Raw genomic sequence first — 47,378 nt, forward strand, 5'->3', positions numbered from 1 at the left:
CAATCACTTTCCAATCTTATCCCGTGAATATCTTAGGAGCTCTTCAAAAGAATTAGGTACCCGTGAAAATATTTTAAGGGAAATGAAGTGGCTTGAAGACATAGATGTTCAAGCTTACTGCCGTCAATATAAAAATCAATTAAACCGGATACCTCCCTTTGTTATCTTGGTTCCAACCTATGGCGATATAGGCTTTTGCTGGGAGCCCTTTGATAGGTATAACCGTGTAACAAGCCGAGGAAGAATCGTAATTCCTATGTACCCGAAAAGCTTAAGGGTGTCGCTCCTAATGGCCACAGCCGACTTGCGCTGGCAGGTTGCTAAAGAAAAAGCCTCATACTACTGGATGGAAGAAGGCTTAACAGGAAACTATTACCAATGGTTTCAAAACCAAAAACTAAAAGGCGATATAAAGGAATACTTTATACAGGATTATATAACTTGGATGATTAAGGAAAGTGAAGGCATCCAAAAATTAGATAAAGAAGTTAGGGAAGTATTTTGGCGATACATGCCCTTTGCCGATTCAATTAAGGCAAAACTCAAAGACAGGGCCTTGGTATATCAAGAGCTTTGCCAAAGAGATATAAACCGCCAAATGTCGGATGGGTATTAAACTATGAAAAAACAATTATTTTTATTTGCCAGTAAATTATGCCCCGATTGCGGGCCTGCAAAGGAATATTTAGAAAGAAAAGGAGTAAAGTTCCGTTATTTTGACATTACTGAAGACTTAGGTTATCTAAAGTTTTTGTTAAAATATCGGGATGAACGGGCTGAATTTGCTCAGCTCAAAAAGGAGGGGAAGATCGGCATCCCATGCTTGATGGTCGGAGACGGCGAAGAGTTTGTATTCGACATTGAAGGAGCAGACCTGTCAAAATGGTCTTAACCCTGACCGGCCTTCTTTTTTTAAGTCAGGTATCTTAAGCCGATTGGTATTTAGGTTAAGCCTAAATACAATCTAGCAGGACGTGAGAGGACACGTCCTGCTTTTTTTATGCAAAATTGATTACCTTAATACGGTTAAAGGGTTAATTAACTTCCCGTTTTTATATACGGAAAAATGAACATGGGGACCTGTAGATCTTCCCGTATTTCCTACAGTTCCGATAATTCCGCCCTGATTTAAAATTTGGCCCCGCCTTACCTTTATCGTATGCATATGTCCGTACATTGACTGATAGCCGCCCGAATGGGTTACAATGACATAATTACCATAAACGGCAGAATAGCCTGTATAAGAAACCTTACCGTCAAGGGTCAGTTTAATAGGTGTGCCCGTAGGAGCCGCAATATCGATACCTGTGTGAAAACTCTTTCTTCCGGTAAAAGGATCTCTTCTATAGCCGAATGGCGAAGTAAGCCTTCCTATTATGGGATAAATAAAAAGTTCTCCCAAGGCCTTTTTAAGCTCAAAGGAGCTCATCGTTGCACCCGGAATAAAGAGCTTTTGACCTATGCTTACCGTCTGATTTTCAAGGTCATTTGCATCCAAGATTGCATTAATAGGCAGGTTAAATTTACCGGCAATAGAACTCAAAGAATCGCCCTTTACAGCCGTATAAATAAGCCCGTCAATCGAAGGAATAATCAGTTTTTGCCCTATCCTTAACCTTTTTGCGCTGCTTATACCATTAACGGAAAGAAGGGTTCCCAAATTTTTAAGGCCGACTTTTTGAATAATACCGCTTACCGTATCCCCTTTTGAAACCATATATTCTTCAAAATCGACTGCGGTAATAAAATCCGGTACATCCGCAGGGGAAAAAGAAGAGTCTTCTGCAGTTTCTTGATGAGTCCCCCCCCCTCCCTTTGATAAATCGGAAGAAGGCATGGCATATTGACGCATTGCATTTACAGATGAAGGCTCTTCCCAAAATGAGATAGATCTTATCGATGAAAGGCCCCAATTCAATTTTAAAATCGGAAAATAAAAAAAGATAAGACCTGCTGCAAGCATGGCTAAGAGAACAAAGACAATCAAAGACTCTTCTCTAGAACTAAGCTTAACTTTCTTTGCCTTAACCTCATTTTCGGATAAACCGAATAAAATTTTTTGCGGATTAACGGCAGAGTAGATTCTAACCGTCTCTGCATGAGAAAAAGCCGGTTTCCTTTTTTTTTCTTGCCTATATTTATTGTTATGATGCACCGCATCCGAATAAGTTATGATATCCATATTCAGTATATCGGCAGAAAAAAATATGGTTTTAGACCAAATTAGATAAGAAAAGGGCTTAAACCTTATAAAGGTCTTAAGCCCTTTGTTAAAAACTATAATGGAATGAAGATTATCTTAGCATACCGTACAAGTTTTTCGGATTTTCCAAAACAGGAACGAGCTCCTGAGGTACGCCTACATTTTCATCCTTAGCTATATCATACATCAGACGGAGAATTGAAAAGTCTTCAAGGGCAAAACCTACAGAGTCAAAAATGGTAATTTCGTCCGGTTTGCGGTTAATGGGTTTACCTGTTTTGATTACATTCCAAATTTCGGTAACCTTAAAGCTTTCGTCCATGTGTTGAATTTCACCCTCAATTCGGCTTTGAGGTTCAAATTCTACATAAACGTCTCCCATAGATAGAACCTTTGAGTCAAGCTCGGTTTTACCCGGACAGTCCCCGCCTACACCGTTTATGTGCATACCGGGCTCAACCATATCGGGAGTAATAATAATGGCATTCTTCTTATCGGCTGTAACCGTCGTGATAATATCTACTCCCTTACAGGCTTCCCGTGTGCTATTACACTTAATAAGCTTTAAGCCCTTTACATCCTTAAGATTGTCCATGAGCTTATCGGTTGCGGCAGGATCAACATCATAACAATAAATTTCTTCTACTCCCAAAATATGATGAAACCCCAGAGCTTGGAATTCACTTTGACAGCCGTTTCCTATAAGGGCCATTTTTTTCGGATTAGGTTTTGCAAGATACTTTGCAGCCATTACCGAGGTCGCGGCAGTTCTGACTGCCGTTGTTAAAGTCAATTCGCTCAAAAGAAGGGGAAATCCTGTACAAACTTCAGCTAAAACTCCTATAGCCATAACGGTTAAAAAATTGTGCTTAGGATTTTCCGGATGACCATTTACGTACTTAAAAGAATAGGTTTTGGAATCCCCTATGGGCATGAGTTCAATAACTCCGATAGGACTGTGATGAGCCATCCTTGGAACCTTATCAAAATCGTTCCATCTTTTATAATCTTCTTCCAAATAAGGAACAAGCCTCTTAATAACAGTTTCGGCACCGACAGATTTAAGATACTTTGCCATTGTAGGCAAATCGATATACTTCGTTTTCAACATAAGCCTCCATGTGTTGATTATATACCAATATGTTAGCTCATTTTATAGCTTTTGTCTAGTTTAAAGTTTGTAGTTTTACGAATAAATTTTAGAATAATAAGGTCGCGTTATAATCAAGCGGCTAAAAATTGAAGAGCGCTTACAAGATAAGACCTTGTAAGCGGTTTATTTTATATCTAAGACTTAGTTTTATTCTTCAACAAAGGCGTACTTTAGGTTGTAAGTTCCGGGATAGAACTGTTTAACTCCTTTTAATTTTTTTTGCATAAAGATATTGTAGGTCTGGTTTGCATAAGGAGCAATTCCGCATTCTTCAGTCAATAAAATCATTTCCGCTTTTTTAAAACATTCCAACTGTTCATCAAAATCGGAGCTTTTTTTTGCCCTTTGCACCAAATCAACATACTCCTTATTTTCCCAGCCTATCGGAACAATTTTGTTTCCGGGTAAAAAAAGGTCCAAATATCTGGCAGGTGTATCAATGCCGCCTCCCCACGATTTAAAGCCGACTTGATAGTCCAAGCTCTTATTCCGTTTTTTAAAAACCGTTCCCTCGATTTTATCAAGCTCTACATTTACTCCAAGTACGCTTGAAAGACGGTTTTGCAGATATTCATTGAATTTAGAACTTTCATGTGATGGGAACATTATCGAAATCGTTATCTTTGAAGGATCATCCCCAAGCCCCAGCTCTTTTAAACCTTCAATAAAATGAGCTTTAGGATCAGGTACTTTTTTTATCAATTCTTGAATAGGCTCGCCTGCAAGACTTCGGTAATTTTTACCTTCAAGCTCGGTTGCAATCGAGACAAAGCCGTAAGCCGGCTTATAGATATCGTCAAACAAGTCCGTGCAAATTTCTTTGCGCTCAAGACTTGCCGAAAGAGCTTGACGAATTTTTTTATTTGAAAATAACTTATCCTTTTGGTTCATAAAAATATATTGAACGCGGCTGTCAACTCCGTGTATTTCGGCAAAGCGGTTTTCTTTCTTTAGCTTGTTTATCCAGCTTATGGAATAAGCATTTGCAATATCGATGCTTCCGTTTAAAAGTTCGCCGAGGCCGGCATTTTCTTCATTTATTATTTTAAATGTAAGAGCATCTATTTTTACCCTTTCGGCATTCCAAAATTTTTCGTTTTTAACAAGCTCTATCTTGCTGTTGTGCACCCAGCTTTTTACCTTAAAGGCCCCGCTGCAAATTATTTTTTCGGCCTCACTGCCGTAGGATAATCCGAATTGGTTTATAATATCTTCCCTCTGGGGAGGAATTTTTGCAGCAAATTCATGAAGGTTTTTTATGGGATTTTCAGTTACAATTTGAAGAGTTTTTTCGTCAAGCGCCTTGATGCCTATTTCGGAATAATCCAGTTTTCCTTTTAAAATTGCTTGAGCATTTTTAATATAGTCGTAGTACATTGCCATGGGAGAGGCAGATTCGGCATTGATGATACGGCGAATACTGTACACAAAATCTTCAGCCCTTATCTTTACGCCGTCAGACCAATAAGCTTCACGCAATTTGAAGGTCCATTCGGTATAATCGTCATTATGCGTCCAAGACTCGGCAAGAGCAGGAAGGATCTTTCTTTCCCCATTATCTTCGGTTAAGATATCGGTAAGGTTTTCGTTTATGTAGTCCAGTACTACAAAAGAGTACCTATCCGAAGCCTTTGCAGCATCCAAAATACTCGGTTCTGCACCCAATGAGGCCGTAACAACTTTAGGCCCCCCAATATTTTTATTTCCCCCGCAGGCAAAAAAAAGCAGCACCAGCGCTGCAAGAAAAATAATTTTTATAGTCTTCATTTAAACCTCAGATTACACTATAACAAATTTCAGATGATTCTTCCAGCGGGTAAAATAGAACAGCAAGATGATATAAGACGTTTAAAACCCTATAAAAAAGATTCAAATAGTTTACCGAAGAGGAGTCCCCAGCCGTCAACCATAACAAAGAGAATCAATTTAAACGGCATAGAAATCTGAATAGGAGGCAGCATTATCATACCCATAGACATGAGTATGCTTGCCACAATCATATCTATTATAATAAAGGGCAGGTACAAAAATATACCTATCTGAAAAGCGATTGTAAGTTCATGCAGGATAAAGGCTGCAATCAAAATATGCGTCGGAACATCTGCAAGGGTATTCGGTTTCGGCAGCTTAGACATGGCCATAAAGGTACGGATATGGGTAGGATTTTTTTGCATTTGTTTGTACATAAAATACCGCATAGGTTTTTCCGCCTCTTTATAGGCTTCTTCAATTCCGATTTGTCCCTCACTCATAGGCTTATAGGAATTATTGTAGATCTGGGTAAAGGTCGGCCACATTATAAACATGGTCAAAAAGAAGGCTATTCCGTTTAAAACCTGAGTAGGCGGTACTTGCTGCAAAGATAAGGCCCTTTTAACAAAGTCTAAAACAATGCTTAAACGCAAAAAGCTCGTCATCAATAACAAGATGCTTGGAGCTATCGAAATAAGGGTAATAAAAATCAAAAGCTGAACGGAGAAGGCCACATCCTTATTTGTCGAAGGCTCCCTTATAGAAAAATCGATAAAGGGAATTCGCCCTGCCTGCCTGTTAGGATCGGCATCAGTCCTTCCCGCTGTAGTACCGCCGGGAAAATTCCCTTGCGAGAATACTTGAACCGGAATAAAAAGAATCATGCCGAAAAAGATTAGAATTAAAAGATTTCTTTTCATTCTCTTTCCTCCGGCATCTGAGTTTGTGCAGCCTTGTTCAGCCTTTCTCTTTGTGCTTCAAAAAAGTTTGCGTCAATACTGTTGTTTTTCGTACCCTTAAAAACCGACGTCAGCATAGAAGCAAAGTCTTGCTTGGGAGAAGAACTTCGCCTCTCGGCGTCCAAATTCATAGTATCGACAAGGGTCTTATCTTCCACCTCTCCTATCATATTTATCGAAGAATCCGTAACCCCTACAAGGTAGGCTTTTTCGCCCAAGGTAACTACATGAATACTTTTTCCTTGAGCAAGATTAATCGAGGCAACACTTTTTAGATAAGGACTATCAGAAGAAAAAGATAGTGAAGACTTTTTTAAAAATTTCAGCACAACATAGGCCAAAATACATACTATAACTAAGGATATAAGTACTCTCAACAGGTTTGAAACAGGGGATTGAGCTCTTTCTGCAACATTTAAATCAAAAGCATTTTCATTTCCGGCAGATGCAGAGTTACCCTCATTCGTGTCAATATTCTCTTTTGTGCCTGCATCCAATAAAATACCCGACTCCGGAGGCAAAGAAGAATCTTCTTTAGAAGCTCCGTCTGTTTCTGCAAACAAGGCTATCGAAAATAGAAAAAAAAGAACAAAAAACAGCTTTTTTCCCAAGCTCATTAAAGGCCCCCACCCGATTTTAATTCTATATATCCGAAATACGCTCTGCCGGAGATAAAATTTCGGTAATACGGACACCGAAACTTTCTTCTATAACTACAACCTCGCCCTTGGCTATAGGTTTGTGGTTTACAAGAACATCGACAGGTTCACCGGCAAGCTTATCAAGCTCAATAATGTGCCCCTCACCCATTCCGAGGATTTCTTTAATCATTCGCTTTGTGCGCCCTAATTCTACGGTCATTTCCATGTAGACGTCCATGATAAGACCGATATTACCCTGCTCTTCCTGACTTACAAAACCCTGAAGGGGCGGAAATTGAACAGGCTGAACATTAGCGCCCATTCCCATTTGAGGCATCATGCCCATATTATTCATAGCCTGCATACTTCCTCCTTGCTGAGGCGATCCTTGGGCCATACCGGAACCGAACATTTGCTGTGCAGGGCCTCCTGCTTGCATAGCCCCCATCTGCATACCGCCCATCATTCCGTTTTGCATTGCGCCCATATTTTGCATACCTCCCATTGCGGCCATGCCCTGCATTCCGGCATCGCCTCCCATTCCTTGCATTGAAGGATCAGGACCTGCAATTGTTGAAGCTATTTTATCGACAACATCTTCAGGAAGAATCTCCCATAATTGGTATGCTGAGTCATCAAGCTGTACATTATACGTGACACTTATAAAGCTGCGCTGAGGCAATCTCATCATAGCCTTAGGAACATGTGAAGATTCTGCCGGAGCAGATGAAACGCCGGTAAGCCCGGCACGCTCAAGGTAACTAAGTTCCGTACCGACATATTGAGCTATTGTCTCGCTTATAACCGAAAGGGCCATATCGTCTATTTCTACGCTGTCTTCATGGTTAACCAAGCTGACTATTTTTTTTGCAAGCTCAGGACTCATCATAAAGGCATGATCACCTGTCATAGATCCTGAAAAATCAATGAGGGTCGCAACCGCCATTTCGGAAACCCTTCTTAAAAAGGTCTCCCTATCTGAAAGCTCGATAACCGGCTCCGAAATAGCGACACTTTTACCGGTCATAGACTCCAAATTAGAAGATAGCCCCGGAATATTTTCTTTTATAAATTGAAGCAAGGCTGTTTTTTTAAAACTAGCCAAATCATCGCCTGCACCTGCAGCAGGGGCCGGTGCAATTCCGCCTCCGCCTACTCCCGATAACAAGGCATCTATTTCATCTTGAGAAATTGAACCATCACTCATACAACTCATCTCCTTCCGATGTTAATTCTTCGAATTCATCACCGCTAATATCTTCTATTTTTTCCAAAATCTGAACTGCTAATTTTTTACCCTTTACACCGGGCTGGCAGGAGAATTTAGGCCTGCTTCCTACTGTGAGTTTAAAGGGATCCCCTACCCTTACGTTGGGTAAGCGTACAACGTCTCCGGCTCTCAAATTAAGAACGTCCCTGATTGAAACATCTAAAGAGCCTACCTCTGCAACCATGTCAACTTCAACCGATGAGAGTTTATCCTTAATAGCGGCCGCATACTGACCTGTCGATGCCCTCCTAACCGAAGAAAACCAAAACTGCGTCGATAGTTTTGAGATAATCGGTTCAAGGGTAATATAAGGAAGACAGATATTCATCATTCCTTCTTCTTCACCGACCTTGGTTTCCAAGGTTACCAAAAGAACCATTTCTGAGGGGGTTACAATCTGAACAAACTGAGGGTTGGTATCTATGTTTCCCAAGCGTGGACGTAAATCGACTACTGTAGTCCAAGCTTCTCTCATATTTGCAAGAATACGGACTATAACGCCCTCCATAACAGAGCTTTCTATTTCGGTCAGTTCTCTTTGAACCTTTGAACCCTGTCCCTTACCGCCGAACAAGCGGTCTATAATCGAAAAGGTAACCGAGGGGTCTATCTCCAAAAGGGCACTAGCCCTTAAAGGATCCATGTTTATAATCGCCAATGTTGTCGGCGTAGGTATTGATCTTATAAATTCTTCATACGTAAGCTGTTCTACAGTTGCTACGTGAACATGAGCCATGCTTCGCAGCTGAGCCGAAAGAGAGGTGGTTGTAAGACGGGCAAAGGTTTCATGCATCATCTGTACCGTCCTCATCTGCTCCTTAGAAAATTTGTCGGGACGTTTAAAGTCGTAAATTTTTATTTTACGGGTATCGTTAACGGCACGAAAATCTTCTGTATCCGTATCTCCTGAGCTTATTGCGGTGAGAAGCTGATCTATTTCATCCTGCGAAAGAACTTCTGTCATGGCTCTCCTATCCTTTATTGTTCAACAATATCGTATTGCGTAAATCGAACATCCTTTATTTTATTTTTTGTAAGTACATTATCGTTTATTTCGTGTTTTATTTCAATCTTTATTTTTTCTTCCTGCCTTAATTCAGCTGTAGTCTTGCTTTTAAAGTAAGAGCGTAAAAAGTCTATTATTTCAACCTTTCTTGCAGAAAGCTCCTGAGGTGTCGACTTATCGTTGTTGGTATAGCCCAAGGCGACATCAACTATCAATGTTGCAGGAATTCTATCTGCCGTATGTACTTTCAAAATACCTATTGCCTGATACCATTGTAGTACATCCCTTGTTTCACGGTATTCTTCAGAAACAGGAGATATTGAATGCGAGGAGCCTCGTTTATCCCTTATGTTCATTGTAATAACTACAACGGTAACAATGAAAATTAGAGCAACCAATACAATAGCAACCCACTTTATCAGCATGGGTATAAGACCTGCACCTCTTTTTTTGGTATCTACTGATGAAGTCATGTTTTCCTGAATATCATCGTCATCCATTAAGTCATTATCAGCCATAATTTTCTCCTTACTATTATAATCGGCACAATTTTATTTTTACTAAAAGTGTGCATCATCAAGAATAATTATATCAACCCGCCTATTGTAGGCCCTTCCTTCTGCCGTATCATTTGAAAAGATAGGGCGGGTATCTGCATAACCTGCTACCGAAAATCTGGATTCTTGAGCTCCAAAGTCTGTAAGGCTGTGCAAAATATTTATTGCTCTTGCAGATGAAAGCTCCCAATTGCTTTTCCATACGGTAGGATCCGTTACTCCGGAATCGGTATGCCCCTCAACCCTAAACCTATAGGAAGCCAAATCTTGAGAAGATAAAAATTGAGCAAGGTTTAAAAGAGTATCTCTGGATTCGGCAATATTTAGATCTGCACTTCCGGGGTAAAAGAAAACGTCCGATGCCAGGCTTATTACTATTCCCCTCTCATCGCTTGTAACTGCAATCTTATTTGTTTTTATTTCGGGAGCAAAAAGAGAAACAGCCTTTTTTAAGGCACTTGCGAGCATCTTTCCTTTTTCCATTGAAGGCATGGAGCTTATGGTGTTACCGAGGTCTGAAAGCCGGCCTGCAGAAACCGACTTACCTCCTCCCGTAGGATCGCCGCTTATTGATGCAGAAAGAGCCAATAGCTGAGTTACATCAACCTCGGACGGCTCAAAAAGCATTACGAAGAAGCAAAGCATGAGGGTAACCATATCTGCATAAGTGGTAAGCCATCCGCTTCCTGCGGCAGCCGCTCCGTGTTTCTTTTTCCTTGCCATTTTAATCCTTTAAGACTTCAGCTTCTATTGCCTTTCTGTCGGAAGGCGTCAAATATGTAACAAGCCTTTGAGCCAAAATTCTAGGGTTATCTCCGGCTTGAATTCCCAAAACCCCTTCTATAATCATCTCTTTTGATTTTACTTCCATATTGTTTTGGTACATAAGTTTTGTTGCTATAGGAACCAATAACCAGTTTTGCATAAGAGAACCGTAAAAGGTAGTAACAAGAGCCGTAGCCATGTTAGGACCTAGGGCGCTCTTATCATCCAAGTTCAACAACATACCTATAAGACCTATAACCGTTCCCAACATACCGAAACCGGGCGCAAGCGTAGCCCAAGCGTTTACCAGCGAAATCCATGTATTATGACGTTCTTCCATTTGGTTAAGCTCGTTTTCCATAAGAGAGCGGATAGCTTCACCGTCAATACCGTCAACTACGTTCCGTAAACCCGAACGCATAAAGGGATCTTCAAAGTCTTCAATTTCTTCTTCCAAAGCAAGAAGGCCTGCACGGCGGCTTTTTTCGGAAAGAGCGACAAAGCGCTGTACTAAGGCTTTTTCTCCGTAATCGGTTACCTTAAAAACCCTTGCAACAACCTTGAAAATTCCTATTGTATAAGATAAAGGATAGGTTAAAAAAAGACACATGTAGGAGCCGCCCATCGTAATGAACATTGAAGCCGGGTGAATAAGACCTCCGGCCGAACCGCCGAGGATGGCACCGAATGCTACAACTGCTATACCTCCGAATATTCCTATAAACGACGCTATATCCATATATTCCCCTTTTTGCTTCTGCTACAACTCATTTTTAAATACGCCGATTTTACGGCGGTACGCGACTATAGCTTCCAAAATTTCTTCAGGACTTTCCTTAATTACATAGTACTTTCCTGAAAGCATTTGCAAAGTAACATCGGGATTACACTCTATCGTTTCGATTTGATGAGGATTTATCCAATACTTTGTTCCGTTTAGCCGCGTTACCTGTACCATAAATAATACCCTAGATTATACCATACTATCGTTTCAAGTTCAAGACTGTTTCAAGCATTGTATCTGAAGTTTGTATTGTTTTAGCACCTGCTTGAAAACCTTTTTGAGTTACGATCATATCTACAAATTGGTCGGTTAGGTCTACATTACTCATTTCGAGGGTTCCGCCTATCAGATAACCCTTTCCGACAGTGCCCGATGTAGAAATATTGGCAACGCCCGAGTTATTGGATTGAACATAGGTATTCTGACCGGCTTTTTCGAGACCGCCCTGATTGGTAAAACTTGCCATAGCAATTTGCCCCAGCTCCTGTCTTACACCGTTTGAATAAACGCCGGTTATCACACCACTTTGGTCAATTCTAAAGTTTTCAAGGTAGCCCATACCGTAACCATCCTGCTGGTAAGCCTTTGTACTGCTCTGCTGAGAAAACTGTGTTATGGTATTTATTGAAGTTCCTATTTCCCCCAAATTTACATCCAAGGTCTGTCTTGTCGGAGCACCGCCTTCTTCAGGGTTTGCTCCCACAACATTGAAAGAAACTTGCACGGAAACCTTACCTGCCGGACCGCTTACATTTCCGGCCGTATCTGTAACGGAAGCCAGATGTCCGTTATTATCAAAACGGACTATAAAGCTGTTTTCAACACCATCGGTTGTTCCCATTCCGGCTCTTGTTGCTGTAGCTTCTGCATTTGTCGGATCAACATTTACGGTCGCCTGCCAAGCGTTGACCTCTCCGGGAACTCTTGCAAAATCGATTTGAAGCTCATGGGCTTCACCGAAGCTATCATAAATTTTAAATTCGGTAGACCATGTAGATTCCAAAATCTGTGCTCTGTTTGCTCCTTCCGGCAATTCCGGCAATCGCTTATCAAGGTTACAAGCATAATCTACGCTTGTAGTTGCCTTTGCATCTATTTTTTGGCCTATAGGAATAATAAGATCTTCGGTTTGACCTGAAGTGTTGATAAGCCTAAAACCATCGGTTTCCTCTGCCATCCAACCTTGCACTCTCATTCCGTTTGCAGGGTTTACCAAGGTTCCTTCTCTGTCTAAACCGAAAGCACCGGCTCTTGTATAAAAAGATTTTTCTCCGTCTTTAAGAATAAAAAAGCCGTTTCCCTGGATTGCAAGGTCGGTGTTAACACCTGTTGTCTGCAAGGCTCCCTGCGTAAAGATTGTGTCGATACTTGCAACCATCATACCCAAGCCGACTTCTTTAGGGTTTACACCTCCAAGTTCCTCGGTAGGACGGGCTGCGCCGCTTAATTGCTGTGAAATTAAATCTTGGAAGTTTACTCTTCCTCTTTTAAAACCTGTTGTATTTACGTTAGCTACGTTATTTCCGATAACGTCCATTCTTGTTTGGTGGTTTTGCATTCCGGTAACACCCGAAAATAATGATCTCATCATAATTATTGCCTCCTAATTGTTTTCTGCATAAACCGTTTTAACGGCAGACCAGTTGTACCAGTTTCCGTTTACCATAACTTCAGGATTTATACCGCGTGTTGCGGCCGAAATATATCCTGAAACTTTAGAAGAACCTAAATCAAGGTCGACTTTTTTGCCGACGGCGTTTACAGCCGATGAGCCTGTCATAAGCTCGTTTAAGGCGGCAAAGTTTTTATTCATATTGGTCATCTGCTCAAGGGATGAAAATTGAGCCATTTGCCCGATAAATTGAGTGTCTTCCATCGGAGATGTAGGGTCCTGATGGGTCAACTGAGCAATTAAAAGCTGAAGAAATTCGTCTTTTCCAAGCTGCTGCTTAGGAACCCTCGTTTCTGCAAAATTTTGCTTATTTAAGGTGTCAACCTGAAGGCTTAAAAGAGCCTTTTCCTCAGGACTCATCTCGGATTTAAAATCCTTCATCATTTCCGCTTGTTCAATAGCGGTGTTTACAACGCTTCTATTAATATTATTTACTTGCATAAGATTCCCCTTTAAGCCAAAAGATCTACAGTTGAACCATAAACGTAACTGTAGGTACTCAGATTATCGGCCGTTTTTTCAAGCTGCCTTAAATCTTGTTCCGGATTTTTATAGGCAAAGCCCGAAAAGGATTCAAAACCTTCGGCAAAGCCTTCTTGACCCGAAGCTCCCGACCAATCTAAATTAAATTCGGCAAATTCAAAGCCGTTTTCTTTAAATTCTTTAGCCAAATTATCCAAATTTTTTTCAAAGGCTTCGTAGGCTTCTTTAGAGGCAACAGTTACTGTTCCGGTAACCCTTTTCCCCTCACTCAGCTCCAAATTGATTTTTACGGCTCCCAGATTTTCAGGCCTTAGATGCAGCCTTATTTCTCCTGCATTATTGTCTCGAAGAACTATTTTTCCGGCTTGTACAAAGTCTGCTGCCGACTCTCTTATTTCCTGACTCAGCATAGCTGAAAAAGTTTGGGGAGTCTTTTGAGCCTCGCTTCCATTTTGAGTGTTTTGAAGATCGCCGCCCTGAGCCGTATTTTGAGGCTTACCGCTAAAATCGATTACCATATCGACGGAATTATCGGTTTCCACCCTCGATTCGGAACCTGCCGTATGAATAGCAGCATCCGATTGAACTGAAGGCATCGAGCGTAAGTCTTCTACAGAAACCTTAGGTCTAGACTTGGAAACCGGCTTTTTGTTTAAGCTTTCCTTCACAGCCTCACTTTGAGGAGCTATCTTTTTTGATAAATCTTTTTTATCGGCCTTGGATAAGGATACCAACTTTCCTGCCTGTTCAGCCTTTTCTTCGTCAAGGCACTGAGCTTTTTTCTTTCCCGCCTTGTCCAACTTTTTTAAAGCTTCATCGGAAAGAAGAGTAAGATTTTCATCTTCTTTTACATCTTGAGGCAAAAAGTCCTTAATTTCACCCTTAAAATCTTCATTGAGAATTTTAAGATTTAATTCAGGCATATCTTTTTGTGTCTTTTCAGCCTGCAAGTGTTCCGAGTTCAGCTTTTGAATTCCGTTCGTAGGCTTTTTTAGTAAATCCTTGGGCTCTTTTAAATAAGCTTCTTTGGAATTAGGCAGATTATCGGTTTCGGCAGCATTCAAACTCTTGGCGTTACGGGCCGAGTCTTTAGCCGAGAATTCCGTATCTTGCCTTCCTGCTTCCTTTTGAAGCGATGAATCCCTCATTTTATCTTCCCTAAGGCGGGCATCTTCAAATCGGGCTTCATCAATCTCCTTGCTTCCATCCTTGGCGGCGGCAATCATCTTTTTGATCATTGCCAGGAATGAATCTCCGTTTCTTACAGGTTCCGTATCAGCTCTTTTAATGTCCCCAGGTTCTTCTCTTTCCGGCTCTTTTACCGGCAAAGCCTGCATACGAACATCAAGTGCTTGCATATGAACCTCCTATGTGTTTCTTCTATTGTTACTTCATTAAATTTTCGGCTTGTTTTTAAGGCAGGTTTAGGAAAAAAAGAGAGTTTAAAGCTAAAGGGCGAAGTGAAAAGTGTGAAGTTCGACATTCGACATTCGAACTTTCCCTCGTTCGACCTTTGTCATTTGACATTCTAACTTTTCAAATTTTACTATTTATTCAACCTAGAATCCTATAATTATGTGAAGGCAGGGAAGAAAATAACGCCTTCAAAGGAGTTTGTATGAACAATGAAAAAACTATTTTAAACCCCAAGACCGATTGGGTATTTAAGCTGATGTTTTCAAAAGGCGAGGAAGGAAACAAGGCTCTTATAAGTTTTCTCAATGCTTTTTTAGAAGATTCTTACGGTAAAATCAAAAAGGCCGAAATCCTAAATACCGAGCTCATCCGCGACAGACCGTCGGGTGAAACCTACCGCCTAGACTTTTTAATTAAAACCGACACAGGCCTTCTTGTAGATCTTGAAATGCAACAGTTTTGGAAAGCCAACTATCCCAGACGGAGTCAAATGTACCTTATGCGTTTAGCTTCTCGTTTTTTAAAGACGGAGCCTAAAGAAGACGACTTTTTGTATGCAATAAGCCTTTCGGTTTTTGGCTGCGATGTTCCTAAAAACGCCGAGCTTGTCAGAATGTCTGAAGGTTCGGTAATTCAATATCTTTATGTTGAATTAAACGAGCTAATAGTTTATACTATGAAAAAGAAACTTGAAGAGTATAACCTAAAAGATTTTTGGATAAGGTTTTTAGCCAACTATGAAGAAGATAAAAAAAGCGGGATGTTGGAAGAATTATGCAGATTAGAGGAGGGTATAAGAATGGCAGAAGCGACACTCTTTAGGGTAACGGATGAAGAGAGGCGAATGGCAATAGAACTCTCTAATGAAAAATACAAGATGTATGTAGAATGTGAAAGGAATGAAGCCAGAAGAGAGGGATTAGCTGAGGGCCGGACAACAGGTTTGGCTGAGGGTTCTCATCAAAAAGCCCTTGAAACAGCAAAAAATTTACTTGAGATGGGATTATCACACAATAATATTGCAAAAGCAACAGGCCTTTCAGTTAAAGAAGTAGAACAACTCTAATTTGACCATGAAATAAAGGTATCTAAAATCTTGTAGATTTTAGATACCTTCTCAAACCATAATAAAAAAATCTTTTAATCCTCTCTTGTTTTAAGAATAATCAAAAATGTATATATGAGGCCGAGAGCCAAAAGGATGTGGCCTATTCCGGCTATGCCTGAAAGGGCTGCATCTTGGGCCTTTGATGTGTAATTATTTCCTAAAACGGTAATAATACCTCTCAAAAGCATGAGGACCACAGTAATAAGAAGCCCCGTATTCCAAAAATAATTAGCTCTTCTGACACAGGCAAGTTTTTTTTCGTCAAGAGCCGGAACCTGTTTAAATGCAAGATAGGCAGCCAGGGAAAGGACAACCCCTAAAACCAAAACATGGGCATGCATCAGACTTAGATATGAAACCCCGTCAAAGCCATTGAATTTTGTAAATTCCCTAAAAAAGACACCGGCGGCCAAACCTAAAATCAAGTACACAAAAGAATTTTCCAAGATACTTCTTAGGTTGAATTTGGGTATAAAATGCTTAAATCCTACATATACAATTCCCACATAGGCCACAGTCTTGGGCATCATAAGAGAGCCGACAACAGGCACGGTTTTTGAAAACAATACAACCGGTAAATAGAATAAAAAACTCAAGGCAGTTAATAAGGCCATGTGCTCCAAGCCGGGGGTTTTTCTAGCTTGGTAAAAGAAATAAATCAAAACAGCACCGAGAGCAGCAAAGGGGATATTACGGATTATGCTCCAAGTATAGCTTGCATCGGCCATACCCCACTCATTTTGAGGCATAAGGGTGAGTATCAACCTTATGAGTGCCAAACCGTATATAAGCATATCCTTTGTCCTGCTGCTTGTATTGGTTTTTATCTTATAATAATGATAGAACATAAGATAAAAAATAGTCATTGTAATGGAGGTTATTAAAACTCCGATTGAGAGGTAGAAGGCATTTGCCTCAAAACCGCCCTTGTGCCACATAGAAATTACACGGGGAAGAAGGTGAAATGAATCCCCGGCACCTAAAAGAAGAGCCATAAGCCCAAACAGCTTTGCTGTTCTATCCTTTTGTAACAAAAGCTTTATGCTTAGAGCCATAACCAGAGCCAAATAGCTCAAATCAAAAACAGATTCAACAATGTACATAAAAACTCCTTGATGACACACTGTCATTATTTATAAACAATATAATGACAAACCGTCATTTTGTCAAGAGGTTTTTGAATTTATTTTGAAAAATATTAAGGCAATATACTAAAAACTAAAAATATTATATACTTGTAGATATAATAAACCAAAAATGGTTTTGAAAAATGTGCGAAATTTTGTTTAAAATTTCGTACAGAAGGAAAGCTTAAATGGAAACACAGCAAATTTTACAAAATTTTTTTGAGGCGGAAAATAAGCGGGACTGGGCAGCATATAAAAAATTTTTACATCCTGAAGTTGTATGGCAGTTATTCAATAACGGATCCCAGAATATTAAAGGGACTGATGAATATATGCAGTTTATAAAAAATGCCTATAAAAATACGGATATAAAATTTACCTGCAAGGACATGAAAATTTCTAACTCGGGCAACCGCATAGCTGCCTGTTTAATAAATGACAAAGGAACCATATCTATCGATATTTTTGATTTTAAAGATAATCTCATATATCGGGAATATGAATTTATATTGGATTAAAAAATGGGAGGCAAAAATGAAAAAAATATTAGCATTGGTTTTGACCATTTTTATTGTATTTATATCGTGTCAAAAAAATAAACCCTTATTTTCAAACATGAGCGATGAGGAAAGTTTAGAAGAAGTAAAAACCGCTTTAAATGCAAATTTGGACAGCAAAAATGTAGAAGCCTTTATAAATGGAGTTATCGACTATAACGAAACCATAGAAAAAGTTAGTTTAAGAGGCAAATTTGAAAAAGACAAGCCGGAGTATGATCTGGAAAAAATCTATGAATTGTGGCCGGCAAAAAAAGGAGACTTTATAGGCACAAATTGCAGAATAAATACCTTTATGCTTTTAAAAAGCAATATTGAAATCAGAGAAGGAAAAATTGATGACTCTTTACTGTTTATGGACAAAGATGCCATCAGCACAGGAAAAATCTTTAATGATCAAGACACTCAAAAATTTAAAAGACTTTTTTCAAAGGTAAAAACCGAAAACACTAAGGATATCCGCATTCATGCTCAAAAGATGAAAGAGCATTTTTCAAATATAAAATTCGATAAAAATGCAAAAATGCTTTCGGTTGTCCTGCACGATAATTTTGACGGTGATTTTCTTTTTATAGGCCATGCAGGTGTATTAGTCAAAAACAAGGGCAAATTTTTGTTTGTAGAAAAACTTTCTTTTGATGAACCTTTTCAAGCAATAAAATTCAATATAAAAGAAGATTGCTATAATTATTTGTTTTTAAAATATAAACACTACCATGACGAAACTACGGCAAAACCTTTTATCATGGAAAATGATGAGCTTATAGAATTGGCTCTGTATTAAGGAACTTTTTTAGTAAAATTTCATACATTTTCTTGCAATATCGGAATTTCTAGTATATAATCTTAGAGTACCCAATAGATAAAAAAAGATTGATTTGTCTTTTACTCATAGACAAATGCGGAACCAATCCGGTAATTATTTAGGTGAATTTAAGGAGGTTTGATTTATGGATGCTTTAATTTTAACAGGCAGCCCATTATCCTTGGAAGATGTATACTCTGTCGCTTACAATAAGCGGCAGGTAAAAATTTCCGATGATGCGGAAGACAGGGTAAAAAAAGCCCGCCAAATCTTATTTGATATGGCAGCCGAAGGAAAACCTGTTTACGGTCTCAATCGAGGAGTAGGCTGGAACAAGGATAAAGAATTTGATGAGGATTTTTTTGCTGCCTATAACCGCAACCTTTTAAACAGCCATTGTTTAGGAGTAAAACCCTATCACCCTGATGAACAGGTAAGAGCTATCTTGCTATTAAGATTAAACAAAGCACTAACAGGACACACAGGAATTTCGGCAGAGCTTTTACACCATTACAGAGATTTTCTGAATTTTGGAATTCATCCGAGAATCCCCATGAGGTCTTCAATCGGGGAAGGAGATATAACGACCCTCTCCCACATAGGCCTTGCCTTTATCGGGGAGGAAGATGTTTCTTTTAACGGAGAAATAATGAATTCCAAGATTGCAATGGAAAAAGTAGGACTTACGCCCGCAAAACTAGGCCCCAAGGACGGTTTGAGCATAGTCTCCTGCAATGCACAAGGTGAAGCAATGACCGCCATTGTCTTAAAAGAAATAGAAGATTTGGTTTATATGTCCAACCTGATATTTTGTTTAAGCCTTGAAGGACTTAACGGAGTTGTTCAATCATTAAGAGAAGATGTAAATGCCGTCAGAGGAATCAAGGGGCAAATAAAAGCAGCCAAAATGTGCAGAGACTTTTTAAAGGGCAGTTTTTTACATGATCCCGATCCTGAAAGAGCCTTACAAGACCCCTTGAGCTTTAGGTGTGCTCATTCGGTCAACGGAACAATGTATGATGCAATGGATTATGTCAAAGAACAATTACTTACTACAATGAACACAACAGACGATAATCCATGTATAATAATCGATGAACATTCCTCCTTTGTAAGTGCAAACTTTGAGATCACATCCCTAGCAATCGGAGTCGAAATGCTTGCCACAGCTTTAAGTCACTTATCCAAGACTTCTTGTTACAGAATGATAAAGCTTGCAGATCCGAATTTTACCAAACTAAACAGGTTTTTAACACCTCAAGATGTAAAAACTATTGCTTTCGGTACAATTCAAAAAACCTTTACAATGTTGGACACACAAAACAGAGGTTTGGCAAATCCGTCATCGATGGATTTTTATTCTCTGGCAGGAACCATTGAAGACCACGCAAGTAATTTACCCTTGGCATGTTATAAAATATTTCAAATGCTTGATAATATACGTTATATTATCGGAATTGAAGCTATGCATGCAGCACAGGCAATCGACTTGCGAGGAAATAAAAAGTTGGGCGAAGGAACAAAAAAAGCATATTCTCTTATACGAGAAGTCTTACCCTTCTACAATGAAGACAGAAATATAAGCCGTGACATCGAAACAATGTACGAGTTTATAAAATCAAAAAAACTATTAAATATCTAAGGAGCATTTTATGAATGATAACGCAAAAAAAGAAATAAGATGGTCGGTTTTTATTCCGGCATTTTCGTTTGTACTCATTGCCGCTATTATCGGTATAGTAAACAATGAAGCACTTACCAGCCTTTCAAATAAATTCTTTGCATGGTCTCTGGAAAGTTTCGGCTGGTTATATCAAATTACGGTAATGGCCGTATTTATCATTACCTGTGTAATAATGTTTTCAAAACTCGGAAGCGTCAGAATCGGCGGTAAAGATGCAAAACCGAAATATTCTTTCGGCACATGGTTTGCTATGACCCTTACGGGAGGTGTTGCAACAGGAATCGTAACATGGGGTGTAAACGAGCCCATTATCTATTTGGGAAATGTATGGGGAGAACTAGATGCAATAGGTATTCAGCCGGGAACCGCAGAAGCAGCCCGCTTTGCAATGGGAAGATGTTTTTATAACTGGACCTTTATACCCTATGCTATTTATGCCCTTGCTGGTGTTGTTGTAGCTTACATATATTTTAACAAAAAAGAACAATTAAACGTAACCTCAACCTTACAGCCCTTGTTCGGAGACAAAATTAAAAAAGGAGTTGCATCAAGCATAATCGATACCCTTTCAATGCTTGCAATCGCAATCGGTCTTTGTACGGCTCTTACAATGTGTATAACATTGATAATAACCGGTCTAAATGCTTCATACGGCGTATCAAACAGTTTGACAATGTTCATAGTAGTAGGAGTTTTAATTGTTGCAATGTTTACACTTTCTTCCTATGTAGGTCTTGATAAGGGATTAAAGAAACTTGCCGGCATTAACGCATACTTCTATTACGGCTTGCTCATCCTCTTACTTGTAACAGGCCCGACCCTTTACATTTTGCGGAATACTACAGCAGGTATGGCAGAATGGCTCCACAACTTCTGGAGATGGGGCTTGGATCCTATCGATATCGGAGGAGCACCTCTTACACGATCTTGGACTCTTTTTGACTTTGCATTCTGGGTAGCTTATGCACCGGTAACGGGAATCTTCTTAGGACAGATTTCTTACGGAAGAACTATCAGAGAATGTTTAATTGTAAACCTTGTTCTTCCCGCAGTATTCGGTATTGTTTGGTTCGGAGTATGGGGAAGCACAGCCTTAAATATGCAGTTAACAGGTCAGGTTGACTTGGTAGGCGTAATTCAAAATTCAAATGCGGTTATGGGATTATTTGAATTTATAAAGAACATTCCTCTTGCAGCCATACTTGTTCCGGTAAACCTCTTTGTAATTTTGATATCGTTTGTAACAGCAGCCGATGCAACAGCAAACAATGTTGCATCTATGTGTATCAAAAATATCCCTATCGGTTCCGAAGCTCCCAGATACTTAAAGGTTCTTTGGGGTGTTATCATCGGTGTCGTTGCCATAGTTATGGCAGCCTTCGGCGGTGGCGAACAAGGTGTTGCAGGCGTTAAGTCTTTAGCGGCAGCAGGCGGTTTTGTCGTATTATTCATTTTCATTCTACAGGTAATATCGGCAATCAAGATGTTCTTTGTGGACAAAATCGTAGAATAAGATAATCAGCGGGTCTTTATTGACCCGCTTTTTCATATGATAAAGATAATAGAAGAAGCCCGCAGTTTGGTTCTAAAAAATATTCCTTTTATAGCGGCAACAATAATTTTTAAACACGGTTCAGCCCCCAGAGAAGTCGGAGCTACAATGCTCGTTACCGAAGACGGCAGATATGCAGGAACAATAGGCGGAGGAAGTCAAGAGTATGAGGTTTCAAATCATGCGGTTGAGTTATTAAAAAATAAAAAATCGGAAAATGTCAAGTATGAAGTTTCAAAAATGACAGCTGCAAATCTTGGAATGGTATGCGGAGGCTATAACACCATTCATTATCAATACATTGATGTAAACAATAAAAAAATACTTGAATACTTAGATAAAATAATTGAATCGGTTGAAGATAATGATGTATATTTAGTATACAATCTAAAAGAGGATTTAGGAATTTCGATTGAAATAAACGGAAAGCTATATCCTTTTACCGGCGTAAATGATACATACAAAGAAGAAGACTTATTTAAAATCAAAATAAAAAATCCGATGAAGGTTTTTGTTTTCGGCGGAGGCCACATAGCAAAAGCGGCTGCAAATTTGTTTAAATTTTTAAACCTTGATGTAACGGTTATCGATGACAGAAAAGACTTTATAAGCGAAAAAGATTTTCCCGGCATAAAAAAAATTATTATGGACTTTTCCGAAATTGACTGCATCGATATAAGAAAGAGCGACTATGTTTGTATAATGACACGGGGCCATCAACATGATATCACGGTATTGGAAAGCGTCTTAAAAAAAGAGCCTTATTATATAGGCGTTGTCGGAAACAAATATAAGGCAGTTTCTTATAAAGAGCATTTTGCAAATACCTCTTTGGAAAATATCTACAACGAAAAAGTTCACCTGCCTGTCGGTATAAAAATTTCAGCCTTGACTCCTGAAGAAATTGCAGTCAGCATTGCAGGCGAAATAATTCAAAGCTACAGGAATAACAAATAAAATTTTGTTTTAACAAGCTCACAAAATCGGGAGAACGATACAATGAAAATTTCTGCAATAATATTGGCAAGCGGATTTTCAAAAAGAATGCCGCAAAATAAATTAAAACTGCCCATAAACGGAAAACAAATATTCCAATACATAGTAGACAGCATTTCTCAAATTGAATTTACACAAAAAATGGTTATAACCAATGATGCCGAAATTTCATTTTATGCTTCACAAAAAAATATTTTAGCTGTTCCGAATGCAAGAGCGGAAGAAGGCAAATCCGCAGCCATAAAAAAAGGAGTTGAAAATTCGGGAAAAGCAGAGGCTTATATGTTCTTTACGGCAGACCAGCCTTTTTTAAAAATTTCTACAATAAAAAATCTTTTAGAACTATACAGCAAAAACAAGGAGTACATTATCTACTCTAAGTACGGAGATGACAGGGGCTCTCCGGTAATCATCCCTTCAAAATACAGGCAAGACTTATTAAAACTTGAAAAAGATAAGGGAGGAGCTTCTTTAATAAATGAGGATAATTCAAAATTCTTAATAGTTGAAAACACAATCGAAGGCTTTGATATTGATGATATGGAAACTTATGAAAAAATTATTAAAATGAGGCTTTAATAAATTTCAGATTTTACGGATTTTTTAAGATATTATAATAATTTAAAAATTAGTGTATAATGGAAGGTGAGGTTTTAAATGAAGATAAACACAATTATTAACGGCCGTCCTATTGAGGCGGAGGTAGATGAAAAAATGAGGCTCATCGATTTTTTACGGGATGAGGTAAATCTAACCGGAACAAAAGAAGGCTGCTCTGAAGGAGAATGCGGTGCCTGCACCGTAATTATGGATAAAAGAGCCGTTACATCCTGTACCGTTTTAGCCGGACAAATTGACGGCTGTGAAATCTTAACTATTGAAGGCCTTGCACAAAACGGAGAACTTGATATTCTACAAAAAAAATTTATTGAATACGGTGCCGTACAATGCGGATTTTGCACTCCGGGTTTTATCATGAGTGCAAAAGCTCTTATGATGAATAATAAAAATCCAAGCCTCCATGAAATAAAACGAGCCATAGAAGGAAACATCTGCCGATGTACCGGCTATATTAAAATTATTGAAGCCATAGAAGCGGCAATAAAGGAGGCAAACTAATGTTCTATTCTCCTAAAGAAGAAAAAGAATTGTTAAACATTTTAAAAAATATAGACGATTCCACTTTTATAATTGCAGGCGGAACCGACTTGGTCATTCACTTAAAAAACAATAAGATTACAGATTACAGCATTATCGATATAACAAAGATAAAAGAATTTAAAACTGTTTATGAAACAAAGTACTTCTTACATATCGGAGCTCTTTTAACCATGAGCGAAATTTGTGAAAACACTATGATAAAAGAAAAATGTAAGGCCCTATATCAGGCTGCTTATGAATTAGGCTCCACCATAATTAGAAACCGTGCAACACTAGGCGGAAATATTTGTAACGCCTCCCAATCAGCAGATTGCAGTTTAGCACTGTTCTGTTATGGAGCTTCCGTAAAAATTCTTCATTGCAGCGGAGAAGAAAGAATAATTCCCATCGATAAATTTATAATAGGAAGAGAAAAAACAATTCTAACAAAAAATGAGGTTGTTACCGAAATTCTAATTCCTCAAAAAAACAGAGTGAGTGCGTTTAAAAAAGTCGGGGCACGGAAAGCCGTCACGATTTCTAAGGTGAGCTGTGCAGTAGAATACACACCCGATATTGATTTACTGACAAATGTAAGAGCCTACTTAGGAGCTGTAGGAATAAAACCCGTAGAAGCCGTTAACATTGAAACATACCTTGAAGGAAAAAATATTTCAAATATTAATCTTCAAGAATTACAAAATATTGCACATAACGAAATAGAAAATGCAATCCCTACCCGCTCTTCAAGATTTTACAAAAAGACGGCGGTCGAAGGATTGATTGAAGACCTGATTAAAAGTTTAAAAGAAGATGAGGTTTGTTATGAATAAATATAAATACATCGGTAAAAGATTTCAGCGGGAAGACAGCCTTGAAAGGGTAACAGGCACAACAAAATTTTTAGCGGATATAAAACGCTATAATATGCTTTACGGTAAATTAATCCTAAGCGAAAAACCTCATGCAGAAATAAGTTTTGATTTTGATGAAGCATTAAAGGTAAAAGGAATTTATCGAATTCTTACTTACAAAGATATTCCGAAAGTTCCTTATAACTGTATGGAATGGTTTACAGGAATAGCTGCACACCGTGACGAATATATTTTAAATGACAAGGCCCGCTTTGTAGGCGACAGAATAGCCTTAGTTTTAGGCGAAACCAAAAGATCTGTTGAAGAAGCCGTAAAAAAAGTAGCCGTACACTATAAGGAACTGCCGGTTATAACAAGCATTGAAGAAGCCGCTCAAGACAAAATAATCCTTAAAAGAGAATCCAACCTGGCCTACGAAAAGAAAATATCCTGCGGTGATTTTGAAAAGGCAGCAGCTGAAGCTGATTACATAGTAGAAGACATCGGTTCTACACCCCGCACTCACCACCTTGCAATAGAACCTCACATCGCCTTGGCAGAATTTGACGACTTCGGAAATTTGATAATACACAGTCCGGGTCAAATCGTTTTTGCAGTACAAATGCACATGGCCCGTATCTTACAAATTCCTTATTCTAAGATAAGGGTAATTAAGACAAACATGGGAGGCTCTTTCGGCGGAAAACAACAGCCCCTATTGGAATTTACGGCGGGAGCAGCAGCATGGATTTGTAAACGCCCCGTGCTTGTCTACATGGACAGAGAACAAAGCATAATAGGAACATTTTCGCGGAATCCTACTCAGGTAAAAATCAGAACAGCCGTAAAAAAAGACGGCACTATATTGGGTAGAAAGGTTGAAACCCTAATCGACGGCGGAGCCTATGACACAAATAATACAAGCATAACAAATGCCTATGCAAAAAAACTTTTTAGGCTTTATAAAATTTATAATCAGGAATTCCACGGCAGAGCATATTATACAAACGGAATCCCCGGAGGAGCTTGCCGCGCTTACGGGGGGCCGCAATCCCATGCCGTTTCAGAAATCAATATAACAAATACCGCAAAAAAATTGGGAATGGATCCTTGCGAATTTCGCCTTAAAAATTTGGTTGATCCATATGATGATGACCCTGTAGGAGGACCGAATTTAGGAAAGGCAGCCGTCAAAGAATGTATCATTAAAGGAATGGAAGCCTTTGATTGGAAAAATAAATACAACAACATACACAAACAAAATACCGAGCGTTATGCTTACGGAGTAGGAGTTGCCTGTGCCACACACGGAAACGGCTATCTGGGTGCATTCCCCGATTTTATAAATACCGAAATGATATTAAACCCCGACGGTTCCGTTTTTGTAAAAATTGCGGTACACGAGCAGGGCTGCGGAACAATCGACTCCTTAAAGCTTATAGCGGCAGAAGCCCTTGATATCGATCCGTCTGCAATTACAATGCCTGAAGCGGACACCTCAATAACTCCTTATGATGCAGCAGGAACACAGGCAAGCCGCGTAACCTTTGTTGCAGGCGGAGCCCTAATTGAAGCCGGAGAATTATTAAAGGCAAAACTTTTCGATACTTTAAATAAGGTAGAAAACATTCCCCTTGAAGATATGTACACTGATTCCGGTATCGTAAAAATTAAAAACTCAGAGAAAAGCTACACTTACGGCGAAATTGCAACGATGCGCGAAAAAAAATTATCCGATCAAACTTCTGTTTATGTGCACCACGAACAAAAAACAAACCCTGCAGCCTTTGCTGCCTGCTTTGCCGAAGTTAAGGTCGACAAAAAAACGGGTCTCGTAGAAATAACAGATTTGCTCGCAATTCACGACATAGGAAAAGCCATAAACCCCTTATTGGCAGAAGGGCAGATTCACGGCGGCTGTCAATTTATTTTAGGCATGGCCCTTTCGGAAGAAATTATAAGAAACAAGGAAGGCTATATAAAAAACAGCACTCTTTCAAAATACCATGTTTTAAATGTTCAGGATATGCCGAACGTAAAAACGCTTCTCATTGAGAGCGAAGACGAAAAAGCTCCCTATGGTCTAAAAAGCGTAGGCGAAATTTCGGCCGTTGCACCGGGGCCGGCAGCAATGAATGCAATAAATCATGCATTGGGAACAAACATTACCGACTACCCAGCAACACCCGAAAGAATTATTGAAGAGATTACAAAACTATCTTAAAAAATGAGGCTTTATATAGACAAAGGGTTTATCATCTACATATTTTAAATGGATTTGTGAAGCCTCATTTTTTTTATAAATGAGATTGAGCACTCTTGTTATTTTCTCGTCAAAAGAACTATCGGCCCGTTCTATTACCTCAAAAATTGTATTTTGATGAATACAGTAAACAATATCGGAATATTGAATTGCAAGAGCCGGATTATGAATAGAAAAGATTATGGTCTTTTTTTCTTCCTTGCATAGTTTACATATAATTTCCATGAGTTTATGCTCATTATAAAAATCAAGATTTGACGTAGGCTCATCTAAGAGCATGATAGGAGCATTTTGAATTATACCGCGAGCAAGCAAGATCAGACGGGCTTCACCCGAACTTAAATGGGTATAAGGCCGATCTGCAAAATCTTTTAATCGTAATTTTTCAAGCACATAGTCCGTAAATTCCCAATCTTCTTTTGAAGGAGCTTTTATTTCCGATTGATAAGGGTTTCTTCCCATCACCGCAAAATCTCTTACAGTGTAAGCAAAGACAGGACGGTGCTCTTGCGGAATATACGAAACATAGCGTGCAAATTCTTTCCGTGTTAATGATTTTGAATCTTTTTGCAATACCGACAGTGTTCCGCTTACAGGTTTTTCCAAACCGGCTAATAATCGTAAAAGGGTGGTTTTTCCCGCACCGTTTGCTCCTATCAAACTTATAATCTTATGCTGCGGAATTTTTTGAGATATGTTTTTAAGGACTTGAGTTTTTCCTCTTGAGGCAAAAACATTATTAAGCTCAAAAGCCGTATTCATAGCCTACCCTTTTTTTAGCCGACATAAAACTTGCAAGCCCAACAGCTCCAATAAATGCCGTTATAATGCTTATAGGAATTTCGCCTCCTGTAATGGAACGGGCAAAGGTATCTGCAGCAAGCAAAAGAGATGCTCCGCATATAAACGAAAAAGGAACAAGCTTATCGTTATTATTCCCAAAAAGAAGTCTTACGATATGAGGAGCGATTAAGCCTATCCAACTTATTATTCCGGCAGCAGAAACAACAACGGCAACCAATAAGGTAGCAGCCCCTATAAAAAGCAGCCGCATTTTTTTTACCGATACGCCGAGGCTTGCAGCTTCTTCATCTCCCAAGGATAGAATATTTAACTGTCTTCGGTATAAAAAAATAAAGCCGCATCCTAAAAATACAATCGGCAAAAACACAATAAAATTCCGCCATGTAATAATATTAAAACAGCCCATCAGCCAAAACTCAAGAGCGGGCAATTCATTCATCGGGTCAGCCGTATATTTAATAATCGAAACACAAGAACCTGCTATTGCATTTATAATAATACCTGCAAGAATAAGCCTTATAAGAGAATGTTCTCCTCCTATATGGGAAATTTGTAAAACCAAAATAACTGCAATTATGCCTCCTGCAAAGGCAAATGTTTGAACAATAAAAGGACTTGCATGAAAAACAACTATTGCAAGGGCAGCACCAAGCGACGCACCGGAAGAAACACCTATAATATCGGGAGAGGCAAGAGGATTTCTAAAAAGGCTTTGCAAACTTGTACCGCTTAAAGCCAAAGCTCCTCCTGCAATAAATACAAATATAGTTCTGGGAAGCCGTATATTTATAAAAACATTATAGGCAGAATTAGAATACTTTCCGCCTAACGGGATAAGTATTTTAAATATTTCTGAAAACGAAATAAAATACCTCCCCCAACTAAGCGAAAAGAATACCGCAGCAATCGGAATAATAATTAAAAATATCTTATATTTTTGTTTCACTCTACATTCAAGGATTTTAAATCTTTTTCTTTACCGAAAAATTCCTTATAAAATGCTTTTACCTTTGTTTCAAGATAATTTTCAGGTATCTTACCGGGATGCAATTTATCTGCAAGCCAAATGATACCTAAGCACGAACTCGGAATAGGAGAATCCCACTCATCAACTGATGAAGGAAAAGTGTAGATTTTTCCTGCGTCCACAGCAGGGATTCCCTTCCATTCAGTTTTAGAAGTCAGCGCCACTGCTTTTTTTGCACCGGCGGCCATAACAACAACTTGAGGTGCATATTTATGTACTTGCTCAAGAGAAACCTTTGTCCAGTAGGTGTCCCTTATATCTTCCGTAACCAATTTACCGCCTGCTGCTTTGATAAGCTCAGCTTGAAACATTTTAGGGCTTAACGCATTTAAAGCATCGGAGCGGCTGTTCATATAAACGGAAACAGGGGCTTCACCTTTTATAAAACCTGCTACATCATTTAAAATTTCATTATAAAATTTAAGAAGTTTATCGGCTTCGATATTTTTACCTGTTGCTTTGCCCAGCATTTCTACATAGCTGAAAAAGTTTTCCATAGTTTCAGGTTCGACAACCAAGGCAGGCACGCCCAATACTTCTATTTGAGGCAATTGATCAGCCGCCTTAAACGGCACAAGGATGAGATCGGGATTTACCGAAGCAAGAGCTTCAAGGTTCAAAGCCTTTGCAGAACCGCAAACAGGTTTTTCCGCTAATTCGGGGGCAAATTCTTTTATAAAGGGTCTTACCCCGCCCTTACCGCCGTCGCCTGAAACGATGATATCCCTACAGCCTATTGCAAGAGCTGTGTTACTTAAAATATAAAAAGGAGTAACAAGACGAGAGGGCTTTTTTTGTATCAGAACCTTACGGCCTCGATGATCGGTAACTTTTGCAAAGACCTCTGTGCCTGAGTTTTCACGGTTTCCTCCGGCCCATAACTGAAAGCCGAAAACTGCAAGCATTAAAATAGCAGCAAATTTAAATTTTTGTTTCATAAATATTTCTCCTAAAATTTAATTTATATCTTTAGCAAATATTATCAATCTAATCACTCCCCACCTTTAAGCCCATTTTTCATCCACATTATTTGTTTTTGAAAGAGCTTCATAAATTCTTCCGCTTCCCAGTTTTCGATAAAGGAACGGGATATAAGGTTATGAACAATGGCCTTGGTGAATTCTATAAGTTCCTTTATATCTTCATGGGTCGAAAGGGAAAGAGATGTCTTTTTAAGATTTGAAAAATATATCTTTTCCATCTCGGCAACTTTTTCGGTTTGGAGGTTTTCCTTCCTGTATTCAAGCCAAGCCTTATCCAAGTCGGGAGTCCAATAAAGAAAACGGTTCCTGTATAAATTGCGTTTGGACGGCTTATAAAGCTCCTTTGAAAGAATTTCCCCATATCTTAAAAGGGCATTAAAAAAATCGTTATCGTTTTCTCTCAAGGCTCCTTGAAAAAGAGCATGGACATCCATGTTTTCGGAGCTCAAAATCGTAAAAAAACATTCTTCCAAATTTTCAAAATACTGATAAAAACTCCCTCTGGCTATACCCAGAGTATTTACGATATCCGAAACGCTTGCCCGGAAAAGAGGTTTTTCTTCAAACTCTCTTTTACAAATTTCAAGGATTCTTTGCTGTTTTTCTTGAGGTAAATTTAAAAAAGTTTTTTTCGGCATTGCCAATCAGTGTAATATAAAAGTAAAAATTATTCAAGGCAGAGAAAAAAATTAATCAAATTTATCTGAAATTACATTTTTTAATAATATAACTATTTCATACACATAGAAAAAAATTGAAATTTATGATATACTAATAAAAAATAGGGGAAATATTGTGTTATACAGTAGTCTTGAAAAAAAATTAAAGTTGCTTCCGCAAACAGCTCTTGAAGAAATTTCTTCTTATGTGGATTATATTTTATTTAAATTTACTACATTAGAAAAAAATTCCGGATCAAAAAGTCAAAAAAAAGGTTTTGGCTGCTTAAAAGATATTCCTTGCAAAATGTCTCCAGATTTTGATGAGCCTATTGAAGAATTCGCGGAGTATATGTGATGTATTTATTGGATACTCATGCAATAATTTGGTATGTAATAGGAAGCAATGAGCTTTCTATTACTGTAAGAAATTTGATGGAAGCAAAAAGATGTTTTTTCAGTTTCGTATCGTTATGGGAAATCGCGATAAAACAAGCAAAAGGAACTCTTGATTTTGAAATTAATATTTCTCAATTAAAAACTGTTCTGGAGAATGAGGAATTTATTTATCTTAATCCTACGGAATATGATGTGGAACGAATAAAAAAGTTACCTGATATTCATAAAGATCCGTTTGATAGACTGCTTATTGCACAAGCTATGGAAAATAACCTAACTATAATAACAAGAGATTTAAAAATTCCTTTGTATGAAGTAAAGACTATTTGGTAAAATAAAATGATAGGGAGATAAGGATGTTAGCATAAAACTCATCATCTCGAAATTCCGCAGCAAAAGGTCTATTATAAATGCAATGAGGTAATCTATGAAAATATTATACGAAAAAACACCGCTTTTTGATGAAGGCTTTTTAAAAGTCTCGGATATACACAGTATTTATTATGCACAATACGGCAACCCCAAGGGAAGACCCGTAGTTTTTTTACACGGAGGGCCTGGAGGCGGCTGCATTCCTGTTGCAAGCCAATACTTTGATCCCGAATTTTACCGAATAGTCTTATTTGACCAGAGGGGAGCAGGAAAAAGTTTACCGCCTTGCGAGATGAAAGAAAATAAATCCGAAAATCTGGTTGAGGATATAGAAAAACTTCGCGGACACTTAGCTATTGACAAATGGATGGTCTTCGGAGGAAGCTGGGGAAGCACCCTTGCCCTAATCTACGCAATTGCCCATCCCGATAAGGTAGTCTCCTTAATTTTACGAGGCATCTTTTTAGGAACACAACAAGAAATAGACTGGATATATGAAGAAGGCGGAGCATCCAAATTCTTCCCTGAAGATTTTGAAGCCTACCAACATTTTATACCGCAGGAAGAAAGAAGCTCATTGGTAAGGGCTTATTCAAAACGCCTATTCGGCGAAGATAAAAAACTTGCACTTGAAGCCGCCCATAGGTGGAGCCGCTGGGAGTCGGCCCTAGTTCGCCTCTTCCCCGGTGTCTATGATATGAGCGATGAAGAAGCCCTGGCTATGGCCAAGGCAGAATGTCATTACTTTTTACACAAGTGCTTTTTTAAAGACGACAACTACATCCTAAACAACTGCGATAAGATTAAAGACATCCCCTCTACTATCGTGCAAGGAAGGTACGATATGGACTGTCCTCCATTTTCCGCTTATAAACTACATAAAAAATTACCTAAATCGAATTTGAACATAGTCCTATTCGGAGGGCACTCCAGTGTGGAGCCGGGGCTGGTAGACGGCCTTGTAATGGCAGCAGAAGATCATAAAAAATTCTTTTAATTTATTATGAATTCTTACTTAAAAAACGAACATAAAACCTTTGAAGGTCCCTACGACATAAAAGCCTATAATGACAAAAATATGATAGGTTTTAACCGAGTTTATAAAAAAACCTTGGATGACAACAAAGAGGACAAGAGCCTTTCAAATGCGGAAAATATAAGAGGCGAAGTTACAGTCTATATACCTAAAAAGAAAGGAAAATATCCTCTTATTTTGGTCAGTCATGGCTGGGCTAATTATAAATACGGCTTTTTGCCTATCGGGCACTACATTGCATCATATGGATATGCTGCAGCCCTTTTTACTTCAAAGAAAAAAATACACCCAAAGGATTGGCTTCCAACCTATACTGCTGTACAAAACTTGATGAAGGAAAAAAATGAAGACCCGGCCCACGGTTTATTCAATTCAATCGATATAAAAAACATAGGTATCGTAGCCCATTCAATGAGCGGCCCTGCATCTTTTTATTATGCGAGCCTTATGCCCGAGGTCAAGGCTATAAGCGCAATTATCCTTACAATGGAGCATCTCCGTTTGTCGAAATTTTGGGAAGCTCCAATGAGGAACTAGGCGACGAATTCCCAAAAATTAAAAGCGCCGTTTTATTCTTAACCTCGGAAGTTGATAGGACGGCTTATCCCGAAAAAACCTACAAGTTTTTTAAAAACTTAAATAAAGAAGTCCCTGCATGTTTTCTTTCATTTAAAAATATAAAGCATAACGCAGCCCTGGACATTTATAAGACCCCGCTGTCAGGAGGATATGATGAAGAAGCATTTCAACTTTATGCCCGCCTTTCGGTGTTATGGTTCGATGCATTTTTAAAAGGTAAAAAAGAAAGTTTAAAAAATTTTCAAATAAATGACGCTCTTTTTCAAGATATCAAGGAACAGCTTTATACCGAAAAAGATAGAGAGCACGAAGACTATCCAAGTTATGATTCACGTAATTTAGAATAAAAAAAGCTGCCTATAAAGGCAGCTTTTTACTTTAATCGTTATCGGACCAATCAATCACGAGGAGCATATTCATAAGACTCATCATCATCCTTAATCTCCGTATCATAGGGCATGATGACAGCTGCTATTATATAAACAATAACTCCGGAACCCACAAATAAGGCAAATAAAATCCATAGGAGTCTTATTAAAACAGGATCAACACCCAGATACTCGGCAAGCCCTGCACAAACTCCCAAAATTTTTTTATCCCGTGATGATTTGTATAATCTCTTTTTCATCTTTTCCTCTTAACCATCGTAAATTTATTTGACTTCAGCCTTGGCACTTACGGTTCTATTCCTCTCTTCCCAAGGTGAAGACACCCTGTTTGTATCGGACACAACAAAGAAACAGGCAATTATCTTATCAAACCATTCCGAGTTGGAATCATCCTTGCGTAAGATATAGCGGCATTCTTTTCCGTCTTTTGAAAAAGCCCTGCACCCGTTTACAGGATTTCCCGATGCATCTATCATTGAACCTGAATCCTTATAGTATTTTTCGCCCGGCACATCGAACCAAAAATAGCCGTTTTTTATACGTTCATCATTTACCGAAAAGAAAATTTCTATTGAGTTTTCATCCTTTGAAACCGATTTGATTACAGGGACCGAAAGAGCGGCTATCTCATTTTTTGATGAAGATTGAGGAACTATCATTTTTATCTCTTCTTTCGTTGCTTCAACATCAGCTACGCTGCCTTCTTCATCTTTAGCTTCGATAATCTTATCTTGAGCTTTTTTTTCAAAACCGGTGATATCCAGAACCTGCGCATACTTATTGCCGTTTCTATCCGTAAGAGTGAATTTCCACTTTCCTAGAGCAACGGAACCGGCTCCTTCCCCGCATTGAAGGCGTTTTACAGAAGCTATCTTAGCCTTGTCATCAATTTCGGTTATCTTTTCAAGTTGAGAAGAGTTTAATACCCACATATCTACAGGGGATTCAACCAATAGTTTTTGCACATCACTTGTATTAAAAGATCCTTCATAATTGATAAAAAAGCTTATAAACATCTCACCGTTATCTTTAAGCGTTCCGTTCCATATTGAAGTATCCAATCTTTCTATCATCCATGTAACCGAATTAACGGATATCTGTCCGGGCCCTGACGGAGCATCAGAAGCCTGTTTCGGAGTCGATTTACAGCCTAACACAAGAGCCGTGCATAAAATTGCGATAAATATTTTCGAGTAGAGTTTTTGCATTTTCAATTCCTCCTTTGTCTATTATACACTGATAATTGTAAAAAGACAACTACAAGATCCGATAATTTTAGCTCTTTATATTGAGCGACCTTTGCTCTTCATTGATAAACTGATGGGTATAAAGCTCGTAATAATGGCCTTTTTTCTCCATCAGCTCATCGTGGCTGCCGCATTCAATCATCTTTCCGTCCTCAACAACTATTATCTTATCTGCATTTCTTATTGTCGATAATCTATGGGCAACAACAAAGGAGGTACGCCCCGATAAAACGGTTGTGATGGCCTTTTGAATTTTTTGCTCGGTTTCGGTATCGATAGAAGAAGTAGCTTCATCCAAAACGAAGAGGCGAGGATTTCTTACCAAGGTGCGGGCAAAAGAAATAAGCTGCTTTTGGCCCGTGGAAAGAAGGCTTCCGCCCTCGCCGACCTCCGTGTCATAACCCTTTTCCATTTTTACTATAAAATCATGGGCATCGACAAGTTTTGCGGCTTCGATAATTTCTTCATCGCTTGCATCCAATTTTCCGTACCTGATATTTTCTGCAATCGTTCCCGAAAAAAGATGGGGAGACTGAAGCACATAGCCTAGGTTTTCGTGAATCCAGCTTTCCGGCATATCGGTATAGTCTATGCCGTCCACAAGGATACGGCCACTCTTAGGCTCATAAAACCGGCAAAAAAGATTGACGATGGTGGATTTTCCGGCTCCCGTAGCTCCGACCAAGGCTATGGTCTGCCCCTCTTCAACCTTTAGGTCAAAACCGCTTAACACCGGTTCTCCCTCCTTATACCAAAAAGAAACATCCTCAAATTTTACACTTCCGTTAATAGAAGGCCTTTTTTCGTCTGTGGGACAAAGGGCGGTGCCGTATTTTTTGATCACTTCTTCCTTGTCCTTAATCTCGGACTCCTCTTCAAGAAGCCCGAAGATGCGTTCGGCGGCTGCCTGAGCCGAAATAAATTCTGCAAAGAGGTCGGCTGCTTCCGCCAAGGGAGCGTTAAACTGCGTAACATAAGAAAAAAATGCAACGAGTAAGCCTATTGTGATGGCACCCGAAACAACAGACATTCCTCCATAAATGACCATGAGGGCTGTGCCTACAGCACCGATTAGTTGAACGGTCGGCATAAGAACAGAAGAAATTAAGATACCCCTGATAGAGGCGGTTTTCATCTCTTCGGTTTTAGACACAAACTCCTTTGCATTTAATTCTTCTCTCACAAGGGTCTTGGTTGTTTTAGCACCTTGGATATCTTCATTGTAGGAGGCCGTCAACTGAGAATTTATCTTACGCACCCGTCTTTGGGCTTTTAAAATTTTTCCCCGCAGATAGATACTGAAAATGACGATTATGGGGAGGGTCATTAAGCCTATGAGGGCGAGACTCGGGCTGTCGCCAAACATCACAACTATCACAGTCATCATCATACAAAAGCCCCAAAAGAGATCGGTTACTCCCCATGCAACAATGCCTGACAATTTGTTTATATCGGAAGACATTCTCGACATAAGCCAGCCGACGGCATTTTTATCGTAAAATGAAAGGGAAAGGGACTGCAATTTTGTAAAACACTTTGTTCTAAGGCGGTGACACATTTTTATTTCCAAATGGCCTACAAATTTTATAAATAAAAAGGTAGCAGCCGCCGAAATCAACAAGAATACTCCCGTAAAAATAATTACGGCATTAAAATTACTTAAATCCCGCCCCTTTACAAAGGTGTCTATTACATATTTAGTCATCTTGGGCTGTACAACATCCAAGGCCCCTATAAAACCGCCCAAAAGAACACCCGGCACCAGCAGTTCCTTAAAATAACCAAATTCTTTTACGACCTTCTTCCAAACTCCGCTTTTAAATTTTTCGTTATTTTTATCTATATCAAAATCTTCCATAAATTTTACTTCCTTATCGTACTACCGCACTTTGAATATCGTAAATTCTCTTGTATAAACCTTCTTGGGCTATCAGCTGTTCATGGGTTCCTTCTTGGCTTATCTTTCCGTCTTCTAAAACTATTATATTGTCTGCATCGCAAATAGTTGAAATTCTATGCGAAATTATAATCATAGTTTTATTTCCCTTTTCTTCTTTTAATGCGGAACGGATGCTTATGTCCGTTTGGGTATCTACAGCCGAAAGAGAATCATCAAAGATGAGCACGGGAGAATCTTTGATGAGGGTTCTGGCTATTGCAAGCCTTTGTTTTTGGCCTCCCGATAAGGAAACGCCCCGCTCGCCGACCAAGGTTTCATAGCCTTTTTCAAACTTATTTATTTCATCGTCCAATGAAGCTACCTTTGAGTAGTGACGGGCAGAAGAATCGGAAACATCGGGTACTGCCAATTTAAGGTTTTCCATAATAGTTCTGCCGTACAAAAAAGGCTCCTGTAATATCAGCCCTACCTGCGACCTTATCCAGCCCTTGTCGATAGTGTTTAATTCTCTTCCGTCCATTTTGATGGAACCCGAATCATACTCATAAAGCCGGGCAAGCAAATGCACAAGGGAGCTTTTTCCCGAGCCTGTCGGTCCCAGAATAGCAAGGGTCTGCCCGCTTTTGACACTAAAAGAAACATTGTCGAGTATCTTTTGGTTTTGTGTTTCAGGATATGAAAACGAAACGGAATCAAAAACTATGTTTCCCTTAATTTCGGGTTTTTCGTTTGTCGGAAAAATATCTTCAGCCTTTTCATTTAAAATAGTTTCAATACGGTTTGCCGAAACAAAGGATTTTCCTATATTGCTTATGATTCGGCCTAAGCGACGGACAGGCCAGATTAACATTCCCGTATAAGAGATGAATGCGACTAGATCGCCGGCCGTTATCTCATTACGGTAGGCAAGCATACTTCCATAAATGATTATTCCGAAAACTTGGGCTATCGAAAGAAAATCGGAAAAAGCCCAAAAGGCGGCAAAGCTGTTGTTTATCTTTAAATTTTGATTTCGGTATCTTTCACTACGCTTAATGAATTTTTCTATTTCGTATTGATGGCGGGTAAAAGCCTTTACGACACGGATGCCCGTTAAATTTTCTTGCACGGCTGTAGTCATCGAGGCTTCATACTCTGTCGCCTTTTTAAACTGTCTTTGAATTCTTTTAAAGAATATAACCGACGAAAAAAATGTTAAAGGCATAATGCAAAAAGAGATAAGCATTAGCTTTGTGTTTAATTGGGCCATCAGGTAAATAGTATAAATTATCAAAAACACGGCACTTATAGTGTCCATTATCTGGGAATAAAGAGCCAAACGGATGGTTTCGACATCGGAGGTACATCGCTGGATCAAGTCTCCCGTTTCCGCCTTTGAATGATAAGAATAAGGAAGAAGCTGGATATGATTGTACAGCCTGTTTCTAAGAGTCTTTATTGAACGTTCGGTTGCGACACTGGCTATATTTATTCGGCCGAATGTAAAAAGCCCTCTAACCAGAGAAAAGGTAACTACCAGTGAGGCCATTGCAACTAGCCCGCTTGTTCCGTTTAAGTGATCTTTAAACAAGGCAACCAATCGGGATATTAAGCCTGAAGGCAGGGGAGCGCCGCCTATTACCGAGTCTATTGTAATTCGGATTAACTGTGGCTGCATAGCAACAATTACTTGTGAAAAAAGCGTAAAAATAAGGGCAAGCACATAAAGCCGGCTTTGTCCTTTTGCATATGATAGAAGTCTTTTTAAATTTTGCATACTCTAATTCCTAACCGCTCATTTTAACACAAAAAAAAAATTTATGCTATACAAAAGTTGAAAAACTTGACGGGCTTACCCGCATTATAACGGACAGCATGAATGAAACGGCTGTCGGAGAGCTTCTAAAATTTAAGGTTTAGACAATTTAGTCCAAAAAGCCTTATTGACATTTTTTTGATTTGGTGATATATTCTTGTCCTGTCATTCCCCGGTTGTGTAATGGTAGCACCGCAGATTCTGGTTCTGCTTGTGGGGGTTCGAATCCTCCCTGGGGAATTTTTCTATATCATATTTGGTCCCTTCGTCTATCGGTTAGGACATGAGATTCTCAATCTTAAAAGACGGGTTCGATTCCCGTAGGGACCGATTTAACCGTATAAAAATATCTTATAAGTCTTGCCAATACCCTATAGAATTTTTAAAAATTTACGATAATATATAAAGATATGGAAAGAAGTCTGTCAACATTTGATCAATTAGTAAAATCATTATCCACAGAAGAAACGCAAAGTTTACTCGAAAGCATTCAGCGCAGTATGGAAGAATTCAGCGGTGAAGCACAACCGGAAGAAAGGGACAGCCTTTCGGAGAGAATAAGAGAACACCAAAGTGCAGGCATATCAAGCGAGCCCTTTTTGATACGTTTATGGCTTTCCATAAGATCCTTCTTACGCTCCATCCCTTTAAAAGTAATATATAATGAAGAACTTTTAAAGAGAATGGCAAAAAACCTTAAAAGATCGGCCGGCGCATATATTAATATACATCAAAATATCTATACAGGCGTATTTTACACGGAATTAAAAAATTTACGAAAAACACAATTGTTTTTTACCTCTCTTCTTTCCGCATATGACTCTGGGAAGGGCTCTTTCTATATGCTGGTAAGCTCCTTTGTTGCTCCCGCAACATATGAGAGACTTATGAAAGAAACAAATCCTTTTTCAATTAAGATAGGCTCGGAAGTTTCCTCAAACATAAGAACAGGCTTTTTAAGAAAAATAGATTCGGTTTTTTCAAATTTAACCGATGAAGAAAAAAGTGAAATGTACCAATGTGCGCAGGCCATAGAATGGATGAAGTCCTTTTGTTCTCTGGCCTTGGATAAGACCCTGTTAAGGTTTAATGTAATCTCGGATTCAAACGCTACCTGCCAGGCCCTTACAATACAGCCCGAAATGGAGGTCCTTTCATCGATTCTTTATTCCAAAAAAAATATACCTCATAATCTTCTGCAAGCCTTATTTTTAATGCATGCTCAGGAAACAATAATAGATGATGACAGCAGGATGGTAAGAGAAGCTGACGAATTTATAAAAGATGCAATTGAAGCCCTCGGTGCAATAAGAATATTTTTAAAACAAGTCCCTCTTCTCGACATTACCCGCTACATCAAAAAGGATATCAATTGGATGCCGTATAAACTGACAGGCGGAGAAGATTGGTTTATTTACTTTAAGCAGGCTTGGTATGAGCGCTTCAATCAAAAATGGTCAACTTGGTCATATGAACAAAAAAAGTTTAACATTAAAGTGCAGATGATTAACCTCTTAAAAGTAGGAGACTTAGAATCCATGAAGTTTTGTCCATGGCGGAACTTATGGGTAGAATGTAAGTTCAAAAAAGAACTTCCTTTTTTATTCTTAAAAACATTTTTTTATGCCTTTTATAACGAAAGACTATCTGAAACCCTAAAAACAATCCTGGTAGAAGGCAACTTTTACCGGCATGAAAATTTAAACGAGTACACAACCTCATACAATGTACTTGAACACCGCAAGGGAGAATTTGAAAAGTTTGAAAACCGCCTATCGCCTACAGGAGACATAGGTTCAACATTTGCAAAAATACGTGCAGAAAAAACTGCAACTTTAAAAAATAAAAATCAAATTGAGGGCTTGATGCATACGGTAGAGTCTGAAGCAAAGCAGCTTATAACCTCCAGTATTGACGCTCTAAAATCGATTGAACTGATTTTAACGGGAATCCTTGGGGGCGGAAAAACAAGCTTATACGCAACTATTACTAACTGGGCAGTGATAGCCGGAGTTAACAATAGCCGTTTCCGTGAGGAAGTTGCTGCCGTAAAGGAACAAATACATACAAGCATAAACCTCCTCTCCTTAGCGGAAAAGCTTGAGGCCGAAGCCAGATAAGTTATACAAACCTAAAGTAGGTAAACATTACACCCAAGGATCCTATGAAGGCTCCCAGTAAAAAGCGCACAAGAATTAAAACTATTAAACATACGATAATCTGTTTTCTCAGACTCATAAATTTTCCGCCGGATAATTTATGAACTCTAACAAAAACAGGGGACAAAAACCTATCGAGCATATCAGCAAAATTACCTTGGCGGTAGTTTTCGGAAAAATCAAGAACCAGCCTGATTATCAATATGATAATAAAGAAATTGAGCAAGAAAGAAAAAAACGACCAAACTATACCCACAAGGTTTAGTACAATCCTTAATACAGAAAAAGTTTTTGTATCTGCAATCTGAAAAAGTATATTAGCAAAAAGAGACAAAATACCGATAGCCAAAATAGGAGAAAAATCCACCATTCCGATTTGAGTAAATTTAAATCTTCTAAACCGGCTTAAATAAGGATTACAAATTTCATAAAGAAAGCCGCCTCTTGAATGGGAACCGAACCATGAAAGAAAAATATAAATAATACAAAGATAAGAATAAATCTTTACTACAAAACCCAATGTGTTAAAAAGTGATGCTATCATATAAACCTCTCTACCTATATATTTTAAATTTAATCCTTTTTTTATTCAAGCCAAATTTGCTCAACCCCAAACTGCATGCTTAACTCTTCAATAAATTCAGGAGTTGAAGGAATTCTAATTTGAGGCGATGCCTTAATTATATAAGCCTTATCCTCATCTTTTGCGTGAATATAAACATCGCAATTCCCTGAGCGCTCATACAAAAAATCCTTTAAGCCGGTCAATTCCTTTGCCGACGTTATATTTTCATCAAGCTCAATATGAACCTCGCTTAAAGCCTTTTGCTGTAATTTATCAATTTCCAAAACATCGTCCACCAAGAAGGAATGGGATTCTCCGTCACTGTTGTCGATAGACCCTGCAAAACCGCATACGGTTTCAGGCAAAAGGACAGCTCTGTACTTTTCCCAAGTTTTCGGAAAGAAGACTAAATCGATTGTTCCGTTTAAGTCTTCAAAAGCGCCGAAGCCCATCATTGCGCCTTTTTTTGTTTGATGCTGCCTGACACCTGTAAGCATACCCACAAGAACATATCTCTTTTTTGAGGTAGCGCGGGCAAGATGCGAAATATCCAAAGTGGCCGAATTATCTATCACCTTGCGGTACTCATCCAAGGGGTGCCCTGAAATATAAAAGCCCATCAATTCTTTTTCGAGCCGGAGTTTTTCCTTTTTGGGGAACTCTTCGATTTTTTCAAAAACAAAGTCCGAAAACTCTTTTATGCCGGAGCCTTCAAAAAGGCTGCCCTGTCCCGTGCTCATGTTTTCCTTCTTTTGAGAAACATAGGCAACTGCACCGTCTAAGTTTACCATCAAGGTAGAGCGCTCCTGCCCCAAACCGTCAAAGCAGCCGGTTTTAATCATAACTTCAAGGTTACGCTTGTTTTGAGTATGAAGATCGTTCCTCTCCAAAAAATCGATAAAGGACTTATACCTTCCGTTTTTTTCGCGCTCTTCTGCAAGCTCATGGGCAGCCTGCATTCCGACACCCTTTATACCCAAAAGACCGAAAATAATATTCCCGTCGGGTGAAACGCTAAAATAAGGATCGGAAGAATTGACATGGGGCGGAAGAATTTTAAGCCCCATCTTTTCGGCTTCGGCAATATATTCGGGAAGTTTATCGGTCGAGGTAATTTCGTTGGTTAAGTTAGCAGCCATAAATTCTGCAGGAAAATGAGCCTTTAAATAAGCCGTCTGAAAGGCTAAAACCGAATAGGCTGCTGCATGACTCTTGTTAAAACCATAGCCTGCAAAGGGAATAAGGATTTCAAAGATTCTATCTGCATCTTCCTTACTAAAACCTTTCGCTTCTGCACCCTTAATAAATTTCTCTTTTTCGGTTTTCATAACCTCGATTTTTTTCTTTCCCATAGCACGGCGGAGAATATCGGCTTGGCCGAGGGAGTAGCCAGCTATTCTTTGGGCAACCTGCATAACCTGTTCCTGATAAACGATAACGCCGTAGGTTTCGGCTAGGATGTCTTCAAGGCATGGGTCAGGATATTTTATTTTTGAATTATCGAATTTTGATTCGATAAACTGATTGATATAATCCATAGGCCCGGGACGGTACAAGGCGTTTAAAGCGATTAAGTCTTCCATTTTTGAAGGCTTTGCCCGCTTTAAAATATTTTGCATACCCTGACTTTCAAACTGAAATACTGCAGCAGCCAATCCATCACTAAGCATTTTAAAAGTTTCCTTATCGGAATAGTCTATATCGGCGACAGAGAATTTTTCCCACTCTTTTCCTCTTTTATGGATAAGGTCTTCGGTATGTTTTATAAGGGTTAAGGTTTTTAAGCCTAAGAAGTCCATCTTTACAAGACCGCAGTTTTCAATTAAGTCCATTGTAAACTGTGTCGCAACCTTTCCCGTCTTTGAGTCCTTATAAAGCGGAACATAATCGGTTAAGACCGTTTTACCTATAACTATGCCTGCCGCATGAAGGCTGGAGTTGCGGTTTCTGCCTTCAAGAGCTATGCTTATTTCAAAAAGCTCTTTGTATTGCGGGTCTTCGGCCATTTCTTTTAATTCGGGAACTACATCAACAGCATATTTTAAGGTAACCTCTTTTACACCGTCAGTTAGGGGCTTGGGAGGTATGAGCTTTGTAATGGCGTTTACATCGGCAAGCGGAATATTTAAAACCCGCCCCACATCTTTTACTACGGCCTTGGGCTTTAAGGTTCCGAAGGTAATGATTTGACCAACGTTTTCATCTCCGTATTTTTGACGAACATACTCTATTACCTCCTGCCGTCTTTCGAAGCAAAAGTCTACGTCGAAGTCGGGCATCGAAACTCTTTCGGGATTTAAAAAGCGCTCAAAAAGTAGATTGTACTTTAGGGGATCTATATCTGTAATCCTCAAAGAGTATGCAAGGATTGAGCCCGCTCCGGAGCCGCGCCCCGGACCTACAGGGACGCCGTTATTTTTTGCCCAATTTATAAAATCCCAAACAATTAAAAAATAGCCGACAAAGTCCATCTTTATAACTATATCGAGCTCGTAGTTAAGCCTTTCCTTGATTTCATCGGTAATAACCGGATAACGCTTTTTTAAGCCTTCTTCAGCCAAGTGCCGGATATAGTCTTCTTTTGAGCTGAAGTCTTCAGGGATTTTGTATATCGGAAGAATGGGACCGGGCTGGGGAATTTCCAGATTGCACATTTCGGCAATGCGGACAGTGTTCAAAATTGCTTCGGGATATTCGGGGAAGAGCTTAGCCATTTCTTCTCCCGACTTAAAATAAAATTCGCTTCCCTCAAACTGCATGCGGTTGGTATCGGTTCTGAGTTTTTTCATTCCGATACACATCAAGATATCTTGAGCTATATAATCTTTTTGTTCTATATAGTGAATGTCGTTGGTTAGAACCAAGGGAACGCCGACCTTGCGGGCCATTTCAATTAAAAGCTTGGAAGCCTTTTTTTCTTCCTTTAGCCCATGGTCTTGAAGCTCTATAAAATAGTTTTCGGCACCGAAAATTTCACGGTATTTGCGTACATGGGACTCGGCCTTTTCCTTTTCTCCGTTTAGTAAAAGAACAGGAAGCTCTCCTGCAAGACAGGCCGACAAGCATATAAGCCCTTCGGAGTGCTGTGCCAAAATTTCATCGTCTATGCGGGGCTTATAATACATGCCCTCGGTATATCCTCTGGAACAAAGAAACATTAAGTTGCGGTAACCGGTTTCGTTCTTTGCCAATAAAATCAGGTGATAGTATTTTTTTCCGCCCGGAGTTTCTTTTTTTTCAAATCGGCTTTCGGGAGCAACATAGAACTCGCAGCCGATTATGGGCTTTATATTTTTTTCTTTACAGGCATTATAAAAATTTATAACGCCGAACATATTGCCGTGATCGGTCAAAGCAAGGGCAGTCTGCCCCAGCTGCTCGGCCTTTGCCGCAAGCCCTTTAACCGAAGCGGCTCCGTCCAAAAGAGAAAAATCCGAATGAACATGAAGATGAACAAAATCGACAGCCATAAGGCTTTAAGACTACCACAAAAGGCTCTTTTTTGCAAGGCTTGGAGAAAAGAAAAACAGGCCAAGCTGTCAATCAAAATAAAAATTAAGGCTCTTTGACTCTTTGCTGAAGGCTCTGCCTTAGTCTTCAGCTATCAAATCCGCGGATCGAATTCCCAAACTAATTTGCTGTGTGACCGTTAGCATTAAATGTACCTCCACTGTTGTACACTGCTTGAGTACTTCCGCCGTTATTTATTATTCGGCCGCTTAGCCAGTCTACTCGTCCACCGGCAATAGCTATGGCCGTTCCATGACAGGTAGTACCGGAAACTTGACTATGACCTGATATTGTAGGACTAACGCCATCGTCTGCACCGTTTTCCCCTATGGTAAGTTTTGAACTGCCGGTAAGATATATACCTGCACCGTAACAAGTTACAGTTTTATTATCATTTCTTTTTGTATAAGAGTTATTTTTAATCTGAGTATTTCCTTTTATAACCGTAGTCGAGCTATTCCCAAGATATAAACCGCAGCCCTGAAGCTCAGTCGTGGCTGTGGATGTTGTTGTGCTGCAATCTATTTTATTATTGCTTATTGAGCCTCCGATTATAAAAACCTTTACAGATGCATTTTCTATCATAATACCGGCTCCCATGTGTTGTACAGGCCCGGCAGCAGCATTAACCGTGTTATAGTCTACTTTCGTATTTACCAATGTCAAGCTGCCTGTAGTGTAAGCTTTAACATATATACCAGCTCCACCTTTTCCGTCTACATCATTATGTTTACCTTTTGTGATGGTTAAGTTTTTCAATTTGAGCTTAATGTTGGACTTTTCCATAACGAAAACACGATGCTTATTATCTGCGCCTATGGTAGTACCGCTGCTGCTGCCGATTATTGTTAGGGTTTTATTAGGACCAGAAACAGTCAGTTCACTACTATCTGATCCGGCTGTTATAGTACCGGGGCCTAATTTAATTACAGCACCTGACGGAGCATTCGTGATAGCGTTTTGAAGCTGAGCCCAATTAGTAATTGATGAGGAATTATATATCTTACTCAATACGGCAACATCAACCTCATGGTCAAGGTTGATGATATATCCGTTGTTGTAAAGTTCGAATTTTTCTATATCTTCCTCTTTGAGAGTATAACCACTGCCTTCAATAATCGGCTTATTTTTAAGCTCGTCTATACCAGCAGCATCTATTTTTATGTTTATAGGATTAGTGATATCCTGTTCTCCGGTTATATAAAACTTTGAATAGGAATCGGTAGAACTCGGCTTTATATATATTTGATTACCGGAATCAACCGTCATTCTGTCTTTTATGTACAATTTACTGTTGTCGTATAAATATATGTCTTTGCCTTTAGGTGATGTATTATTGCTTATCTTACATCCTCCTTCAAAATTTATGGTACTAGAGCGGCCATGTATAGCACCGCCTTCTACGGTGGCCGTATTATTGCTGATTATACATCCTCCTTTAAAATTTATAGGACCTTGGCCGCAGTTTATAGCTCCTCCTCTGTCAGCTTTTCCGTTTGTAAGTGTTATATCTTTTAGGTTAAGAGTCAGCCGCCGGCTTGACATATAAAAAATGCGGTTTTTACGGTCTGCATCAATAGCTGCATTATTTATGCCTTTTATGCTTACCGTTCTAGATGCAGATCCAGACTGTATGATAATTTCTCCCTTGTTATTATCGGGACTATCTGAAGCCTTTATTGTACCATCGATGGTTATTGAATCCCGTTTGTTTACAGCTTTTTTAAGAATTCCCCATACAGGTATATTGGGATTTGTTGCTTTTATTGTGTTAAAAACCTTGTAATAGTAGGTTATTTTTTTACTTGGAGTAAAGCCGCCGCCTTCTGCCCAAAGTTCAAGTTTATAATCCGCTCCGGACTCATTTGCAGTAAGCTCTATATCCGAAGCATATTGCACCGGAATGCCGTTCAGCTCGGCCCTTATTACAACTCCGGGGCCATAAGTGCCGAAAGCCTCCAATGTTACCGTATCGTTGTATGCCGTATAAATTTTTATCGGGTTTAACGCGGTGGAATTTGTCTCATTTATCTTTGTAATTATATCGCGTCCGGTCGAGTAAATACCTGAGGTTATATAATTGTCAGGATCATGTACATAGGTAAACTTAATTATAGGATGGGGCAGCTGTGTCCCTGATGTTACCGTATTGGATTCAAGACCTTTTTTATCCTTTAATCGGATTGTATAGTTTACTGCGGCACCTGTATCTACTACAACATCGGTTTTATACCGGATTGTCCAAAGGTTGGATACGTCAGAAGGCATAGCATTGCCGTCCAGCGTTGATAAACCACCGTTCCCTATAAAAGTACTATTAGTACCAACGCCCGAAGAAGTTAAGACGAGCTCATGCGGTTGCTCGGGCTCATTCCCTTTGCGTATTAATAGTTTTAATTTATTGTTGGAACCTTCATAACCGTCGCCGTGTAAAAATAAGCCGTTTACTTTTGTACCAATGCCTTCAGCCTTAAAGCATAAAACATAGTATGACGGACTTCCGGTTGTTTTTACTAAGTCTATTTTCTCGAGATTGGGAGGAGGAGTGTTTACCCTCAGCTTAAAGCTGTGAGTTAAAAATTTTCTGCCTTCTTTGCTGTAAATGGTAATTGAAGGGTTTAGGTCTGCCTTACCCCATTCGTTTTTTTGTAAAAAAGCTTTTTTTAATGTCAGATTAAGTTGGCCGGCACCATTTTGGCTAAGAGTATAATCCGTGTTGTACTCGGGGGGGGGGGTACCGGCACCTGAGCCGATTACTCCGCTTCCAAAAGTTATTATGTCGGCAGGAGCTCCCGGATCCGTAGGCATTTTAAATTCATATTTTAACGCATTTACTATTTTTATTGTTATGAGTTTATCGTTTTCGCTCGAAAGGCAGGGATAGCCTTCGCTATCTATTCCCGCATAGGGGATTGCCGTATCCGTAACGATAATTGTAGATGCCCAATATTCAAAATCTTTTTCAATATCTCTCAAAAACTGATCACAGCCGGCCAATATAACAAATAAAATTCCTACAAGTAAAAATAACTTTTTCCGCATTTTGTTACCTCTCCATTTTCAGAAACCGAATGTCAAATTTTTATGCCCTATCGCCGGATCCCAATTAAATATGATACTCTACTATAATTATAAAGCATAATACTGCAAAAGTATATAAAAAACATGGTATAAATACAAAAAAATATAATTATTTTGGGTTTCCGG

44 protein-coding genes and 2 tRNA genes (1 of these 46 running past the window's edge) are annotated in these 47,378 nt (G+C 39.1%); 20 read left to right on the plus strand and 26 right to left on the minus strand.

Annotated elements, in window-relative coordinates; genetic code table 11:
- Both E4O04_RS13840 and E4O04_RS13845 read left to right on the plus strand, forming a co-directional pair.
- Positions 1 to 616 carry the final stretch of a hypothetical protein gene (locus E4O04_RS13840; protein ID WP_253708757.1) on the plus strand. The gene continues 1,094 nt to the left of window position 1, outside the view, so 616 of the gene's 1,710 nt are visible here — the last part of the coding sequence; the start codon falls outside the window, past its left edge; its stop codon occupies positions 614 to 616.
- 3 nt (positions 617 to 619) lie between these two features.
- Positions 620 to 892: a glutaredoxin domain-containing protein gene (locus E4O04_RS13845; protein ID WP_253686682.1), complete on the plus strand. Its 273-nt coding sequence runs from the start codon at positions 620 to 622 to the stop codon at positions 890 to 892.
- A gap of 120 nt (positions 893 to 1,012) precedes the next feature.
- Here the strand turns inward: E4O04_RS13845 and E4O04_RS13850 are convergent, their stop codons facing one another.
- The 14 genes from E4O04_RS13850 to E4O04_RS13915 form a co-directional block, all read right to left on the minus strand.
- On the minus strand, positions 1,013 to 2,182 hold the full coding sequence (locus E4O04_RS13850) for a peptidoglycan DD-metalloendopeptidase family protein (RefSeq protein WP_253708760.1): 1,170 nt from the start codon (positions 2,180 to 2,182) through the stop codon (positions 1,013 to 1,015).
- Between the two features lie 112 nt (positions 2,183 to 2,294).
- Positions 2,295 to 3,314, minus strand: a complete 1,020-nt coding sequence (locus E4O04_RS13855) for an ornithine cyclodeaminase (RefSeq protein ID WP_253708762.1) — start codon at positions 3,312 to 3,314, stop codon at positions 2,295 to 2,297.
- Between the two features lie 189 nt (positions 3,315 to 3,503).
- Positions 3,504 to 5,123, minus strand: a complete 1,620-nt coding sequence (locus tag E4O04_RS13860; RefSeq protein WP_253686679.1) for a peptide ABC transporter substrate-binding protein — start codon at positions 5,121 to 5,123, stop codon at positions 3,504 to 3,506.
- 89 nt (positions 5,124 to 5,212) lie between these two features.
- Positions 5,213 to 6,028 (minus strand): flagellar type III secretion system pore protein FliP, encoded by an 816-nt coding sequence (fliP, locus tag E4O04_RS13865; RefSeq protein ID WP_253686678.1) that lies wholly within the window; start codon positions 6,026 to 6,028, stop codon positions 5,213 to 5,215.
- The gene (fliO, locus tag E4O04_RS13870) at positions 6,025 to 6,684 is read right to left on the minus strand and encodes a flagellar biosynthetic protein FliO (protein ID WP_253708765.1); all 660 of its coding nucleotides are present in this window, start codon (positions 6,682 to 6,684) and stop codon (positions 6,025 to 6,027) included. The genes fliP and fliO overlap by 4 nt, the downstream gene beginning before the upstream one ends.
- Before the next feature lie 25 nt (positions 6,685 to 6,709).
- Entirely contained in the window at positions 6,710 to 7,915 is a 1,206-nt protein-coding gene (fliN, locus tag E4O04_RS13875; protein WP_253708768.1) for a flagellar motor switch protein FliN, read from the minus strand.
- Positions 7,908 to 8,942, minus strand: coding sequence for a flagellar motor switch protein FliM (gene fliM, locus E4O04_RS13880; RefSeq protein WP_253686675.1), 1,035 nt, complete (start codon positions 8,940 to 8,942; stop codon positions 7,908 to 7,910). The genes fliN and fliM overlap by 8 nt, the downstream gene beginning before the upstream one ends.
- A gap of 14 nt (positions 8,943 to 8,956) precedes the next feature.
- Positions 8,957 to 9,502, minus strand: a complete 546-nt coding sequence (locus E4O04_RS13885; protein ID WP_253686674.1) for a flagellar basal body-associated FliL family protein — start codon at positions 9,500 to 9,502, stop codon at positions 8,957 to 8,959.
- Between the two features lie 42 nt (positions 9,503 to 9,544).
- Positions 9,545 to 10,264 carry a flagellar motor protein MotB gene (gene motB, locus E4O04_RS13890; protein ID WP_253686673.1) on the minus strand — a complete coding sequence of 240 codons (720 nt, stop codon included), beginning with the start codon at positions 10,262 to 10,264 and terminating at the stop codon, positions 9,545 to 9,547.
- A 1-nt stretch (position 10,265) separates the two neighbouring features.
- Positions 10,266 to 11,045 (minus strand): motility protein A, encoded by a 780-nt coding sequence (locus E4O04_RS13895; protein WP_253686672.1) that lies wholly within the window; start codon positions 11,043 to 11,045, stop codon positions 10,266 to 10,268.
- 21 nt (positions 11,046 to 11,066) lie between these two features.
- The gene (locus E4O04_RS13900; protein WP_253686671.1) at positions 11,067 to 11,264 is read right to left on the minus strand and encodes a flagellar FlbD family protein; all 198 of its coding nucleotides are present in this window, start codon (positions 11,262 to 11,264) and stop codon (positions 11,067 to 11,069) included.
- A gap of 25 nt (positions 11,265 to 11,289) precedes the next feature.
- Entirely contained in the window at positions 11,290 to 12,681 is a 1,392-nt protein-coding gene (gene flgE, locus E4O04_RS13905; protein ID WP_253708770.1) for a flagellar hook protein FlgE, read from the minus strand.
- Between the two features lie 12 nt (positions 12,682 to 12,693).
- Positions 12,694 to 13,203: a flagellar hook assembly protein FlgD gene (flgD, locus tag E4O04_RS13910; RefSeq protein WP_253708772.1), complete on the minus strand. Its 510-nt coding sequence runs from the start codon at positions 13,201 to 13,203 to the stop codon at positions 12,694 to 12,696.
- Between the two features lie 11 nt (positions 13,204 to 13,214).
- Entirely contained in the window at positions 13,215 to 14,603 is a 1,389-nt protein-coding gene (locus E4O04_RS13915) for a flagellar hook-length control protein FliK (protein ID WP_253708774.1), read from the minus strand.
- Between the two features lie 260 nt (positions 14,604 to 14,863).
- Here E4O04_RS13915 and E4O04_RS13920 point away from each other — a divergent pair, with 260 nt between their 5' ends.
- A complete protein-coding gene (locus tag E4O04_RS13920) occupies positions 14,864 to 15,727 on the plus strand; it encodes a PD-(D/E)XK nuclease family transposase (protein WP_253708776.1) in 864 nt (287 codons plus the stop codon).
- A 74-nt stretch (positions 15,728 to 15,801) separates the two neighbouring features.
- Here E4O04_RS13920 and E4O04_RS13925 read toward each other — a convergent pair whose 3' ends face one another.
- Positions 15,802 to 16,872, minus strand: coding sequence for a DUF2871 family protein (locus E4O04_RS13925; RefSeq protein ID WP_253708778.1), 1,071 nt, complete (start codon positions 16,870 to 16,872; stop codon positions 15,802 to 15,804).
- Between the two features lie 212 nt (positions 16,873 to 17,084).
- Between E4O04_RS13925 and E4O04_RS13930 the strand changes: the two genes are divergently transcribed.
- The 9 genes from E4O04_RS13930 to E4O04_RS13970 all read left to right on the plus strand — a co-directional run bounded on the left by E4O04_RS13930 (position 17,085) and on the right by E4O04_RS13970 (position 26,708).
- Positions 17,085 to 17,414 carry a nuclear transport factor 2 family protein gene (locus E4O04_RS13930; RefSeq protein ID WP_253686666.1) on the plus strand — a complete coding sequence of 110 codons (330 nt, stop codon included), beginning with the start codon at positions 17,085 to 17,087 and terminating at the stop codon, positions 17,412 to 17,414.
- A gap of 16 nt (positions 17,415 to 17,430) precedes the next feature.
- A complete protein-coding gene (locus tag E4O04_RS13935; RefSeq protein WP_253708780.1) occupies positions 17,431 to 18,237 on the plus strand; it encodes a DUF4300 family protein in 807 nt (268 codons plus the stop codon).
- A gap of 166 nt (positions 18,238 to 18,403) precedes the next feature.
- Positions 18,404 to 19,900 carry an HAL/PAL/TAL family ammonia-lyase gene (gene hutH, locus E4O04_RS13940; protein ID WP_253686664.1) on the plus strand — a complete coding sequence of 499 codons (1,497 nt, stop codon included), beginning with the start codon at positions 18,404 to 18,406 and terminating at the stop codon, positions 19,898 to 19,900.
- A 10-nt stretch (positions 19,901 to 19,910) separates the two neighbouring features.
- Positions 19,911 to 21,455, plus strand: a complete 1,545-nt coding sequence (locus tag E4O04_RS13945) for a BCCT family transporter (RefSeq protein WP_253677970.1) — start codon at positions 19,911 to 19,913, stop codon at positions 21,453 to 21,455.
- A gap of 36 nt (positions 21,456 to 21,491) precedes the next feature.
- A complete protein-coding gene (locus E4O04_RS13950; RefSeq protein ID WP_253708782.1) occupies positions 21,492 to 22,451 on the plus strand; it encodes an XdhC family protein in 960 nt (319 codons plus the stop codon).
- Positions 22,452 to 22,493: 42 nt separating this feature from the next.
- The gene (locus E4O04_RS13955) at positions 22,494 to 23,069 is read left to right on the plus strand and encodes an NTP transferase domain-containing protein (protein ID WP_253708784.1); all 576 of its coding nucleotides are present in this window, start codon (positions 22,494 to 22,496) and stop codon (positions 23,067 to 23,069) included.
- 78 nt (positions 23,070 to 23,147) lie between these two features.
- Positions 23,148 to 23,609, plus strand: a complete 462-nt coding sequence (locus E4O04_RS13960) for a (2Fe-2S)-binding protein (RefSeq protein ID WP_253677966.1) — start codon at positions 23,148 to 23,150, stop codon at positions 23,607 to 23,609.
- Positions 23,609 to 24,463: an FAD binding domain-containing protein gene (locus E4O04_RS13965; RefSeq protein ID WP_253677965.1), complete on the plus strand. Its 855-nt coding sequence runs from the start codon at positions 23,609 to 23,611 to the stop codon at positions 24,461 to 24,463. Before E4O04_RS13960 ends, E4O04_RS13965 begins: the two co-directional genes overlap by 1 nt.
- On the plus strand, positions 24,456 to 26,708 hold the full coding sequence (locus E4O04_RS13970) for a xanthine dehydrogenase family protein molybdopterin-binding subunit (RefSeq protein WP_253686661.1): 2,253 nt from the start codon (positions 24,456 to 24,458) through the stop codon (positions 26,706 to 26,708). The genes E4O04_RS13965 and E4O04_RS13970 overlap by 8 nt, the downstream gene beginning before the upstream one ends.
- Here the strand turns inward: E4O04_RS13970 and E4O04_RS13975 are convergent.
- The 4 genes from E4O04_RS13975 to E4O04_RS13990 are packed head-to-tail and all read right to left on the minus strand — an operon-like array spanning position 26,700 to position 30,199.
- Positions 26,700 to 27,509, minus strand: coding sequence for an ABC transporter ATP-binding protein (locus E4O04_RS13975; RefSeq protein WP_253708786.1), 810 nt, complete (start codon positions 27,507 to 27,509; stop codon positions 26,700 to 26,702). The genes E4O04_RS13970 and E4O04_RS13975 overlap by 9 nt on opposite strands.
- Positions 27,493 to 28,497 (minus strand): FecCD family ABC transporter permease, encoded by a 1,005-nt coding sequence (locus E4O04_RS13980; protein WP_253677962.1) that lies wholly within the window; start codon positions 28,495 to 28,497, stop codon positions 27,493 to 27,495. Before E4O04_RS13980 ends, E4O04_RS13975 begins: the two co-directional genes overlap by 17 nt.
- Positions 28,494 to 29,516, minus strand: a complete 1,023-nt coding sequence (locus tag E4O04_RS13985; protein ID WP_253708788.1) for an ABC transporter substrate-binding protein — start codon at positions 29,514 to 29,516, stop codon at positions 28,494 to 28,496. Before E4O04_RS13985 ends, E4O04_RS13980 begins: the two co-directional genes overlap by 4 nt.
- 53 nt (positions 29,517 to 29,569) lie before the next feature.
- Positions 29,570 to 30,199 (minus strand): TetR/AcrR family transcriptional regulator, encoded by a 630-nt coding sequence (locus E4O04_RS13990; RefSeq protein WP_253677959.1) that lies wholly within the window; start codon positions 30,197 to 30,199, stop codon positions 29,570 to 29,572.
- Between the two features lie 157 nt (positions 30,200 to 30,356).
- On the opposite strand from E4O04_RS13990, the gene E4O04_RS13995 reads away from it, so the two are divergent.
- The 5 genes from E4O04_RS13995 to E4O04_RS14015 all read left to right on the plus strand — a co-directional run bounded on the left by E4O04_RS13995 (position 30,357) and on the right by E4O04_RS14015 (position 32,953).
- Complete coding sequence (locus E4O04_RS13995) at positions 30,357 to 30,578, plus strand: DUF2281 domain-containing protein (RefSeq protein WP_253686654.1); 222 nt, start codon at positions 30,357 to 30,359, stop codon at positions 30,576 to 30,578.
- Positions 30,578 to 30,952: a type II toxin-antitoxin system VapC family toxin gene (locus E4O04_RS14000; RefSeq protein WP_253686652.1), complete on the plus strand. Its 375-nt coding sequence runs from the start codon at positions 30,578 to 30,580 to the stop codon at positions 30,950 to 30,952. The genes E4O04_RS13995 and E4O04_RS14000 overlap by 1 nt, the downstream gene beginning before the upstream one ends.
- Positions 30,953 to 31,046: 94 nt before the next feature.
- The gene (pip, locus tag E4O04_RS14005; RefSeq protein ID WP_253686650.1) at positions 31,047 to 31,988 is read left to right on the plus strand and encodes a prolyl aminopeptidase; all 942 of its coding nucleotides are present in this window, start codon (positions 31,047 to 31,049) and stop codon (positions 31,986 to 31,988) included.
- Between the two features lie 6 nt (positions 31,989 to 31,994).
- On the plus strand, positions 31,995 to 32,564 hold the full coding sequence (locus E4O04_RS14010) for an alpha/beta hydrolase (protein ID WP_253708791.1): 570 nt from the start codon (positions 31,995 to 31,997) through the stop codon (positions 32,562 to 32,564).
- Positions 32,540 to 32,953 (plus strand): hypothetical protein, encoded by a 414-nt coding sequence (locus tag E4O04_RS14015; protein ID WP_253708794.1) that lies wholly within the window; start codon positions 32,540 to 32,542, stop codon positions 32,951 to 32,953. The genes E4O04_RS14010 and E4O04_RS14015 overlap by 25 nt, the downstream gene beginning before the upstream one ends.
- A gap of 50 nt (positions 32,954 to 33,003) precedes the next feature.
- Here E4O04_RS14015 and E4O04_RS14020 read toward each other — a convergent pair whose 3' ends face one another.
- From E4O04_RS14020 to E4O04_RS14035, 4 genes are all read right to left on the minus strand, one after another.
- Entirely contained in the window at positions 33,004 to 33,234 is a 231-nt protein-coding gene (locus tag E4O04_RS14020; protein ID WP_253708796.1) for a PspC domain-containing protein, read from the minus strand.
- Between the two features lie 24 nt (positions 33,235 to 33,258).
- The gene (locus tag E4O04_RS14025; RefSeq protein ID WP_253708799.1) at positions 33,259 to 34,203 is read right to left on the minus strand and encodes a hypothetical protein; all 945 of its coding nucleotides are present in this window, start codon (positions 34,201 to 34,203) and stop codon (positions 33,259 to 33,261) included.
- Between the two features lie 67 nt (positions 34,204 to 34,270).
- Positions 34,271 to 36,100 carry an ABC transporter ATP-binding protein gene (locus E4O04_RS14030; RefSeq protein ID WP_253686643.1) on the minus strand — a complete coding sequence of 610 codons (1,830 nt, stop codon included), beginning with the start codon at positions 36,098 to 36,100 and terminating at the stop codon, positions 34,271 to 34,273.
- Positions 36,101 to 36,113: 13 nt separating this feature from the next.
- Positions 36,114 to 37,898: an ABC transporter ATP-binding protein gene (locus E4O04_RS14035; RefSeq protein WP_253708802.1), complete on the minus strand. Its 1,785-nt coding sequence runs from the start codon at positions 37,896 to 37,898 to the stop codon at positions 36,114 to 36,116.
- 208 nt (positions 37,899 to 38,106) lie between these two features.
- Between E4O04_RS14035 and E4O04_RS14040 the strand changes: the two genes are divergently transcribed.
- From E4O04_RS14040 to E4O04_RS14050, 3 genes are all read left to right on the plus strand, one after another.
- A tRNA-Gln gene (locus E4O04_RS14040) sits at positions 38,107 to 38,177 on the plus strand.
- An 18-nt stretch (positions 38,178 to 38,195) separates the two neighbouring features.
- Positions 38,196 to 38,267 (plus strand) — tRNA-Glu (locus E4O04_RS14045).
- An 80-nt stretch (positions 38,268 to 38,347) separates the two neighbouring features.
- The gene (locus E4O04_RS14050; protein ID WP_253708804.1) at positions 38,348 to 40,057 is read left to right on the plus strand and encodes a DUF5312 domain-containing protein; all 1,710 of its coding nucleotides are present in this window, start codon (positions 38,348 to 38,350) and stop codon (positions 40,055 to 40,057) included.
- A gap of 1 nt (position 40,058) precedes the next feature.
- On the opposite strand, the gene E4O04_RS14055 is transcribed toward E4O04_RS14050, so the two are convergent.
- The 3 genes from E4O04_RS14055 to E4O04_RS14065 all read right to left on the minus strand — a co-directional run bounded on the left by E4O04_RS14055 (position 40,059) and on the right by E4O04_RS14065 (position 47,213).
- Positions 40,059 to 40,640 carry a YggT family protein gene (locus E4O04_RS14055; protein WP_253708807.1) on the minus strand — a complete coding sequence of 194 codons (582 nt, stop codon included), beginning with the start codon at positions 40,638 to 40,640 and terminating at the stop codon, positions 40,059 to 40,061.
- Positions 40,641 to 40,681: 41 nt separating this feature from the next.
- The gene (gene dnaE, locus E4O04_RS14060) at positions 40,682 to 44,131 is read right to left on the minus strand and encodes a DNA polymerase III subunit alpha (protein WP_253708809.1); all 3,450 of its coding nucleotides are present in this window, start codon (positions 44,129 to 44,131) and stop codon (positions 40,682 to 40,684) included.
- Positions 44,132 to 44,291: 160 nt separating this feature from the next.
- Entirely contained in the window at positions 44,292 to 47,213 is a 2,922-nt protein-coding gene (locus E4O04_RS14065; RefSeq protein ID WP_253708810.1) for a right-handed parallel beta-helix repeat-containing protein, read from the minus strand.
- Positions 47,214 to 47,378: the final 165 nt, after the last annotated feature.

This window comes from Treponema sp. OMZ 799 (assembly GCF_024181365.1).
Lineage (GTDB): Bacteria > Spirochaetota > Spirochaetia > Treponematales > Treponemataceae > Treponema_B.

Bases quoted from the DNA above. Each gene is read 5' to 3' on its own strand.
- E4O04_RS13845 (WP_253686682.1), top strand. From the start codon at position 620: ATGAAAAAACAATTATTTTTATTTGCCAGTAAATTATGCCCCGATTGC.
- E4O04_RS13850 (WP_253708760.1), bottom strand. From the start codon at position 2,182: ATGGATATCATAACTTATTCGGATGCGGTGCATCATAACAATAAATAT.
- E4O04_RS13855 (WP_253708762.1), bottom strand. From the start codon at position 3,314: ATGTTGAAAACGAAGTATATCGATTTGCCTACAATGGCAAAGTATCTT.
- E4O04_RS13860 (WP_253686679.1), bottom strand. From the start codon at position 5,123: ATGAAGACTATAAAAATTATTTTTCTTGCAGCGCTGGTGCTGCTTTTT.
- fliP (WP_253686678.1), bottom strand. From the start codon at position 6,028: ATGAAAAGAAATCTTTTAATTCTAATCTTTTTCGGCATGATTCTTTTT.
- fliO (WP_253708765.1), bottom strand. From the start codon at position 6,684: ATGAGCTTGGGAAAAAAGCTGTTTTTTGTTCTTTTTTTTCTATTTTCG.
- fliN (WP_253708768.1), bottom strand. From the start codon at position 7,915: ATGAGTGATGGTTCAATTTCTCAAGATGAAATAGATGCCTTGTTATCG.
- fliM (WP_253686675.1), bottom strand. From the start codon at position 8,942: ATGACAGAAGTTCTTTCGCAGGATGAAATAGATCAGCTTCTCACCGCA.
- E4O04_RS13885 (WP_253686674.1), bottom strand. From the start codon at position 9,502: ATGGCTGATAATGACTTAATGGATGACGATGATATTCAGGAAAACATG.
- motB (WP_253686673.1), bottom strand. From the start codon at position 10,264: ATGGCAAGGAAAAAGAAACACGGAGCGGCTGCCGCAGGAAGCGGATGG.
- E4O04_RS13895 (WP_253686672.1), bottom strand. From the start codon at position 11,045: ATGGATATAGCGTCGTTTATAGGAATATTCGGAGGTATAGCAGTTGTA.
- E4O04_RS13900 (WP_253686671.1), bottom strand. From the start codon at position 11,264: ATGGTACAGGTAACGCGGCTAAACGGAACAAAGTATTGGATAAATCCT.
- flgE (WP_253708770.1), bottom strand. From the start codon at position 12,681: ATGATGAGATCATTATTTTCGGGTGTTACCGGAATGCAAAACCACCAA.
- flgD (WP_253708772.1), bottom strand. From the start codon at position 13,203: ATGCAAGTAAATAATATTAATAGAAGCGTTGTAAACACCGCTATTGAA.
- E4O04_RS13915 (WP_253708774.1), bottom strand. From the start codon at position 14,603: ATGCAAGCACTTGATGTTCGTATGCAGGCTTTGCCGGTAAAAGAGCCG.
- E4O04_RS13920 (WP_253708776.1), top strand. From the start codon at position 14,864: ATGAACAATGAAAAAACTATTTTAAACCCCAAGACCGATTGGGTATTT.
- E4O04_RS13925 (WP_253708778.1), bottom strand. From the start codon at position 16,872: ATGTACATTGTTGAATCTGTTTTTGATTTGAGCTATTTGGCTCTGGTT.
- E4O04_RS13930 (WP_253686666.1), top strand. From the start codon at position 17,085: ATGGAAACACAGCAAATTTTACAAAATTTTTTTGAGGCGGAAAATAAG.
- E4O04_RS13935 (WP_253708780.1), top strand. From the start codon at position 17,431: ATGAAAAAAATATTAGCATTGGTTTTGACCATTTTTATTGTATTTATA.
- hutH (WP_253686664.1), top strand. From the start codon at position 18,404: ATGGATGCTTTAATTTTAACAGGCAGCCCATTATCCTTGGAAGATGTA.
- E4O04_RS13945 (WP_253677970.1), top strand. From the start codon at position 19,911: ATGAATGATAACGCAAAAAAAGAAATAAGATGGTCGGTTTTTATTCCG.
- E4O04_RS13950 (WP_253708782.1), top strand. From the start codon at position 21,492: ATGATAAAGATAATAGAAGAAGCCCGCAGTTTGGTTCTAAAAAATATT.
- E4O04_RS13955 (WP_253708784.1), top strand. From the start codon at position 22,494: ATGAAAATTTCTGCAATAATATTGGCAAGCGGATTTTCAAAAAGAATG.
- E4O04_RS13960 (WP_253677966.1), top strand. From the start codon at position 23,148: ATGAAGATAAACACAATTATTAACGGCCGTCCTATTGAGGCGGAGGTA.
- E4O04_RS13965 (WP_253677965.1), top strand. From the start codon at position 23,609: ATGTTCTATTCTCCTAAAGAAGAAAAAGAATTGTTAAACATTTTAAAA.
- E4O04_RS13970 (WP_253686661.1), top strand. From the start codon at position 24,456: ATGAATAAATATAAATACATCGGTAAAAGATTTCAGCGGGAAGACAGC.
- E4O04_RS13975 (WP_253708786.1), bottom strand. From the start codon at position 27,509: ATGAATACGGCTTTTGAGCTTAATAATGTTTTTGCCTCAAGAGGAAAA.
- E4O04_RS13985 (WP_253708788.1), bottom strand. From the start codon at position 29,516: ATGAAACAAAAATTTAAATTTGCTGCTATTTTAATGCTTGCAGTTTTC.
- E4O04_RS13990 (WP_253677959.1), bottom strand. From the start codon at position 30,199: ATGCCGAAAAAAACTTTTTTAAATTTACCTCAAGAAAAACAGCAAAGA.
- E4O04_RS14000 (WP_253686652.1), top strand. From the start codon at position 30,578: ATGTATTTATTGGATACTCATGCAATAATTTGGTATGTAATAGGAAGC.
- pip (WP_253686650.1), top strand. From the start codon at position 31,047: ATGAAAATATTATACGAAAAAACACCGCTTTTTGATGAAGGCTTTTTA.
- E4O04_RS14010 (WP_253708791.1), top strand. From the start codon at position 31,995: ATGAATTCTTACTTAAAAAACGAACATAAAACCTTTGAAGGTCCCTAC.
- E4O04_RS14020 (WP_253708796.1), bottom strand. From the start codon at position 33,234: ATGAAAAAGAGATTATACAAATCATCACGGGATAAAAAAATTTTGGGA.
- E4O04_RS14025 (WP_253708799.1), bottom strand. From the start codon at position 34,203: ATGCAAAAACTCTACTCGAAAATATTTATCGCAATTTTATGCACGGCT.
- E4O04_RS14030 (WP_253686643.1), bottom strand. From the start codon at position 36,100: ATGGAAGATTTTGATATAGATAAAAATAACGAAAAATTTAAAAGCGGA.
- E4O04_RS14035 (WP_253708802.1), bottom strand. From the start codon at position 37,898: ATGCAAAATTTAAAAAGACTTCTATCATATGCAAAAGGACAAAGCCGG.
- E4O04_RS14050 (WP_253708804.1), top strand. From the start codon at position 38,348: ATGGAAAGAAGTCTGTCAACATTTGATCAATTAGTAAAATCATTATCC.
- E4O04_RS14055 (WP_253708807.1), bottom strand. From the start codon at position 40,640: ATGATAGCATCACTTTTTAACACATTGGGTTTTGTAGTAAAGATTTAT.
- dnaE (WP_253708809.1), bottom strand. From the start codon at position 44,131: ATGGCTGTCGATTTTGTTCATCTTCATGTTCATTCGGATTTTTCTCTT.
- E4O04_RS14065 (WP_253708810.1), bottom strand. From the start codon at position 47,213: ATGCGGAAAAAGTTATTTTTACTTGTAGGAATTTTATTTGTTATATTG.